Annotated in this window: 46 protein-coding genes and 1 tRNA gene (1 of these 47 cut by a window edge); 30 read left to right on the top strand and 17 right to left on the bottom strand. The window is 62.7% G+C overall.

The features are described 5' to 3' along the window. The first annotated feature begins 189 nt into the window (after window positions 1-189). From EPK82_RS21295 to EPK82_RS21255, 9 genes are all read left to right on the top strand, one after another. Window positions 190-1,032, top strand: coding sequence for a DUF4123 domain-containing protein (locus EPK82_RS21295; RefSeq protein ID WP_134677931.1), 843 nt, complete (start codon window positions 190-192; stop codon window positions 1,030-1,032). Then, on the top strand, window positions 1,029-1,481 hold the full coding sequence (locus EPK82_RS21290; RefSeq protein WP_134677930.1) for a DUF3304 domain-containing protein: 453 nt from the start codon (window positions 1,029-1,031) through the stop codon (window positions 1,479-1,481). The genes EPK82_RS21295 and EPK82_RS21290 overlap by 4 nt, the downstream gene beginning before the upstream one ends. Beyond that, a complete protein-coding gene (locus EPK82_RS21285) occupies window positions 1,468-1,965 on the top strand; it encodes a DUF3304 domain-containing protein (protein WP_134677929.1) in 498 nt (165 codons plus the stop codon). Before EPK82_RS21290 ends, EPK82_RS21285 begins: the two co-directional genes overlap by 14 nt. Further along, window positions 1,952-2,440, top strand: coding sequence for a DUF3304 domain-containing protein (locus tag EPK82_RS21280; RefSeq protein ID WP_134677928.1), 489 nt, complete (start codon window positions 1,952-1,954; stop codon window positions 2,438-2,440). The genes EPK82_RS21285 and EPK82_RS21280 overlap by 14 nt, the downstream gene beginning before the upstream one ends. Beyond that, the gene (locus tag EPK82_RS21275) at window positions 2,437-4,242 is read left to right on the top strand and encodes a DUF2235 domain-containing protein (protein ID WP_244230073.1); all 1,806 of its coding nucleotides are present in this window, start codon (window positions 2,437-2,439) and stop codon (window positions 4,240-4,242) included. Before EPK82_RS21280 ends, EPK82_RS21275 begins: the two co-directional genes overlap by 4 nt. A 173-nt stretch (window positions 4,243-4,415) precedes the next feature. Continuing rightward, window positions 4,416-5,195, top strand: a complete 780-nt coding sequence (locus EPK82_RS21270; protein ID WP_134677927.1) for a hypothetical protein — start codon at window positions 4,416-4,418, stop codon at window positions 5,193-5,195. Continuing rightward, window positions 5,137-6,009: a hypothetical protein gene (locus EPK82_RS21265; RefSeq protein WP_134677926.1), complete on the top strand. Its 873-nt coding sequence runs from the start codon at window positions 5,137-5,139 to the stop codon at window positions 6,007-6,009. Before EPK82_RS21270 ends, EPK82_RS21265 begins: the two co-directional genes overlap by 59 nt. Next, window positions 5,952-6,797, top strand: coding sequence for a hypothetical protein (locus EPK82_RS21260; protein ID WP_134677925.1), 846 nt, complete (start codon window positions 5,952-5,954; stop codon window positions 6,795-6,797). Before EPK82_RS21265 ends, EPK82_RS21260 begins: the two co-directional genes overlap by 58 nt. Further along, window positions 6,790-7,755 (top strand): tetratricopeptide repeat protein, encoded by a 966-nt coding sequence (locus EPK82_RS21255; protein WP_134677924.1) that lies wholly within the window; start codon window positions 6,790-6,792, stop codon window positions 7,753-7,755. The genes EPK82_RS21260 and EPK82_RS21255 overlap by 8 nt, the downstream gene beginning before the upstream one ends. Window positions 7,756-8,224: 469 nt before the next feature. On the opposite strand, the gene EPK82_RS21250 is transcribed toward EPK82_RS21255, so the two are convergent. Further along, window positions 8,225-9,052 carry an AraC family transcriptional regulator gene (locus EPK82_RS21250; RefSeq protein ID WP_134677923.1) on the bottom strand — a complete coding sequence of 276 codons (828 nt, stop codon included), beginning with the start codon at window positions 9,050-9,052 and terminating at the stop codon, window positions 8,225-8,227. 118 nt (window positions 9,053-9,170) lie between these two features. Between EPK82_RS21250 and EPK82_RS21245 the strand changes: the two genes are divergently transcribed. Continuing rightward, entirely contained in the window at window positions 9,171-9,398 is a 228-nt protein-coding gene (locus EPK82_RS21245) for a DUF2970 domain-containing protein (RefSeq protein WP_134677922.1), read from the top strand. Here the strand turns inward: EPK82_RS21245 and EPK82_RS21240 are convergent, their stop codons facing one another. After that, the gene (locus EPK82_RS21240; RefSeq protein WP_244230075.1) at window positions 9,399-10,445 is read right to left on the bottom strand and encodes an ABC transporter substrate-binding protein; all 1,047 of its coding nucleotides are present in this window, start codon (window positions 10,443-10,445) and stop codon (window positions 9,399-9,401) included. 448 nt (window positions 10,446-10,893) lie between these two features. On the opposite strand from EPK82_RS21240, the gene EPK82_RS21235 reads away from it, so the two are divergent. From EPK82_RS21235 to EPK82_RS21225, 3 genes are all read left to right on the top strand, one after another. Continuing rightward, a complete protein-coding gene (locus tag EPK82_RS21235) occupies window positions 10,894-12,552 on the top strand; it encodes a nitrite/sulfite reductase (RefSeq protein ID WP_134677921.1) in 1,659 nt (552 codons plus the stop codon). Beyond that, on the top strand, window positions 12,536-13,033 hold the full coding sequence (locus tag EPK82_RS21230; RefSeq protein ID WP_047585640.1) for a DUF934 domain-containing protein: 498 nt from the start codon (window positions 12,536-12,538) through the stop codon (window positions 13,031-13,033). The genes EPK82_RS21235 and EPK82_RS21230 overlap by 17 nt, the downstream gene beginning before the upstream one ends. Window positions 13,034-13,166: 133 nt before the next feature. Continuing rightward, window positions 13,167-13,568 (top strand): transcriptional regulator, encoded by a 402-nt coding sequence (locus tag EPK82_RS21225; protein WP_134677920.1) that lies wholly within the window; start codon window positions 13,167-13,169, stop codon window positions 13,566-13,568. Window positions 13,569-13,661: 93 nt separating this feature from the next. Here EPK82_RS21225 and EPK82_RS21220 read toward each other — a convergent pair whose 3' ends face one another. Together EPK82_RS21220 and EPK82_RS21215 are read right to left on the bottom strand one after the other, a co-directional pair. Next, the gene (locus tag EPK82_RS21220; protein WP_037047565.1) at window positions 13,662-15,341 is read right to left on the bottom strand and encodes a DEAD/DEAH box helicase; all 1,680 of its coding nucleotides are present in this window, start codon (window positions 15,339-15,341) and stop codon (window positions 13,662-13,664) included. Between the two features lie 289 nt (window positions 15,342-15,630). Next, complete coding sequence (locus EPK82_RS21215) at window positions 15,631-16,410, bottom strand: spermidine synthase (protein WP_134677919.1); 780 nt, start codon at window positions 16,408-16,410, stop codon at window positions 15,631-15,633. Between the two features lie 136 nt (window positions 16,411-16,546). Between EPK82_RS21215 and EPK82_RS21210 the strand changes: the two genes are divergently transcribed. The 8 genes from EPK82_RS21210 (at window position 16,547) to EPK82_RS21175 (ending at window position 24,915) form a co-directional block, all read left to right on the top strand. Continuing rightward, on the top strand, window positions 16,547-17,875 hold the full coding sequence (locus EPK82_RS21210) for a flavin-containing monooxygenase (protein WP_134677918.1): 1,329 nt from the start codon (window positions 16,547-16,549) through the stop codon (window positions 17,873-17,875). Next, on the top strand, window positions 17,872-18,810 hold the full coding sequence (locus EPK82_RS21205; RefSeq protein WP_134677917.1) for a bile acid:sodium symporter family protein: 939 nt from the start codon (window positions 17,872-17,874) through the stop codon (window positions 18,808-18,810). Before EPK82_RS21210 ends, EPK82_RS21205 begins: the two co-directional genes overlap by 4 nt. Continuing rightward, a complete protein-coding gene (locus EPK82_RS21200; protein ID WP_134677916.1) occupies window positions 18,810-19,592 on the top strand; it encodes an SDR family NAD(P)-dependent oxidoreductase in 783 nt (260 codons plus the stop codon). Before EPK82_RS21205 ends, EPK82_RS21200 begins: the two co-directional genes overlap by 1 nt. Then, a complete protein-coding gene (locus EPK82_RS21195; RefSeq protein WP_134677932.1) occupies window positions 19,592-20,332 on the top strand; it encodes a sulfite exporter TauE/SafE family protein in 741 nt (246 codons plus the stop codon). The genes EPK82_RS21200 and EPK82_RS21195 overlap by 1 nt, the downstream gene beginning before the upstream one ends. Beyond that, entirely contained in the window at window positions 20,329-22,122 is a 1,794-nt protein-coding gene (locus EPK82_RS21190) for an N-acyl-D-amino-acid deacylase family protein (RefSeq protein WP_134677915.1), read from the top strand. Before EPK82_RS21195 ends, EPK82_RS21190 begins: the two co-directional genes overlap by 4 nt. Window positions 22,123-22,206: 84 nt before the next feature. After that, window positions 22,207-23,553 (top strand): class II 3-deoxy-7-phosphoheptulonate synthase, encoded by a 1,347-nt coding sequence (locus tag EPK82_RS21185; protein ID WP_134677914.1) that lies wholly within the window; start codon window positions 22,207-22,209, stop codon window positions 23,551-23,553. Window positions 23,554-23,724: 171 nt separating this feature from the next. Continuing rightward, window positions 23,725-24,480, top strand: a complete 756-nt coding sequence (loiP, locus tag EPK82_RS21180; protein ID WP_037047580.1) for a metalloprotease LoiP — start codon at window positions 23,725-23,727, stop codon at window positions 24,478-24,480. Window positions 24,481-24,534: 54 nt separating this feature from the next. Next, window positions 24,535-24,915, top strand: a complete 381-nt coding sequence (locus EPK82_RS21175; protein WP_134677913.1) for a lysozyme inhibitor LprI family protein — start codon at window positions 24,535-24,537, stop codon at window positions 24,913-24,915. On the opposite strand, the gene EPK82_RS21170 is transcribed toward EPK82_RS21175, so the two are convergent. Genes EPK82_RS21170 through EPK82_RS21155 form a run of 4 tightly spaced genes read right to left on the bottom strand, consistent with a single transcriptional unit; the run spans window position 24,912 to window position 27,764 of the window. After that, window positions 24,912-26,105 carry a winged helix-turn-helix domain-containing protein gene (locus EPK82_RS21170; protein WP_134677912.1) on the bottom strand — a complete coding sequence of 398 codons (1,194 nt, stop codon included), beginning with the start codon at window positions 26,103-26,105 and terminating at the stop codon, window positions 24,912-24,914. The two genes, EPK82_RS21175 and EPK82_RS21170, sit on opposite strands and share 4 nt — an antisense overlap. Before the next feature lie 14 nt (window positions 26,106-26,119). Next, window positions 26,120-26,566, bottom strand: a complete 447-nt coding sequence (locus EPK82_RS21165) for a DUF3291 domain-containing protein (RefSeq protein ID WP_134677911.1) — start codon at window positions 26,564-26,566, stop codon at window positions 26,120-26,122. 17 nt (window positions 26,567-26,583) lie between these two features. After that, a complete protein-coding gene (locus EPK82_RS21160) occupies window positions 26,584-27,516 on the bottom strand; it encodes a DMT family transporter (RefSeq protein ID WP_037047588.1) in 933 nt (310 codons plus the stop codon). Window positions 27,517-27,539: 23 nt separating this feature from the next. Then, a complete protein-coding gene (locus EPK82_RS21155; protein WP_047585670.1) occupies window positions 27,540-27,764 on the bottom strand; it encodes a DUF1127 domain-containing protein in 225 nt (74 codons plus the stop codon). 97 nt (window positions 27,765-27,861) lie between these two features. Here EPK82_RS21155 and EPK82_RS21150 point away from each other — a divergent pair, with 97 nt between their 5' ends. Beyond that, entirely contained in the window at window positions 27,862-28,716 is an 855-nt protein-coding gene (locus EPK82_RS21150) for a LysR family transcriptional regulator (protein ID WP_037047591.1), read from the top strand. Here the strand turns inward: EPK82_RS21150 and EPK82_RS21145 are convergent. Then, a complete protein-coding gene (locus tag EPK82_RS21145) occupies window positions 28,711-29,475 on the bottom strand; it encodes a sulfite exporter TauE/SafE family protein (protein ID WP_037047593.1) in 765 nt (254 codons plus the stop codon). The two genes, EPK82_RS21150 and EPK82_RS21145, sit on opposite strands and share 6 nt — an antisense overlap. Window positions 29,476-29,576: 101 nt before the next feature. On the opposite strand from EPK82_RS21145, the gene EPK82_RS21140 reads away from it, so the two are divergent. Then, window positions 29,577-30,539, top strand: a complete 963-nt coding sequence (locus EPK82_RS21140) for a LysR family transcriptional regulator (protein ID WP_134677910.1) — start codon at window positions 29,577-29,579, stop codon at window positions 30,537-30,539. Window positions 30,540-30,611: 72 nt separating this feature from the next. Here EPK82_RS21140 and efp read toward each other — a convergent pair whose 3' ends face one another. The 3 genes from efp to EPK82_RS21125 form a co-directional block, all read right to left on the bottom strand. Further along, the gene (gene efp, locus EPK82_RS21135) at window positions 30,612-31,187 is read right to left on the bottom strand and encodes an elongation factor P (RefSeq protein ID WP_037047597.1); all 576 of its coding nucleotides are present in this window, start codon (window positions 31,185-31,187) and stop codon (window positions 30,612-30,614) included. Between the two features lie 34 nt (window positions 31,188-31,221). Further along, the gene (earP, locus tag EPK82_RS21130) at window positions 31,222-32,364 is read right to left on the bottom strand and encodes an elongation factor P maturation arginine rhamnosyltransferase EarP (protein ID WP_134677909.1); all 1,143 of its coding nucleotides are present in this window, start codon (window positions 32,362-32,364) and stop codon (window positions 31,222-31,224) included. A gap of 104 nt (window positions 32,365-32,468) precedes the next feature. Beyond that, window positions 32,469-32,675: a hypothetical protein gene (locus tag EPK82_RS21125; protein ID WP_134677908.1), complete on the bottom strand. Its 207-nt coding sequence runs from the start codon at window positions 32,673-32,675 to the stop codon at window positions 32,469-32,471. Window positions 32,676-33,135: 460 nt separating this feature from the next. On the opposite strand from EPK82_RS21125, the gene EPK82_RS21120 reads away from it, so the two are divergent. The 4 genes from EPK82_RS21120 to EPK82_RS21105 all read left to right on the top strand — a co-directional run bounded on the left by EPK82_RS21120 (window position 33,136) and on the right by EPK82_RS21105 (window position 36,266). Continuing rightward, window positions 33,136-33,921 carry a competence protein CoiA gene (locus tag EPK82_RS21120; RefSeq protein WP_167494391.1) on the top strand — a complete coding sequence of 262 codons (786 nt, stop codon included), beginning with the start codon at window positions 33,136-33,138 and terminating at the stop codon, window positions 33,919-33,921. A 281-nt stretch (window positions 33,922-34,202) separates the two neighbouring features. Further along, window positions 34,203-34,781 (top strand): recombinase family protein, encoded by a 579-nt coding sequence (locus EPK82_RS21115; RefSeq protein ID WP_134677906.1) that lies wholly within the window; start codon window positions 34,203-34,205, stop codon window positions 34,779-34,781. A gap of 236 nt (window positions 34,782-35,017) precedes the next feature. Further along, a complete protein-coding gene (locus EPK82_RS21110) occupies window positions 35,018-35,263 on the top strand; it encodes a hypothetical protein (protein ID WP_134677905.1) in 246 nt (81 codons plus the stop codon). A gap of 7 nt (window positions 35,264-35,270) precedes the next feature. Continuing rightward, window positions 35,271-36,266, top strand: coding sequence for a ParB/RepB/Spo0J family partition protein (locus EPK82_RS21105; protein WP_134677904.1), 996 nt, complete (start codon window positions 35,271-35,273; stop codon window positions 36,264-36,266). A 145-nt stretch (window positions 36,267-36,411) separates the two neighbouring features. On the opposite strand, the gene EPK82_RS21100 is transcribed toward EPK82_RS21105, so the two are convergent. From EPK82_RS21100 to EPK82_RS21085, 4 genes are all read right to left on the bottom strand, one after another. Continuing rightward, window positions 36,412-36,930 carry an RIP homotypic interaction motif-containing protein gene (locus tag EPK82_RS21100; protein ID WP_167494390.1) on the bottom strand — a complete coding sequence of 173 codons (519 nt, stop codon included), beginning with the start codon at window positions 36,928-36,930 and terminating at the stop codon, window positions 36,412-36,414. Between the two features lie 45 nt (window positions 36,931-36,975). Next, window positions 36,976-38,685, bottom strand: coding sequence for a site-specific integrase (locus tag EPK82_RS21095; RefSeq protein WP_167494389.1), 1,710 nt, complete (start codon window positions 38,683-38,685; stop codon window positions 36,976-36,978). 99 nt (window positions 38,686-38,784) lie between these two features. After that, window positions 38,785-38,874, bottom strand: a tRNA-Ser gene (locus EPK82_RS21090). A gap of 92 nt (window positions 38,875-38,966) precedes the next feature. Beyond that, window positions 38,967-39,185 carry a hypothetical protein gene (locus EPK82_RS21085; protein ID WP_037047623.1) on the bottom strand — a complete coding sequence of 73 codons (219 nt, stop codon included), beginning with the start codon at window positions 39,183-39,185 and terminating at the stop codon, window positions 38,967-38,969. A gap of 185 nt (window positions 39,186-39,370) precedes the next feature. On the opposite strand from EPK82_RS21085, the gene EPK82_RS21080 reads away from it, so the two are divergent. Continuing rightward, window positions 39,371-40,060, top strand: coding sequence for a crotonase/enoyl-CoA hydratase family protein (locus EPK82_RS21080; protein ID WP_134677901.1), 690 nt, complete (start codon window positions 39,371-39,373; stop codon window positions 40,058-40,060). A gap of 87 nt (window positions 40,061-40,147) precedes the next feature. Here EPK82_RS21080 and EPK82_RS21075 read toward each other — a convergent pair whose 3' ends face one another. Further along, complete coding sequence (locus tag EPK82_RS21075; RefSeq protein WP_037047628.1) at window positions 40,148-40,540, bottom strand: hypothetical protein; 393 nt, start codon at window positions 40,538-40,540, stop codon at window positions 40,148-40,150. Window positions 40,541-40,692: 152 nt separating this feature from the next. On the opposite strand from EPK82_RS21075, the gene EPK82_RS21070 reads away from it, so the two are divergent. Next, on the top strand, window positions 40,693-41,007 hold the full coding sequence (locus EPK82_RS21070) for a hypothetical protein (RefSeq protein WP_037047631.1): 315 nt from the start codon (window positions 40,693-40,695) through the stop codon (window positions 41,005-41,007). Between the two features lie 314 nt (window positions 41,008-41,321). Next, window positions 41,322-42,407: the 5' portion of a CmpA/NrtA family ABC transporter substrate-binding protein gene (locus EPK82_RS21065; protein WP_134677900.1), read on the top strand. Its footprint extends 276 nt past the window's final position; only the first 1,086 of its 1,362 coding nucleotides appear in the window; the start codon lies at window positions 41,322-41,324; its stop codon lies off the right edge, out of view.

The raw sequence follows: 42,407 nt of genomic DNA, 5'->3' as shown, positions 1-42,407 counted from the left end.
GGTGATTCCGTGGGCGGCGGATAGTGATCGAGCGGGCAACTTGCTTGATCGTGCTATAGCTGGGGAGAAAGTCATGCCTCCCGAACACACGCTAGCCAGGGGGAAATTGACGCCCCCTAAGGGTATCTGCCTCGAATGCCTGCGCAAAGCCATGCGCGAAGGTAACGCGACGCTGGCAGGAGCCTCGGCATGAATGCACTGGACGTCTCGCGAAACGACTGGGAGCAGGCGCTGGCCGCTGGCCATAGCCTGGCCCTGGTGGTGGAGCTTGGCCTGCTATCCTCCGATGCCCGCCAGGCTATTCTGGCCGAGCACAGGCTCTGGCCATTGCTGCATCAGGCCGATATGGAGCATCTACGTTATGAAGGCCCGGCAATGGTCGAGCTAAGCGGCCAACCGTTCAGTGCCTTGCAAGAGCAATACGAACGGCTCGCACCCACTGCACGGCATGGCTGGCTGAGCAGCCGCCTGGACATGCTGCAGTTGCAGCAACATCTGGGCGACGCCCTCGCCTGCCGCGACATCGATGGCGACACGCTGCTGATACGCAGCTATGCGCACAATGTACTGCCCGTCCTTCATGCGCGCCAGGAACAACCCTGGCACGCCTGGCTGTTCGGGCCTATCGAACACTGGTGGCTACCGAGCGCCCAGGGCTGGCAGCGTTTCGAGGGTCTGGCGCAAGGTCGCGTGCCTGCCTATCAGCCCATCGAACTCGACCAGGCGCTGGTCGAGGCGCTGGGCGTCGATCTGCATGCTCAGGCGCTGGTGACCGAGTTGCAACAGCATGCCCCGCAGGTATTTCTCAGCGATTGTCATGGCGAGCGCCTTAACCAGGTCAGCCAGGCACTGTCGCATGCGCGCGAGGCGGGCTTGAGCCAGCAGTCGGATCAATCCTTCCACGCGCTCTACAGCCTGATGAGTGGCCAATCGTTAAGCCAGCGCCCCGATTGGCCATTGATGCTGCAGCGCGTGGAGCATGAGGGGCTGGCCCTCGCCAACGCGCTCGCCGAGCGGAACGAACAGGGATGAAGTGGGCGCCATCATCGCCACACAAAAGCTTGATCGGTTTTTTGCTAGTGGGGGCGTTACTGCTGGTTTATATGGCCTGGGCTTACCAGCAAATGCCTGGAGCCATTCTGTATGGACACAACCATACGGATCGCCCTGTCTTCAGCTATTTCGTTAACGAGGCCTGGGGTGGCAATGGTGGGGCAGTATGCTGCACGCGTATCGAAGGCGATGTGCTGACAGTGCAATGGATCAAGGGACGCACCGGGGAACAGGTTCGCCAGGGCGTTGAAAAGGAGACCATCACCCGGCAAGTGCCCAACCCACCGCGCACCCGGCAAGACAAGTACCTGCATGTGCATTTCTTTCCGGGGGATCAGGTTCGTCTGTTCTGGAGCCCCAATCTGGACAGTCCTTACGAAAACCTCAAGGAAGCCCCCGAACAGGAGGTTGCAAATGGATCCCATTGATAAAGGGCTCCGCCGTTGGCGGGCCTTGCCGACCTCGGCCAGATCACTGATCAAACTGCTGTTGCCGGTAGCGCTAGTGCTCGCCTACGTAGCCTGGGCTTACACCCGTATGCCCGGCGCAATCTTGTATGGACACAATCATACGGATCGACCTGTCTTCAGCTACGCCGTCAATGAGGCCTGGGGCGGCAATGCATTTGCTTATGGTGGAGGGAAGGCGACATGCTGCACCCGTATCGAAGGCGATGTGCTGACCGTGCAGTGGATCAAGGGACGCACCGGGGAACAGGTTCGCCAAGGCGTTGAAAAAGAGACCATCACCCAACAAGTGCCCAACCCGCCCCGCACCAGGCAAGACAAGTACCTGCATGTGCATTTCTTTCCGGGGGATCAGGTTCGTCTGTTCTGGAGCCCCAATCTGGACAGTCCTTTCGAAAACCTCAAGGAAGCACCCGAACAGGAGGTTGCAAATGGATCCCATTGATAAAGGGCTCCGCCATTGGCGTGCCTTGCCGGCCTCGGCCAGATCGCTGATCAAACTGCTGCTGCCGGTAGTGCTAGTGCTCGCCTACGTGGCCTGGGCTTACACCCGTATGCCCGGTGCCATTCTGTACGTACACAACCACACCGACCGCCCCATCTTCAGCTACGCCGTCAACGAAGCCTGGGGTGGAAATGCATTTGCTTATGGTGGAGGGAAGGCAACGTGCTGCACACGCATCGAAGGCGATGTGCTGACCGTGCAATGGATCAAGAGCACCACCCAAGCTCAGTACGATGCTGGGCTGCGTGAGGAAACCATCACCCGACAAGTGTCCAGCCCGCCTCGTACCCGGCAAGACAAGTACCTGCATGTGCACTTCTTTCCCGGTGATCAGATTCGTCTGTTCTGGAGCCCCAATCTGGACAGCCCTTATGAAAATCTCAAGGAAGCCCCCAAGGAAGGTAGTACGCCATGAGCAACACCATTGCCGAACAAGCTGCGGCCATGTCAGCACGCTGCAACCCTGCGCAACGCAGCTCGCATATCGCACCCTGTGAACACACCTTGAGAGTCGGTTTTTTCTTCGACGGTTTCGGGCGGCACCGCATCAAGGATATGCAAACGGGGCGGGTCAGCAATATTGGCAAGCTGTTTCTTGCTCACCCGGATAGGCAAGAAGATGGGGCCCAATTTAGCTATAGGGCCTTCTACGCATCGGGCCTGGGCGAGGACTTTTCCGCCGACCTGAACCTGTCAGCGACGAGTGCCCTGACCAGCTTCGAGTCGACGGCCAGCGATATACCGGCCGGTGTGGTCGAGGATCAAGCCATCGAAGCGGCCAAGGACGTCCTCGATGCCAGACGCAACTGGTGGGAACGCATCAGCCGAGACCTCAAGGCCTTGCTGCAAAAGCCCGTCAAGGCGGGGAAATTGCTCAAGGGGGCTTTAATCGATGCCAGCGTCGAGCTATTGGCTCCTGTGCGTGATAACCCCTTCGTCGCCGAGTTATTGAAGACCGGTGCTGATACGCGTATCGAGGGCGCTATTGATTTCCTCAGTGACGAAATACGCAAGATCGAGGCACAAACCGGTCGCCCCCTTCTCAAACGGATCGAATTGACCGTCTATGGCTTCGATTACGGCGCCACGTTGGCACGCGCCTTCCTGCATGAGCTGCTAAGCCGTGAGCCGCAGCCTGGCGACGGCACTTACAGCTATCAGGGCAAGACGCTGACTATCCTCTTTGCTGGGTTGTTCGATGGCGTCGACCGCAGCCATGTCGACCTTCCTTACCTGCCCTTGCCCGTACGCACCGTGCTGGACGATGGCGGCCCCTTGCCCGAGCACGTCAAGCAGGCGTTGCATCTGGTGGCGGCCCATGAACGTCGCTTCTACCGCCGTGCTCGCCTGCTTGGCAGCAGCAAGGCCAACTGGCGAGAGAAATGGATGCCCGGCGTAAGTGAGGATATCGGCGGCAGCCTGCTTGCCGGGGAGCAGAAGCCCAGTGCCGAACTGGCGCTGGTGAGCCTGCATGAGATGTATCGCGCCGCGCGCAGGGCGGGGGCGCCATTTCCTGCACTCGATGAGCTGCCAACGATAGATCGAAAGCTGGCCTCTCTCTTTATCTTCAACGATCACTTCGAGCAGGCCAGCGCCAAAGGACTGAGCCGCCATTACGAGCGCGAGGCGCAAGCCAGCATCGCCGAGTTGAAGGGCGTCCAGCCCTTCTATGCCGTCGCCCCCATGCGCCCGCAGGAGTTGCTCTTCGCCGCTCATATGCGCCTGTACATCCGCTGGCTGGCCGCGCTGTGGAGGCCCTACCAGGAACGCCTGCGACAACTGGCAGAAGAGGAGGACCACCTGCATGCCAGCGAGCTCGGCAGCATGAGCGGCATGCTCGGCATCTCCCGCGAGAGTGCAGCGCAACGTGATGACCGTACACAGCGCCTGCAAGCCATCACCGACGAGCGCGCCAAGCTACGGGATGACTTCGGCTGGCTGGAAGAGGTCGACGAAGAGGCCAATGACATGCGCCTGGCACTAAGAAATCCCACGCAGGAGTGGCGGGCAGCGGGCACGCGGGAGCAAGCCGATATCTGGCTGGTATTACTGTCGGAATGGTTCAACAAGAACCCCAGGGAAGTCAGTGAGCACATGCACCGCCTCTTTGGGCACTTCGTCCATGACCGCCTCGTTTTCAGCACTGTGCAGCGCTCGGCACAGCAATTTCAGGGGCAGCGCTTCTTTGCGTTGCGTGGGTTCGATGTGGCTTCGTGATCGCGACGGCTCGCCGCCCTAGGTTGCTGGCCTAGGCGGCGAGGATATGGGGTAGAACCACTGCGGCCTTCGCTGACCTCGCCAAACTTACGGTCGAAATGAATAAAGAAGATGCCTACTGGAGCGGCAACCACTGGGCGCGCCTGGGTCACGACGGTGCCGTACTTGGCCTGATGGCCTCCCAGACCGGTTTGGGTGGCTACGCCACCTATATGGCCCTGACCAATCGCTGGACAATTGGCGAGGCAATCAAATGGTTCAGCCTGCGTATCGTGCCGGTGAACTGGTTGATCCTGATCGTCGAAGCCTTGTACCTGGCCTGGAACTACTTCAAGGACAGCGAGCTGCAGCAGTTCCTCGAACAATGCTGCTGGGGCAATGCGCGGCGCTGGGATGACAGCACCGAACAGGCCAGCGCCGAGCTGCAAACCCTGATCGATCTGCTGTTCAAGCCCCGGCTGCAAGCCACAGGGCTCATGACCAGCCGCCACTCGGGCGGCAGCGACCACAGTATCGTCATCGGCAGCAAAACCGACAGTCTGCAACTCTACCTGCCCGGCGCCGACCCAAGCCGCACCCAGCTACACCTGCGTCTGGCGGCTATCAACGCCGCTGGCACGCCTACTGACTGCACTCGCCAATGGCTGGCCGCTGTGCAAAGTCAGTGGCTGCCCATCCACCAGGGCATGGGCCTGTGCCTGAGCGGCAAGCTGCCGGCACAGCCGGAGGGGGGCCACTGGCAGTTGCAGGTGATCTACCACAGCCCCCTGGCCATGCTGACCGGCACCCTCAGCCCCCACCAACTGGTGGTCGGTGGCAATCAGGGCATGCGCTATCAGCCTCCAGGATCTGGCCAAACAGAAAGCCAGCGGAATCCCCGAGATACTCAAAGAAATGAAGGCGTTACCGAAATCCCTGGCCAAGCAAGCCGACGAGGATCGCGCCTTCAGTGATTGGTTGAAGCTAGAGGGAGCACATCCAATCAAGGAGAAGGGACCCTGGTTCGATGAGGACGGTCTGTTTCTGCCAGATGAGTTTTTCGCGGTTCTGAAGAGCAAAGGGCTCGAGGTCGAGAGCCTGAAAACAGAGGACAAAAGGCAGCGCTGGGGGGCGACCCTTAAGGCGATGATCTTCGAAGATCGGCAGCTGCGGAATCTCATGCTGTTCGACAACAGCCCGCAAGCTCAACTTGTACGCTGCCTGTTGCCCGCCGGAAGCAATATGCAAACGGAGCTCAAGGTTGAAGGACCGCAATGGCACAAGGGGCCCCAGGCCTTTCAAGCCAAGGCCCATCTAGATGTTGCCGCGTGGCGTGGCGAGGTCAGCTTGTTTCAGTTCGAGCTGCCGGATCGGAGCAAGGCCAAACCCATAGCGCCTAGCTATAAGGCCTACGACGGTAGCACCCGTACGTTCGACTTCGGCAAGCTGTCGCTTTGCCTGAGCGCCAAGGCCTGGGGCTTTGCCGGAGCCAGTCTGCTGCTTGCCCGCGACCTGACCTTAGATCAGAAAACGGGTTTCACCAGTATCGCCGGGTATGACAGTGCCACGAAGACGGGCGATTTGGCCAAGTTCGATCGTTCATCGGTGCCCAAGCAGGGTGCAAACTCACTGGCCAGCTCGATTGGTGCCCGCCGCCCAGTACGCTGCCTCCAGCCCCGGTGCCCAACCGCATCCCCATCAATGGCTGGAGAACCCTGGCCAAGTTGGATATGGAACTGGTGGCCGCCGTGGGTGGGGGCGTGTCGGGTAAGGTGCGGTTGCAACTGAACAAGGGGCGTTTCCTTCTGTCCATCCAGGGCTCCTTGGTCTGGGGAGCCGGCTTCAAGGGCTACATGACCTTCGAAGTGGGCTACGAGAGTGTGGTCGCCTTGTTGGAGCTGATACGCAAGGAGCTTCTGGCCAACAATAACGAAGATCCTGCATGGATCGACGGAGAAGCCATGGCCTACGTGAGGATGCTCTCTTTATTCGGTGCCCTTGCCATGGATGTGCCCTTCATCTATGCGCGTCGCTACGCCTTTGCCAAGGAGCTGTATGACAAGCTGACTGATGGTGGGCGAGGTGCAGGGATTGCAAATACGCTTGTGATGGATAAGAACCAGGAAGTGATGCGCAACTGGGTTATCAATCTTCAGCCCAATGCATTTGGGCCTCTACTGATGGCGTTGAGTAGCGCCCCTGGTTTCTTATCTGACAAAGAGCACCTGTTACAGCAGCAAGCCATCGAGCGTTGCTTGGGCTGGATAGAGCCGCAACCGGATGCTGCTCAACGTTTCGAGGATGCAGTGATCCGCATGAACCGTGATGGGGCAAGGCCACCTAATGCCGGGCAAGCATACTGCGAAAATCGACTACGACTGGATTCGTTTATGAGTGAAAAAGTATCGGGGCTGGTAGGTGCCAACAACCAGATGCGCGCGAGGTATCTTCAGCGTGTTGAGAGGCTTGGAGGTCGGTTGTTTGGCTATTGCGAATATCGTACCGAGCCTTTCGGTCCAGCTTTGGGTGGGGCTGAAACGATAAAAATTTCTTACAAGGGGCCAACCATTGATTAAGTGTTTTGCGGTCGGAGTGATTCTTTGGCTAGCGTCTAGTACGGTATTTGCACAACTTACTCCTGAGCAAACTGCTGCGAGAACTAAGGGGCTTGCTCTTTATCAGCAAAGCGATTGGTATGATTCACAACCTTTGTTGAAAATTGCTGCCGAGGCTGGAGATAGTACTGCACAGTACTATTTAGGAGAGGCGATTCGTCTCAGCAAACGCTATACAACCCCAGAGGCACGCAGATGGTACGAGGCGTCAGCTAAGCAGGGGGATCTTTTTGCCATGCTCCGCCTAGGGGATAGCGGTGATCTCTGCCATACCTTCGGTACTTGTGTGGAGGGTGGTCTTGCGTGGCGTGATAAAGCACTGAGTCTTGCCTATGAACGAGCCGAAAAGGGCGATACCGAAGCCATGCGTGTTTTGTACCACGCAGAAGAAGGCTTGGCATGGCTGGAGAAAGCTGCAGATGCAGGGGATACCGATGCACAGCAACTTTTGGGCAGCTTCTATAAAGCAGGAGGAGGTTGGTTCCTAACGACCGGTAATCGTAATAAGGCCGTCGAAAGGTACTTCAGGGCTTCCGCTGAGGGCGGTAACCCTGTGGGAATGATGCTCTATGCTAACTACCTATTCGAGAATGACGGGAGCAAGAAGGAAATACGTCATTGGGTAAAGACGGCTGCTGAAGCGGGCTATATCGATGCAGTCAGTACATACGCATCTAACATCGCACACTTCCCAAATGACTTGGACTTTCCAGAAAATTTAGTTGCAGGTTATGGCTTGACCTATTTGTTATCTCAGCTTCAAGGTGGAGGAGTTGCACCTGAGGATGGACGAAGAAATCTTCCGGAGCTGGCTAAAAGGATGACGCTAGCGCAAATTAAAGAGGCAGAGGTGTTCGCAGAAGAATGGACGAAGGCCCATCCGCCTCTTTCCTACTTTGTTCCTGTGTATGGGCATTAGCGTTGGCAACGACACGGGGGGCTCTGTCTAATTTTCTTTGCCACGCATGTCGTCTGCGGTGGCGCTCTTGTACAGCCATGCTTGAGCAAGAATTCGCCAGGGCTCAAGGGTTAGAACTCTATAATCAGCAGATGGGAGTTTCTGCGGTTGATCCCTTGCATATTGCGGCGGAGGCAGGTGATAAAACAGCGCAGTACTGCTTGGGGAAAACACTCCGTTTGAACAATATATTCATGCCCCCCGAAGCGTAAAAATCGTGCGCGGCGACAGTTAAGCAAGGGGGCTTTTCGTCATGCTCTACCTATAGGATAAGGTGACACGGAAACATCCGTGTTTTGCACCTCACCGAAAAAAGCTTGGCATGGCTGGAGAAGGCTGCGAAACATTGGATACCGATGCACACTACCTATTCGAGAACGACGGAAGCCAAAAGGAAATCAGCAACCGCCTCTCGCCCTACTCACCGCGCCTAGCTTGAACCGGCGGATTGCACTGCAGCATCATCCAGACGGCTTCGCAGATAGGCTTTCGGCGACAGCCCGGTATGCCGCTTGAAGCAGGTGTAGAACGCCGACAGCGAGTTGAAGCCCGCCGCAAAGGCCAGTTCGTCGATGCGTTTGAGGTCGCTGCCGGTCTGCAACCCGTCGAGCAGGTATTGCAGGCGGGCGCGGTTGACGTAGCGGTAGAAGCTTTCGCCGAGCACCTGGTTGAGCAAATGGGAAATCTGGTTGCGGCTATAGCCGGTGGCGGCCGCCACCTGTTGCAGGTCCAGCTCGGGGTCGAGAAACGGCTGGCTGCTCTGGAAGTACTCCTGCAGGTCCTGCGCCAGTTGCCCGAGCTGACGAGTCGACAGGCCCAGGCGACTGATCGCGGGCCGTGAAGCACCACCCTCACCCGCCCCGCGCGCCTCACGCACCAGGGTCGCGTATTCGTTGATGCGCCAGATCAGGCCGTCGCGCACGGTAATGGCCTCGCCCGTGCGGAATGACACCAGCCCTTCCCCACCCTGCAAGCTGGTGCAGTACTGAATGAACGCGGTATGGCCGTCGATACGGATGCGATCGACATGCTCCAGCAGCTCGCCCGGACGGCGCGGCAGGTTGTTTTCCACGTATTCACGCAGGTCCGCCAGGCGCATGCAGCGCTGCTGATAGAAGTCGTTGTATTCGATGTCCGGGTGGTACAGGGCCATCACCGCCTCGAGGTCACGGTGCTTCCAGCTCAGGTGGTAGCGCAGGATGGTCTCGCGGGTGCGCTCGGTCTGCGCGGCATCGTCGGGGAAGAGGTTCTCGGGCATGGTCGGTATCGGTTATCGGCGCCCTGTCAGATTGCCTGATTCGCTCGAGTCAGCCTAGGCCGGTGTGCCGATTCGCCAGCAGCGGACTATGCTTGCTGCAGCGACGGAGAGGCTGACCATGAACGATCAGGAGAAAGACCCCGAACAGGCACCGCTGACGTTTCGGGAAATGTTGCAGAGCGTGCTGGCTGCCGCGCTCGGCGTGCAGAGCGGCAAGAACCGCAGCCGCGACTTCAGCCGTGGCAAGCCCGGCCACTTCATCATGCTGGGCGTGCTGTTCACCGTACTGTTCGTCGTCATCCTGCTGGCGACAGTGAAGCTGATCCTGCACCTGGCAGTCGGCTGATCAGTCCAGCAGGCGGGCAACCGAACAGTCGTAGCGCTGCTGTTTCGGCTGCAGCTCGCTGCTGAAGCGCCGGAAATCCATGCCGATCTCGGCGCGAGACAGGCGCTCGAGCAGCGTCCGCGCCTGCGCCCGGTCGATCAGCCGCAGCAGATGCGCCACCTGGTCCTTGCCACCACGCTCGATGAAGTCGAAGCCCCTGGCGTGATCGTTGAGCATCACCAGCGCGCAGGCGCCAAGAAGAAAGTGCCCTGCCGCCAGCACCTCGATCCGACCATCGATGCGCGCCTGCAGCGCCCGCTCGGAGTTGTTCAGGGCGGCATAGCGCAGTGCCCTGCCCAGCTCTCCGGCTGCGCGCATGACGCCGAAGGCCATTTCATCGTTGGCGGCCCAGATCAGGCTCACGTCAGGATAACGAGGCAGCAGGCTGGCCGCCTGCTCGTAGGCGCGCTGCTGTTGCCATTCACCATGCACGGCCTGCACCAGGCGCACGTGCGGCGCCTCGGCCAGTGCGCGATGCAGCCCGGCCAGGCGCAACTCGGAAGACGGCGTCTGCTTGACCCCGGAAAAGGCCAGCAACTCGGCCGGCCGCCCCTCGCTCAGGGCGATCAGCTCCCGCCCCATCAGGTAACCCGCTTCCTCGTCATTGGGCACCAGGCTCCCCAGCCAGTTGCCGTGGCGCTCGCGGCTGCCGCCGACCAGCGCCTGCTGCTCCGGAGTCAGGGTGCTGTGCAGGGCGAACAGCTGGATATCGCTGCCTTCGAGCAGGCGCAACAGCGCGGGGGCCTGGAACTGTTCGTTGGTGAAGATCAGGTAATCGGGGTGATCCCCCCGCAGGACTTCATGAGCGTTGCCCAGCATGCGCGCCGGGTCGCGCTCACCGTAGAGCACTCTCAGCTCGAGGCCGAGGTCGTGCGCAGCATCCTGCATGTAGCGGGAATACTCGCGCCAGAACGGCTCATCGGAATGCCCCGGATTGAGGAACACGACGGAGGGCGCTCGCACCTGCGCCAGCGCCTGCACGCCGCACAGCACCAGCCATAGCCCCATCATCCACTTGATCACAGCGCGTCTCCGGAAAAACATCGGGGCGCAGTATAGGGCTCCAGTGGCAAAAGGCCGACCGCTGATGCGTGTCGGCCCCGATCCTTACTGTCCGCTGACCCAGAAGATCGCTGTACCGACCGCGATCAGGATCAGGCTGAAGATTGCCCAGGCATCGATGACGCTGTCGGCATTCTCGACTTCGCTGTGCTCGCTCATGGCTCCCCCTCTTCTTGTGCTTGTGGGTACCGCACAGTGCATTTAAGACCAGCCTTGCGGTTCGCTCAAACCTTCTGGTTATGCTCTGGGCTCGTCTTATTCCTTAAAGTCAGGTTTATATATTCAAACATCACTTTTACGCATAAACCTGAGCTGGTATCGTGCCCCGGCTCCTCGGGGAGTGCGCGGCCGTGCGCGCTGATTGGCAGTAAGTAGCCTGAAAACAGGACCCTTCATGTACGTATATGACCAGTACGATCAACAGATCGTCGAGGATCGCGTCAAGCAGTTCCGCGATCAAACCCGCCGCTACCTCGCCGGAGAGCTGAGCGGCGAGGAATTCCGCCCGCTGCGCCTGCAGAATGGCCTGTATATCCAGCGTTTCGCGCCCATGCTGCGTGTCGCGGTGCCTTACGGCCTGCTGTCGTCTGCCCAGGTTCGCGTACTGGCGCGCATCGCCCGCGACTACGACAAGGGTTACGCGCACATCAGTACCCGGCAGAACGTGCAGTACAACTGGCCGGAGCTGGAAGACGTACCGGAGATCCTTGCCGAGCTGGCCACCGTGCAGATGCACGCGATCCAGACCAGCGGCAACTGCATCCGCAACACCACCACCGACCAGTTCGCCGGCGTGGCCAAGGATGAAGTGGTCGATCCGCGCCCCTGGTGCGAGATCATCCGTCAGTGGTCGACCTTCCACCCCGAGTTCAGCCACCTGCCGCGCAAGTTCAAGATCGCCGTCAACGGTGCCGTCAGCGACCGCGCGGCCATCGAAGTGCACGACATCGGCCTGGAAGCGGTGAGGAACGACGACGGCGAGCTGGGCTTCCGTGTATCCGTCGGCGGCGGCCTGGGCCGTACCCCGATCGTCGGCAGCTTCATCAACGAGTTCCTGCCGTGGCAACACCTGATTTCCTATCTCGATGCCATCCTGCGCGTGTACAACCGCTATGGCCGTCGTGACAACAAGTACAAGGCGCGCATCAAGATCCTGGTCAAGGCGCTGACCCCCGAAGTCTTCGCCGAGCGCGTCGACGCCGAGTGGGCGCACCTGAAGGATGGCCCGATGACGCTGACCGACGCCGAAGTCGCACGCGTTGCCGCGCACTTCGTCGACCCGGCCTATCAGGCCCTGCAGGACGAAGACGCCCTGCTCGCCCAGCAAGATGCCGAACACCCCGGTTTCGCCCGCTGGCGCCAGCGCAACACCTTCGCCCACAAGAAGCCGGGCTACGTGGCCGTGACCCTGTCGCTCAAGCCCACCGGCGTGGCGCCGGGCGACGTCACCGACAAGCAGCTCGACGCCATCGCCGACCTGGCCGATCGCTACTGCTTCGGTGAAGTGCGCAACAGCCACAACCAGAACATCATCCTTGCCGACGTCGAACAGCGTCAGCTGTTCACCCTGTGGGGCGAGCTGCGTGAACAGGGTTTCGCCACGCCGAACGTGGGTCTGCTGACCGACATCATCTGCTGCCCCGGCGGCGATTTCTGCTCGCTGGCCAACGCCAAGTCGATCCCGGTGGCCGAAGCCATCCAGCGCCGCTTCGACGATCTCGACTACCTGTTCGACATCGGCGACATCGACCTGAACATCTCCGGTTGCATGAACGCCTGTGGTCACCACCATGTCGGCCATATCGGCATTCTCGGCGTGGACAAGAAAGGCCAGGAGTTCTACCAGGTGTCGCTCGGCGGCAACGCCGGCCGTGATGCCAGCCTGGCGCAGATTCTCGGCCCGTCCTTCGCCCAGGACGACATGCCGGACGTGGTCGACAAGATCATCAAGGTCTACGTCGAGCAACGCACCGAAGAAGAAAGCTTCCTCGATACCTACCGCCGCATCGGTATCGACCCGTTCAAGGAGCGCGTCTATGCAGCGAATCATTAAGAACGACCAGGTCATCGACGAGACCTGGCACCTGCTGGCCAAGGACGTGACCCTGGATGCCATCCCCAATTGCGACGACGTCATCGTGCCGCTGGCGCTGTGGGTCGAGCATGGTCATGCGCTGAAAGCCCGCGATGGCGGCCTGGGCGTGTGGCTGGAGGCCGGCGAGGAAATCGAAGAGATCGCCGACGACCTGGCGCACTTCCAGGTCATCGCCCTGAACTTCCCCGCCTTCACCGACGGCCGCCACTCCTCCACCGCTTACCTGCTGCGCACCCGCTATGGCTACAAGGGTGAAGTGCGTGCCATCGGCGACATCCTCCGCGACCAGCTGTTCGCCCTGCGCCGCGTCGGCTTCGATGCCTTCGCCCTGCGTGCCGACAAGGACCCGGTCGATGCGCTGAAAGCCTTCGAGGACTACAGCGAGGTCTATCAGGCCTCGGCCGACCAGCCGCAGCCGCTGTTCCGCCGCCGCGCCTGAGCGCACCGACGAAAAACGCCCCGACTGGTTCGGGGCGTTTTCGTTTCCGGGCTACCGCCTGTGCAATCCATTCGAACCGTCACCTCCCCGCGCAGTCGGACTCATTGAGCCCATCGCTTGAGGAGACACTGCCATGACGCACAATTGGGATCTGGTCGAACGCCTGCTGCATGAGGCGCAGAACTGCGCCGGCAAACCCTTCGCCCCGCGCCAGTACGCACAAGACCTGGCCGATGAGCAGGGCCTGGCTGCAACAGTCGGCCTTGACCACCTGCGCGCCCAGGCGACCCGCTACGAAGCGCGTCTGCTGGAAAACGGCTTCATCGAGCCGCGTCCGGAGAGCGAAGGCGGCAATGGCGAGAACTTCGTCCTGACCGGGCGCGGCACACAGCTGCTGAGCATGCTCGACAGCAGCATTCCCGGCAGCGAGCATCCGCGAGAAGTACTCGACGAAGCCGGTGAAGCCGCGTTCACCCCCGAGGTCTTCGAACGCCTCGCCACCAAGGCCACACGCGGCGAAACCGCCCGCCGCTAGGACGACCCGAGGTACACAAACGAAAACGCCGCATCCCGGAATGGGATGCGGCGTTTCATGGCGCTCGAAACCGGGCGGCAAGCCCGTCCCGAATCAGTCCTCGCGGTAGCGACGCAGCTTCAGCGCCTTGCCGGCCACGCGGGTGTCCTTGAGCTTGCCGAGCAGGCGATCCAGGCCCTCTTCCGGCAGTTCGACCAGGCTGAAGGTTTCGCGGATCTGGATACGGCCGATGGCTTCACGGGCCAGACCGCCCTCGTTGAGGATCGCGCCCAGCAGGTTCTTGGCGGCGATGCCGTCACGGTTGCCCAGTGCGGTACGGCAACGCACGCGACCCTCGGCCAGCGGCATCGGCGCACGACGCTCGCGGTATTCGCCACGCTCGCCACCGCGATCGGTATCGCGCTCACGGCGCTCGCGCGGTGCGCCCACACCCGGCACCAGCGGCTGTTCACGCTCGACACTGGCCAGATCCAAGGCCTGGCCATTGGTAGCCTTCTTCAGCAGCGCGGCCGCCAGGGCACGCGGGCTGCAGCCGATATCGGCGGTCAGGCGGTCGAGCAGATCGCCATGGCTGGCCTCGGCATCGGCAACCAGCGGAGCCAGGCTGGCGGTCAGCTTCTTGATGCGGGCATCCAGCACCTGCTGCGGGTTGGGCAGCTTGACCTCGCCGACCTTCTGCCCGGTGACACGCTCGATCACCTGCAGCATGCGGCGCTCGCGCGGCGTGACCAGCAGCAGCGCACGGCCATCGCGGCCAGCACGGCCGGTACGGCCGATGCGGTGCACGTAGGATTCCGGGTCGTACGGCATATCGACGTTGAACACGTGGGTGATGCGCGGTACGTCGATACCACGCGCCGCCACGTCGGTGGCGACGACGATGTCCAGGCGACCGTCCTTGAGCGAGTCGATCACGCGCTCACGCTGTGCCTGGGCGATATCGCCGTTCAGTGCAGCGGCCTTGAAACCCTTGGCTTCCAGCGCTGCGGCCAGGTCCAGGGTGGCCTGCTTGGTACGCACGAAGGCGATCAGCGCGTCGAATTCTTCGACCTCCAGCAGGCGCAGCACGGCGTTGGTCTTCTGATCGGCGTGGATCATCAGGTGCGCCTGCTCGATACGCGAGACGGTCTGGGTCTTGGCCGCGATCTTGATGTGCTGCGGCTCGCGCAGGTGCTTCTCGGCGATGGCGCGGATCGAGTGCGGCAGCGTGGCGGAGAACAGTACGCTCTGGCGGCTTTCCGGCATGGCTTCGAAGATGATCTCCAGATCGTCCATGAAGCCCAGCTTGAGCATCTCGTCGGCTTCGTCGAGGACCAGGTGCTGAATGGTGGACAGCACTTTCTCGTCACGACGCAGGTGGTCGACCAGACGGCCCGGGGTGGCGACGATGACCTGCGCGCCCTGGCGAATGGCCTTGAGCTGCGGGCCCATCGGCGCGCCACCGTAGACGGCGACGACGTTCACGCCCGGCATCTGCTTGGAGTAGGTTTCGAAGGCGGTGGCCACCTGCAGGGCCAGCTCGCGGGTCGGCGCCAGGATCAGCACCTGCGGCTCACGCTTGGCCGGGTCGATCTTGGACAGCAGCGGCAGTGCGAATGCGGCCGTCTTGCCGGTACCGGTCTGCGCCTGGCCGATCATGTCGTGGCCCGCAAGGATCACCGGAATGGCCTGCGCCTGGATCGGCGAAGGCTCTTCGTAACCGACGGCGGTCAGAGCGGCGAGAATATGGGGATGAAGTCCGAGCGCGGCGAAGCCGCCGGTTTCCTGGGTCATGGGTCTGCCTCAAGTGCATCCGCAAAGACCCATGTTCCAAAGCTGCGCATGCCGTGCAAGACCTTGTGGGTCACCCTGGCAGCCTGGTTCGGCGGGGATTTGCGAAAACGTGATGAAAGTGAATCGTCAAGGATAGTCCGCAGCGGGACTGGCTGCCGGAGTCGAGCCCCGGGCGAATTGCACTACCTGAACGTGGCCGGAAATTTGGCCGGCGCGCACTATACCGGAAAATCCTGACCCGGGTGCTGGTTTTTGCGCTTTCTCGGGCAACGAGCCGCTCAACGGTGCATCAGGTAGCCGGGCGCATCGCCTCGATCAGCGGTTGCAGCGAATAGCCCAGGCGCGGTGCCAGTTCACCCGCTCGCGCCTGCAGGCGCCCCATGTTCAGGCGTTGGTCGAGGTCGGCCGGGATCAGCAGCACCACGTTGCCCTCCTTCACCGGGCATTCCCAGTAGTGCCGATGGTAGAGGCCGCGCAACAGCGCCGCCCCCAGGGGCTTGCCGTCGTTGCTGGCCCACTGGTTGATGATCAGCCAGCCGCCGGGATTGAGCTTGGCCTGGCACTGTTCGAGAAAACGCCAGGCCAGGTGCCCGACGCCAGGCCCCTGGTCGGTGTAGAGGTCGAGGAAGATCAGGTCAGCGCTTTCCGCACTGGCGAGCAGGTCGGTGGCGTCGCCGATGCGAATGGTCAGGCGCGGGTCGTCGTCCAGGCCGAGGAACTCCATGGCCAGACGCGGCACGTCGGGGCGCAGTTCGATGGCCTCGACATCCTCCAGCGGCAGGAACTTCAGGCACGCCTGGGTCAGGTTGCCGGCGCCCAGGCCGAGAAACAGCGCGGTCTCCGGCGCGTCGTGGCAAAGCGCGCCAAGCAGCATGGCGCGGGTGTAGTCGTACTCCAGCCAGCTGGGATCACCGACGAATACGCAGCTCTGCTCGATCGCGTCGCCAAACTCGAGAAAACGGTAGGCGCCAATCTGCACCACACGAATCACCCCGAAGGCGTCACGCACCTCGGTCAGCAGCACCTCGTCCTGCAACTGCAATTCTTCGCTCGGCGGCAATCCTGGCATGGCTCCCTCTCCAACAGTGACATCCCGTACCACAAGAGGCGGGCTAACGGCGCCAATTGTCATTGAAGCAGCCGCCCCAGGTCACGCGATAATTCCACCACTTGCGCTGCTACTCATAACAATAACGAGGTTCGCCATGTACGCCATCATAGGCGCCGGCCCCATGGGCCTGTGCACGGCCCGGCATCTGAAGAAACAGGGTATCGACTTCGTCGGCTTCGAGCTGCACAGCGACGTCGGCGGTCTGTGGGACATCGACAATCCGCACAGCACCATGTACCACTCGGCCCACCTGATCTCTTCCAAGGGCACCACCGAGTTCAGCGAATTCCCCATGCGCGCCAATGTTGCGCCCTATCCGCATCACAGTGAGATGCGCCGCTATTTCCGCGACTACGCCGGACACTTCCGCCTCTACGAGCACTACCAGTTCGATACCCGCGTGGTGAAGCTGGAGCGCCTCGCACAGGGCTGGCGACTGACCAGCGAGCGTGACGGCGAACAGCGCGAATGGCACTTCGAGGGCGTGCTGATCGCCAACGGCACCCTGCACACCCCCAACCTGGCGCAACTGCCCGGTGACTTCCAGGGTGAGCTGCTGCACTCGAGCGCCTACAAGCGTGCCGATATCTTCGCCGACAAGCGCGTGCTGGTGGTCGGCTGCGGCAACTCGGCCTGCGACATCGCCGTGGACGCCGTGCACCGTGCCGCCTCGGTGGACCTGTCGGTACGCCGCGGCTATTACTTCCTGCCCAAGTTCATCCTCGGCAAGCCCACCGACACCTTCGGCGGCGCGATCAGGCTGCCGCGCCGCCTCAAGCAGACGATCGACGGCCTGCTGGTGCGCGCCCTGGTGGGCAAACCCTCGCAGTACGGCCTGCCAGATCCCGACTACCGCCTGTACGAATCGCACCCGGTGATGAACTCGCTGGTGCTGCACCATATCGGCCATGGCGATATCCGCCCCCGTGGCGACATCCGCGCAGTGAGCGGCCACTGCGTGACCTTCGTCAACGGCGAGCAGGCGGAGTACGACCTGATCCTGATGGCCACCGGCTATCGGCTGGACTACCCCTTCATCGCCCGCAGCGAATTGAACTGGCCGGAGGATGCCGGCGCGCCACAGCTGTACCTCAACGTCTTTCACCCCGAACACGACGACCTGTTCATGCTCGGTATGGTCGAAGCCTCCGGCCTGGGCTGGCAGGGGCGCGACGAGCAGGCCGAGCTGGTCGCCCTGTACATCCGCCAGCTGCAGGCCGGCAGCCCTGCCGCGCAGGCCCTGCGCCAGACCATCCGCGCCCAGGCCGGCCAACGCCTGGACGGCGGCTACCAGTACCTGCAACTGGAGCGCATGGCCTACTACGTGCACAAGGACAGCTATCGTAGACGCATCGCCGAACACAGCACGGCGCTGCGCCGCGAACTGGCCGGCGACGTCACACCCGCGACACAGGGGGCATGAACGTGGAGCAGGTCAATATCGCTTTCGACCCCAGCAGCCTGGTGCTGATCAACCTTATCGTCGCGCTGATGATGTTCGGCGTCTCGCTCGACCTGCGCGCCGAGGACTTCCGGCGCATTGCCCGAGCCCCCAGGGCGCCGGTGATCGGCCTGCTGGCGCAGTTCCTGTTGCTGCCGGCGCTGACCTGCCTGGCCTGCTGGGCATTGGCCATCCAGCCGGAGCTGGCCCTGGGCATGACGCTGATCGCGGCCTGCCCGGGCGGCAGCTTCTCCAACATCATGACCTGGATGGCCCGTGGCAACGTCGCGCTGTCGGTAAGCATGACCGCAGTGTCCAGCGTCGCAGCCAGTGTCCTGACGCCACTCAACTTTGCCTTCTACGCCTGGCTCAACCCGCACACGCGCCCGCTGCTGACGCAGATCGCCCTCGATCCGCTGAGCCTGCTCCTGCTCGTGCTGCTGGTACTGGGCGTGCCGCTGCTGGCGGGCATGTGGGTCGGCCGGCGTTTCCCGCAACTGACACTGAAGGTGGAGAAGCCGCTGCGACTGATCGCCCTGCTGGTGATGCTGGCGTTCGTGGCACTGGCCTTCAGCCGCAACCTGCAGCAGTTCACGCAACACTTCCACCTGTTCTTCTGGCTGGTGGTGGCACACAACGCGCTGGCGCTGGGCATCGGCTACCTGAGCGCGCGACTGAGCGGCCTGCCGCCCGCCGACCGACGCGCGTTGACCCTCGAAGTCGGCATCCAGAACTCGGCATTGGGCCTGGTGATCATCTTCACCTTCTTCCCGCAGGCCGGCGGCATGCTGCTGATCGCCGCCTTCTGGGGTTGCTGGCACCTGATATCCGGCCTCGGCCTGGCCTGGCTCTGGTCACGCCACCCCCTCCAGCCCGACGCGCTGCTGACGCCGCTGGCCAACCTCGGAGAAAAATGATGCGAGTGGTTCTGATCACCGGCGCCGCCAGCGGCCTCGGCTGGCAGCTTGCGCGCGCCTGCCATGCCCGGGGCGACGCCTTGCTGCTGACCGATATCGACAGCCAGGGCCTCGCCGCGCGTGTCGACACGCTGGGCACCGAGCGCGTCCTCGGCGTACCCGGCGACATCACCGACCCGGCGCTGCATCAGCACCTGCTGGAGGCCTGCCGCCAACGTTTCGGGCGCCTGGATGTACTGTTCAACAATGCCGGCATCACCCACCGCTCACCCACGGTGCGTACCGCGCCGGCGGTGTTTCGCAAGGTCATGGCCGTGGATTATCACGCACCGCTGGAACTGACCCTGGCCGCCCTGCCCCTGCTGCGTGAAAGCCGTGGCCAGGTCGCGGCCATCGGTTCCATGGCCGGCTGGATGCCGGTGCTGGGGCGCGCAGGCTACTGTGCAGCGAAAAGCGCGCTGAGCCAGGCCTTCGAGGTATTGCGCGCCGAGATCGGCCTCGACGGCATCGGCCTGCTGCTGGTCTACCCGAGCTTTCTCGATACCCCCATCGACCGCAATGCGCTGGGTGCAGATGGCCAGCCGGCTCGCCACGCACGCTCGACCATCGGCAACGTGCGCAGCGCCGAGTGGATGGCCGAGGCGATCCTCGTTGCGCTCCACCAGCGCCGCGAACGCCTTTTCCCCGATCGCGGCAGCTGGCTGGCGAGCCTGCTCTGGCGGCTGGCGCCAGCGCTGTATTACCGGCAGATGAGCCGGCGCTTCGCCGGAGAACTGAGGTGATCACGGCGGCCCCCTATGCCCTCGGTGCCTTCATTCTGCTGGCCTACACCCTGGAGGCGATCACCGGCTTCGGCAGCGTGGTCATTGCCCTCTCGCTGGGTGCCCTGCTGCTGCCCATCGAACAGTTGCTGCCGATCCTGGTACCGCTGAACGTCTGCATGACCGGCTACCTGGTGCAGCGCCATCGGCGCCTGATCGACCGGCGCCTGCTGCTTGGCAACATCCTGCCGGGCATGCTCGCCGGCACGTTGCTCGGCTACTGCCTGCTGCCGTACCTGGACGCCCAGCTGCTGAAGACCACGTTTGGCGCGCTGATCCTCTGCTTCGCCGGACGCGAGCTATGGCGCCTGCGCCGGACATACAGGCAGACGCTGCGCCCGACCTGGGCCTCCCGCCTCATCACCCTGTGCGCCGGCGTCAGCCACGGCCTGTTCGCGTCCGGCGGCCCGCTGCTGGTCTACGGCCTGGCCGGCACCGAGCTGGACAAGGCGCGCCTGCGCGCCACGCTGATCAGCGTCTGGTTCACCCTCAACAGCCTGCTCACCCTGGCCTTTCTCTGCGACGGCCGCCTGTTGCCGGCGCTGCCACAGGTGCTGAGCTACGCCCCGCTGCTGCCTCTCGGCGTGTGGCTCGGCGAGCAGCTGCACCGACGCGTCGATGAGCGGCACTTCCGCATCGCCATCCACTTCCTGCTACTGGTCACCGGCCTCTTGCTGCTGGCGCCCTGGAGACTGCCATGAGCTACGACATCATCATCAAGAACGGCCTGTACTTCGACGGCAGCGGCGCCCCCGGCGCACTGCGCCATATCGGCATCAGGGACGGCAAGATCGACGTGCTCGCCCTCAGCCCGCTGAACGAAGACGGTTGCGGCGAAGTGATAGACGCCGAGGGCCACTGGGTCACCCCGGGCTTTCTGGAGATCCACTCGCACTACGATGCCGAAGTCATCGCGGCGCCGGCGCTGAAGGAGTCGGTGCGCCATGGCGTCACCAGCGTGACCATTGGCTCCTGCTCCATCAGCATGGTGCTGGCGGAGGCCGAGGACTGCTCCGACCTGTTCACCCGTGTCGAGGCGGTCCCGCGCGAGTACGTGCTGCCGATCCTGCAGGAGAAGAAGACCTGGCGTGACGCCAGCGGCTATCGCGCCTTTTACGATCAGTTGCCACTGGGGCCGAACGTCAACTCCTTCCTCGGTCACTCCGAGCTGCGCGTGGCGGTGATGGGCCTGCAACGCGCCACCCGCCGGGTGAAGCCGAGCGAAGCCGAACTCGCACGCATGGAACAGCTGCTGGAGGAGGCGCTGGATGCCGGCTGCATCGGCCTGTCGGTGATGACCACCCGCCTGGACAAGATGGACGGCGACCGCGCCTGGTCCAGCCCGCTACCGTCCACCTTCGCCAGCTGGAAGGAATTCTCGCGCCTGTTCGCCGTGCTGCGGCGGCGCGGCGCGGTGCTGCAGGGAGCGCCGAACGCGGTGACCAAGGTTAACGTCTTCGCCTTTCTGTGGCAGGCCCACGGCTGGTTCAGAAAACCGCTGAAATGCACCATGCTCACCGCCCTCGACCTCAAGTCGCAGCCGCTGCTGCATCGTTTCACGCGGCTGTCCGGCTGGCTGGCGAACAGGGTCCTGCGCGGTCACTTCCGCTGGCAGACGCTGCCAGCCCCCTTCACCCTGCGCCTCGAGGGCCTCAACGTGAACGCCTTCGAAGAGTTCGGCGCCGGCGAAGTGCTGCGCGACATCAAGGACCCGGACGAGCTCTATGCCAAGGTCCGGGAGCCGGCGTTCCGCGCGCTGTTCAAGAAGCAGGTCAAGGCGGTGCTGACCAAGGGGCTGTGGCACCGCGACTTCTCCGACTGCTGGGTGAGCGAATGCCCGGACGCCAGCCTGGTGGGCAAGAACTTCAAGCAACTGGGCCAGGCTCGCGGTCTGGACGCGGTAGATGCCTATTTCGAACTGGCCTGCCAGTACCGCGAGGCGCTGAAGTGGACGACCTGCTACGGCAACCAGCGCGAAGCGATCATGCGCCAGCTGCTGGCCAGTCCCTGGACCCACCCCGGCTTCGCCGACTCCGGCGCGCACCTGCGCTCCATCGCCCAGTACAACTTCCCGCTGCGCTTTCTCAAGTACGTGCGTGACGCAGAGCTGGCGGGCGAGCCCTTCATGCCCCTGGGCCAGGCGGTACGCCGCTGTAGCGCCGAGCTGGCCGACTTCATCGGCGTCGATGCCGGCTACCTGCGCGTCGGTGATCGCGCCGACCTGGTGCTGATCAATCCGCAGGGCCTCGACGACAGCCTCGATGCGCTGCACGAGGCGCCCATGGAGGTGCTGGGCCTGCAGCGCGTGGTCAAACGCAACGACGCCGCCGTCGAGCTCACGCTGATCAACGGCCGGATCGCCTATCGCCGTGGCCTGGAGTACCCGCAGGACCTGGGCACGGCGCAGCACTATGGACGCTTCCTGCCGGGGCGCGAGGTGCTGCCGCGAACGTCGCCAGCGCGCGACCTGCAGCCCGCCACGGCGTCATGAGCCGTGGCGCCGTCGATACACGTACGGGCAGCAGGGCTTATCGGTTACCATGCGCCTCCGCCCGATCAACGTTAGAGATGTCGCATGCCGCACGCCTGGAGCCCCGAAAGCTGGAGGGCCAAGCCCATCCAGCAGCAGCCTGAATACCCTGACGCCAGCCACCTCGCCCGTGTCGAACAGACCCTGGCAGGTTACCCGCCGCTGGTCTTCGCGGGCGAAGCGCGCGAGCTGCGCCGCCAGTTCGCCGAGGTGACCCAGGGGCGTGCCTTCCTGCTGCAGGGTGGCGACTGCGCCGAAAGCTTCGCCGAATTCTCTGCGGCGAAGATTCGCGACACCTTCAAGGTGCTGCTGCAGATGGCCATCGTCATGACCTTCGCCGCCGGCTGCCCGGTGGTCAAGGTCGGGCGCATGGCGGGTCAGTTCGCCAAGCCGCGTTCTGCCGGCAGCGAGACCATCGACGGCGTGACCCTGCCGGCCTACCGTGGCGACATCGTCAACGGCATCGGTTTCGATGCGACAAGCCGCGCTCCCGACCCGGAGCGCCTGCTGCAGGCCTACCACCAGGCCACGGCCAGCCTCAACCTGCTGCGCGCCTTCGCCCAGGGCGGCTTTGCCGACCTGCACCAGGTGCACCAGTGGAACCTCGACTTCATCGCCAACTCGGCGCTGTCGGAGAAGTACCACCAGCTCGCCGGGCGTATCGATGAAACCCTGTCGTTCATGCGCGCCGTGGGCATGGACAGCGCACCGCAACTGCGCGAGACCAGCTTCTTCACCGCCCACGAAGCGCTGCTGCTGAACTACGAGCAGGCCTTCGTGCGCAAGGACAGCCTGACCGGCCGCTGGTACGACTGCTCCGCACACATGCTGTGGATCGGCGATCGTACCCGCCAGCTCGATGGCGCCCACGTCGAGTTCATGCGCGGCATCGAGAACCCCATCGGGGTCAAGGTCGGTCCGAGCCTGGACCCGGATGAACTGATCCGCCTGATCGATACCCTCAACCCGGAGAACGATCCGGGCCGCCTCAACCTGATCGTGCGCATGGGCGCGGACAAGGTCGAAGCCCACTTCCCGCGGCTGCTGCGCAAGGTGCAGAGCGAAGGTCGCCAGGTGCTGTGGAGCTCCGACCCGATGCATGGCAACACCATCAAGGCCAGCAGCGGCTACAAGACGCGTGACTTCGCGCAGATTCTGGCCGAGGTGCGGCAGTTCTTCGCCGTGCACCAGGCCGAGGGCACTCACGCCGGCGGCATCCACATCGAAATGACCGGGCAGAACGTCACCGAATGCATCGGCGGCTCGCGGCCGATCACCGAGGACGGCCTGTCCGATCGCTACCACACGCACTGCGACCCACGCATGAATGCCGACCAGTCGCTGGAGCTGGCGTTCATGATCGCGGAAACCCTCAAGCAGGTACGCCGCTGAAGCCACGCGCCCTGGCTAGTAGCCACTGGCCAGGGCGCGAACCGGCTCGCACTTCTTCTGTGCGTTATGCGGCATAATGCCGACCCCAACGCGAGCACCGGACGGTGCCGAGCTGCTATGCCCTGCCGGGAAGGACTCGCGGCCATCACTACCCAACAAGGACGATGCTCCATGCAACTTCGTACCACGCTTTCCGCTTTTGCCCTGTCCAGCGCCGTTCTGCTGAGCGGCTGCCAGAACATGTCCCCCGACGCCATGCTGCAGTCCGGCCTGATGGCCGTACAGGCTGCGACCCTGAGCGATGCCGAGGTCAAAAGCATGTCCGACCAGGCCTGCGCGGAAATGGACGCCAACGCCAACATCGCCGGCCCCGAAACCTCCTACGGCAAGCGCCTGAACAAGATCGCCGCCAACCTCGGCAACCAGGTCAACGGCACGCCGGTCAACTACAAGGTCTACCTCGATGAAGAGGTCAACGCCTGGGCCATGGCCAACGGTTGCGTGCGCGTGTACAGCGGCCTGATGGACGCGATGAACGACAACGAAGTCGAAGGCGTGCTGGGCCACGAGATGGGCCACGTGGCCCTGGGCCACACCAAGAAGGCCATGCAGACCGCCTACGCCACCTCCGCAGCGCGCAACGCCGCCGCCTCCTCGGGCAACACCACGCTCGCCGCGCTGTCGTCCTCCGAGCTGGGCGCGCTGGGTGAGCAACTGGTCAACGCCCAGTTCTCGCAAAGCCAGGAAACCGCAGCCGACAACTTCTCCTTCGACTTCCTGACCGAGCGCAACATCCCGCGCGAAGGCCTGGTCACCGCGTTCGAGAAGCTGGCCAAGCTGAGCGGCGGCGAAAGCAGCATGTTCTCCTCGCACCCGGGTTCCACCGAGCGCGCCAACAACATGCGCAACCGTCTGGCCGCCAAGTAATCACGGCACTCGAGGGCGGCTTCCTGCCGCCCCCGACACCTCAGGAAGGCAATCATGTCGATGCTGAGATACCTGGTGATGGCGCTGTTGCCGCTCACCGCCTGGGCCGACTACGACGCGCAGTATCAGGCCTGCCTGAATGCCAACGGCGCGATCAACAATTCCATCGTCGCCGGTTGCGCCGAGGGCGTATCCGCCGTGGCGAAGCGCGACATGAACCGCATCTACCAGCAGCTGTTCCTCAAGCTGCAGGCCAATGACCCGCAGAGCGCCGAGCAACTGGAAACGGCGCAAAAAGCCTGGCTGATCTACCGCAACGGTCAGTGCGACCTGCAAGGCAAGTACATCGGCTCACCGATGTACTACACCTGCCCCATGGAACTGAACATCCAGCGCGTCAGCGAACTGCAATTCCTCCTGGAACACGCCGGCTAGCGAAGCAGCCCCTGCTGCCTGACCCCGGGCGCCAGCCACACATCGGCAAGCCCCAGCCACTGCGCCAGCCCGTGCAGCGCATCGCTCAGCGCCTGTCGCGCCTCCTCGCTCAGCACCACCTCTTCGAGGTGCACGGCATGCACCGCCAGACGCCCCGCCGCGCGCTCGCTGCGCAGATCCACCCGCGCCAGCAGGCGCTCGTGATGCAGGAACGGCAGCACGTAGTAGCCATACACCCGCCTGGCCTGTGGCGTGTAGATTTCCAGGCGATAGCGAAAACCGAACAATCGCTCGGTCCGCTCGCGCGCCCAGATCAGCGAGTCGAAGGGTGACAGCAGTGCACTGTGGCGTATGCGTCGCGGAATGCGCGGCTCGCCGCGGCAATAGCCCGGCTGCTGCCAGCCCTGCACCGCCACCGGCAGCAACGCGCCCTCTTCCACCAGCTCGGCGACTCGGCGCTTGCTGTCGCCCGCGTCCAGTCGGTAGTAGTCGCGCAGATCCTTTTCGCTGGCCACCCCGAGGGCATCGGCGGAGCGCAGCAGCAGACGACGCTGCGCTTCATCCTCATCCAGCTCGGCCTGATCGAGCAGCTCGCCGGGGATCACCCGCTCCGGCAGATCGTACAGGCGCTCGAAGCCACGACGCCCGGCCACTGTCACCTCACCCGCAGCGAACAGCCACTCCAGTGCGGTCTTCTCCGCGCTCCAGTCCCACCAGGGCCCGGCCTTCTCGCTGCGTGTGCTGAGACTGCCAGCGCCCAGTGCGCCGCGTTCGCGCACCGCCTGCAGCACCGAGTCGATCACGTCGCGCCGCTCGACCCCGAACCTCGCCAGCTGGCCATAGATACCCTGGCCGTCCGCGGCGCGGCGCATGCGCCAGCGCAGCAGTGGATAGAGCTCCAGCGGCAGCAGTGACGCTTCGTGCCCCCAGTACTCGAACAGACGCCGACGCCGTGCGCGCCCCCAGGCCAGCTCGTCGAGGTGCTCGGCCTGGTAGTGGCCAAGGCGGGAAAACGCCGGCAGGTAATGCGAGCGTACAACGGCGTTGACCGAATCGATCTGCAGCACACCCAGGCGCTCGATCTGCGCCTGCAGTTGCCGATGAGCGATGGCGCCACGTGGCACACGACCGAAGCCCTGGGCAGACAGGGCCAGACGACGTGCCTCGGCGAGAGAGAGTGAGAGAGTCATGACGCGCCAGCCTATCAGGCCGGCGCCGCGAACGCATGGCGGAAGGTGAAGGCATGCGCTGTCGCGCCATGCTCGCGCAGGTGCGCAAGGCGCTCGGCCGCTTCCAGCACATCTGGACGATGCCCCGACGGCACCCACCACAGTACCTGGTGGGCCTGCTCGATGCGCCCGAACCATTCACGTCGGCGCTTGAGCATCTCGGTATGCGCGGATTTGTACACGTAGTCGCTGAGCGACTGAACGTCCTGCCAGACCGACATGTTGACCAGCACCTCATCCCCGAACGGCCTGATCGCCGTGGCATCCCCCGCCTCGTCCTGCAGTCGCCAGACGAAGCCCGGGGCCGCCTCGGCCAGTGTGTTGATCCGCTCCAGGTTGGCGACGAAGTCCGCCATCTCCGCCGACTCCAGGGGCGCCTTCATAGCCGCGATGTTGAGCTGAGCCAAATGATGAATGGACACGAACTGCCTCCAGACCGCTACTGGCCGCGCAGGCCGGCAAGGCGTCGCTTCAGCCAGCGCTCGCTGCTGACCAGCATGATCCCCGCCAGCACCAGCGCGGCGCCGATGATGAAGTTGAGGGTGAGCGGTTCATCCAGAACCAGCACACCGAACGTCACGCCAAACAATGGCGTCATGAACGAGAACACCGCCATGTTCGAGGCCAGATAGCGACGCAACAGCCAGAACCAGGCCAGATAGGTGAAGAACGACACCACCACGCCCTGCAGCAGAACGCTGCCGATGGCCAGCGGCGTCCAGCGCACCTGCCCGAGATCGACCATCGCCAGGGCATAGCCGAGCAGCAGGACGAAGGCCACCGTCAACTGATAGAACAGGGTGAGCCCCGCCGGCGCCTCGGACAGGCGCGAACCGCGCACGACCACGGTAGTGGCGCCCCAGGCCATGCCTGCGCAGAGCCCGAGTGCATCGCCAAGCAGAATGTCGGCGTCTATCTCGCTCCACTCGCCGCCCACGCCAAAGGCCATCACCACGCCGCCGAAGCACAGCGCGATGCCCAGCCACTGCAAGCGGCGCAGGCGCTCGCTGGGCAGCATCAGGTGCAGCCCCAGCGCCGAGAAAATCGGCGCGGTATAGAGAAACACCGCCATGTGCGAGGCCGAGGTGTAACGCAGCCCCAGGGCGATGAAGAAGAACTCCAGGGCGAACAGCACGCCAGCCAGCATCCCTGCCAGCCAGGTACTTCCCAGCCAGCCCCGCCAACCGCGCTGCCAGAGCAACAGAATGCCAACCAACACGGCAGCGATGCCCGAGCGCAATGCCACCTGCAACATCGGCGCGATGTCCTCGGCCGCCAGCTTGATGGCGACCTGCTGGCTGCCCCATATGGCGCACAGCAGCAACATCAGTTGAAACAGGAAAAAGTCCGCACCCTTGCGTACAGCGGTCATTCAGTCACTCCAATGATCACGACTCACTTTCTCAGCGGGTCATCCCAGAACGGCCGCTCGGCCTCCTGCAACGCATCGGCCCGGGATAGACCGAGGTCCTTCAGCGCCGCTCCATCCAGACGCGCCAGTTGCTGACGCTCTCGAGCCAGTTGACGCCAGCGCCGCAGTACACGCCACATTTCTGCCAGCGATGGCAGACGTTCGAAGTGGATAGCCTGAGCCAACGCATAACCTTTTTGACCTTTCATCTCGATGCCCTCCCTGTGGGGTTGGCATCAGTGTCGAGCCAGGATTAAGATCAATCCAACGAATGTTTCTTATGGAATCCATCTCGAGGATTGATGAATGGCCTTCCACCCCAGTATCGATACCGAATTGCTGCGCAGTTTCGTCGCCATTGCCGACACCGGCGGCTTCACACGCGCCGCCGAGACGGTCAATCGCACGCAATCGGCAGTGAGCATGCAGATGAAGCGGCTGGAGGAAGACGTGGTGCAGCGCGCGCTGTTCGAGCGCGATGGCCGCCAGGTCCGCCTGACCCCCGAGGGCCAGGTGTTGCTCGGCTATGCGCGCCGTATCCTGAAGCTGCACGGTGAAGTTCTCAATACCTTGCGTGAGCCCCACATGGTCGGCTCCGTGCGTATCGGTACGCCGGATGACTACGTCATGCGTTTTCTACCGGAGATTCTTTCGCGCTTCGCCCAGGCCTATCCGCTGGTGCAGGTCGAGGTTCACTGTGAACCCTCGGGTCAGCTGCTGCTGCGCCAGGACCTCGACCTGACCATCGTCACCCGTCAGCCGGGCAAGGAAATAGGCCAACTGCTGCGCCAGGAGCGCTTTGCCTGGGCCGTCGCTCAGGGCTTCTGCCCGCACGAGCAGAATCCCATGCCTCTGGCGATGTTCAATGCCGACTGCTTCTGCCGGGAGTGGGCCTGCAACGCGCTCGATGCCATGGCGCGTCCCTACCGCATCGCCTACACCAGCCCCAGCCTGTCGGCGCTGTTCGCCGTCGTGCGCGCGGGCCTGGCCGTCACCGCACAGCTGCAGAGCCTGATCACCCCGGACCTGCGCATCCTCGGTGAAGCCGAGGGCCTGCCACTGCTGCCGCTGACCAGCATCGTGCTGCTGCGCAACGAGAGCAGCCAGTCCCCCGTCACCGAGTGCCTGGCCGACCACATCGTCGAGGGGTTTCGCCTATAGCCCGCTGGCTTCGAGGCCCAGCATCAGTGCGCAGATCAGCAGGAACACGCAGAACAGGCTGCGCAGCAGACGCTCCGGCAGCGAGTGGGCCAGACGCACGCCCCAACTGATGCTGAGCAGACCGCCAACCGCCAGGGGGACACCCATCCACCAGTTGACGTGCTCATGCAGCGCGTACGTCAGCAGCGTGACCCCGGTACTGGGCAGCGCCAGGGACAGGGACAGCCCCTGCGCCACCACCTGCGTGGTGCCGAACACACTGGTCAAGACCGGCGTGGCGACTACTGCGCCGCCCACGCCGAACAGACCGCCCATGGCACCGGACACACCGCCGAGCACCCCGAACCAGCCCCAGGGATGACGTAGCTCGCTGCTGCTCGGCGCCTGCGCCATCATCATGCGTACCAGGTTGTAGGCGGCCAGGGCGAGCAGGAAACCGATGAAGGCCCAGCGCATGGTGCGCGAATCCAGCTCCACGGCGTACAACGAAGCGAGCCAGGCGCACACCAGGCTGGTAATGCCGAGCAGCAAGGCGTGACGCAAATCGATGCGGTTGCGCTGGTTGTAGCGCCAGATCGCCAGCATCACGTTGGGCACCACCATGACCAGGGCCGTGCCCTGAGCCAGTTGCTGATCCAGACCGAACAGCACGCCCAGCACCGGAATGGCGATCAGGCCGCCGCCGATACCGAACAGCCCACCCACGGTTCCCAGAGCAGCGCCCAGGACAAGATTCAATAACAGATCGATCAGGCTCATGACACCTCCATGCCAGGGCGCATCTTAGAGAGGCGCAGCTAGTATGGAAACGCACAAGAATGCAAAATGGCTTTGCCATTTACGCACAAGCAGAGCGCCACATGAATCCCGATGCCCTGACCGACCAGCTGGAGCTCTTTCTCGACGTCCTGGAAACCGGCAGTTTCTCCGCTGCGGCCAGACGCCACCCGCTGACCCCCTCGGCGGTAGCCCGGCGAATCGATGCCCTGGAACGCGCCCTGGGCAGCGGCCTGTTCAGCCGCAGTACCCACGCGGTGCGCGTCACCCCGGCCGGCCTGGCGTTCGCCGAACGGGCCAGGCGCATCCTCGCCGAGCTGCACCTGGCCCGCGCCGAGGCGGTATCACTGAGCAGCGCCCCGGAAGGGCTGATTCGCATCGACGCGCCCTCTCCCTTTGGCCGGCGCCACCTGGCGCCTGCGATCGCCGACTTCCTGCGCGCCAATCCCGGACTGGACGTACAGCTGCGCCTGATCGACAGCTTCATCGACCTGCAGGGCGAGCACCTGGGTGAAGTGGATATCGTGGTGCGCATCGGACCACTGCCCGACAGCCGCCTGGTAGCCACGCCACTGGCTTCGATGACACGTATCGTCTGCGCCAGTCCGGACTACCTGCGCCGCCGCGGAATCCCACGCAGCCCGCTGGAACTGGAGCAGCACGACGGCCTCGACTGGGACAGCCTGGCACCGCCCTATGCATGGCGCTTCGAGGTCGACGGCAAGCTGCAGCAATGCAAGCCCAAGCGCCTGCGGCAGACCAGCAACAATGCCGAGACCCTGCTGTTCAGCGCCCTCGCCGGCCTAGGGGTGGCGCACCTGCCGACCTGGATGAGCAGCGAGCACCTGCAGCGTGGCGAACTGATTCCCCTGTTCTGCGAGAACGGCTTGCCTGCGGTGGAGCCGGTCAGCATCTACGCCCTGCGCCTGGAGCGCGAGGCCAGCCCACGCACACGTCTGCTGCTGAGCTTCCTCAAGCAGCGCTTCGGCTTTCCGCCCCCCTGGGATCAGGCCCTGCAGGCCAGCCTGGCAGCGCCGCAGCAATGACCTGTTGCTCAGGCGAACGCAAACCATAAAAAAACCCGGCGCGAAGGCCGGGTTTTCTGGTGACGCTCAAGCTCAGGCTTGCGGCGCCTGGGTGCGGCCCTTGTAGGAACCGTCACGGGTATCGATCTCGATCCAGTCGTCGATATCGACGAACTCGGCAACCTTGATCTCGGTACCGTTACGCAGCTTGGCAGGCTTCATCACCTTGCCGGAGGTGTCGCCACGGGCGGCGTTCTCGGTGTAGACAACCTGACGCACGATGGTGGTCGGCAGGTCGACGGAGATCACCTTGCCTTCGAAGAACACGGCTTCGCAGACATCGTTCATGCCTTCTTCGATGAACGGCAGAACGCTTTCCAGGTCTTCGGCACGCAGTTCGTAGGAGTTGTACTCCGGATCCATGAACACGTAGTCCTCACCGCTGATGTAGGACAGGTTCACTTCCTTGCGCTCGAGAATCACCGGCTCCATCTTGTCGTCGGCTTTGTAGACGGTCTCGGTCTTGGAGCCGTTGAGCAGATTCTTCAGCTTCATCTTGACGATGGCGCTGTTACGGCCGGACTTGGTGAACTCGGCCTTCTGGATCAGCCACGGCTGGCCATCGATCAGGGCCACGCTGTTGACTCTCATTTCTTGTGCAGTTTTCATGCGGATATCCGAAATATGCGGGAGGTACAGAAATCTAGGCCGCGTATGATAGCCAATTTCGGTAAAACTGTTCCAGCGCCGTGGCAAGATCCGCTTGAGCAGCCTGTCGGGCGCACCAGCGCTCGGCATGCTCCGACAGCTCCGGCCAGCACTCGAGCGCCTCCGACCAGGCGTCATTCACCCCCCGCCCAGCATTCCATGCCCGCCAGAGTTCGGCTTGCGCAGCCGCGGCCCGAGGGCTCAGATCGACGCAGTACAGCGCCAGGAAAGCCTCCAGCTTGTCCCAGTGCGCGCCTTCCTCTTGCAGGTAGATATGCCAGAGCAGAGGCCGACCGGCCCACTGCGCACGCACGAACGAGTCCTCGCCGCGCACGGCATTGAAGTCGCAGCACCACAACAGACGATCGTAATCGTCCTGCGCCACGAAAGGCAGTACCTGCACATGCAGGCGACCGCAGCGGCGCTGGTCGCCTGGTATCAACTCCGTTTCACCGAGCCAATGCTGCAGATCCACGAGCACCTTGCCCTGTGGTACCAGCAACTGGGTCGCGCGTGAGTCGCCCGCCATGGCGTCGAGCCAGTTGGCCAGCCCGGCATTTTCATAGGCGAACAGGGAAACCAGCCGAGCGTCTGGATCACACACTACGCCAAGGCCCTCTAGAAATACCTGCTGAGCCATTGGATCGGCCTGAAACGCCCGCCTACGGGCCAACAGATCCGTCTCACGCAGCAGCCCGCCGGTGCCCTGCGTGAATCCCGGGAAGAAGAAGAACTTCTGCAGCCCACCCGCCTGCGGCGACGGCAAGGCATGACAACCGACAACCCAGTCCTCGGCACTGAGGTACTCCAGGTTCAACCAGAGTCGCTTCACGGCGTCGCCACTCATGGCCGCTATATAAGTCGTTGGCAACTGGCAGGCGAATGCCTCGATCACCACATCCGCCGGCTCCACAGAGGGAAAAGGTTGCGACCAGCGCCGCACCTCGACGCCTGCATGGTACTGACAGTCGGCACTGGCGCTAGCGCCTGGACACAAGCGCACGAAGGCAGGCAACTCGTCGACCCACAGGCGCACGGCATGCCCCTGCTCGGCCACCAGTTGCCGGGCCAGCCGCCAGGTCACACCGATGTCACCGTAGTTATCCACCACGCTGCAGAAAATGTCCCACCTGGCCACGCCGCGCCCCTCGAAAAATGTTCGCCATTGTACCTGCCGAACAAGAAAATGCCCGCCAGAGGCGGGCCAAGGGGGCGCTGGAGCGAGCGCGGGGTAAAGCGGTGTCAGGCCAGAAGCGAGTCGCCCTCAGGGCGAGCAATGTTGCTGAGCATCCAGACGGTCTGGCAGGCAAGCGCAGCGTCTCGCGACGCAAAGGGACCGGCCTTGGGCTGACCGTCAACCATCAACAGCCAGCACGCCATGAGACCATCGGAACGAAGCTCGGCAGGTACGGCGCTGCCAACCAGGGAAACCACATCGATACGGGGCATGATGACCTCCAACTCAACGCTATCTGTGTTGGAGCCAACAGTAGGCCGATGCCCTGGCGAGCGGAAATCAGTACTCTCGATAGTGACCATGGCTATTGCCAATGGCACCTGGCACGGGCTGGTAGAGGGAAGCGGATTCGCGAAAAAAGATAGCCGCGCGCGGCCTGGCGACGGGATCACGCAAAAAATCTGAGAGCAGAAAGCAAAAAGCCCCGAAAACTTCTCAGTTTTCAGGGCTTTAGGTATTGCGAAAGTGGCGGTAAAGAAGAGATTCGAACTCTTGAGCCTATATCGCCGCCGCCAACCCCAGTATTTACGGGCACTCTAGAGGAGCATCCCGCCAGAAAGTGTACGCGCCCCGTGCATGCATAGCCAGCCCCCTGCATGTGAACGCCAATGGCACTATCATCCTCGACTAGAGCCGCACTGCCGGCCCCTGACCGATATGGAGGCGGTTTCAATGGAGATAGCACTGGTCAATGGCGTACGCGCCCTGCCAAGCTCGGGGCAACAAGGCGCTTGCCAAGCCTGTGGCGCGCCCATGATTGCAAAGTGCGGAGAACAGCTCACCTGGCACTGGGCGCACAAAGGCCGTCGCCGTTGCGACCCTTGGTGGGAGAACGAAGGAGAATGGCACCGGGCCTGGAAAAAGCAGTTTCCAGAGGACTACCACGAAGTAGTGCAGCACGACAGTACCGGTGAGAAGCACATCGCCGACGTCCGGCTGCCTTCAGGTCTGGTGGTGGAGCTGCAACACTCCCCAATGCCCCCCGACGAGATGCGCAGCAGGGAAGCCTTTTACGACAACATGGTCTGGATTGTGGACGCGGGGCCGTTCCTCCAGAACATCACCATATTCGACTGCTTACCCGACCCGTCAGCGCCCTTCGTGCAGGACCTCACGTTCTTGGGGCCACACCCCCTGTGGCGAACCAACCCGGTCATCAGGAACGGCTTCGATAGCCTAATGTTCAAGCGACGTAGCGAGCAGACGGACGAGATCTACTCCGGACGCCAGGAACTATCGGCCTACTATCCAGCTTTCTACAAGGGGCACCACCTTTTCCTATGGATGAAGGCACGTGAAGTCTGGTACTTGACGACCAAGCCCACATTCCTGGACTTCGGAGCCGGAAGACTGGGGCAGCTCATGAGATATGGCCCAGACGGCTGGTGCATCCGGCTCCTGGCGAAGGAGCAGCTAGTCGCGGACCTTTTTAGTGGGAAAAATCTGAGCGACCTTTAGTAATGTAGGTCACGGCCAAGTTCCCCCCCCCGCCCCCTCGCCGCTGGTACGCCAGCATCGCCTTCAGTTCCGAATACACCACACGCAGGACCGACCATAGCGTCAGGCCGCGCTGCGCTCATTTGCGCCTGGCTCATGAAGTACACCTTATGAGCCAGGCTGGGCGGCCTCACGAGGGCACGGAAGAATGAGGTTTGCAGGGTGGCTCAAATGTGTTGCTTTTAATTGAGCCATACAGTAGGTTGTGCGCCTACTTTATGAGCCATCCGGAGCGCGACACCATGACCGCCATCCTTGCCTATACCCGAGTCAGTAGCGACGGCCAGTCAGTCGAGGCCCAGCGCCATGCCATCGGCCAGCGCCACAACGTCAGCGAAGATGGATGGTTCACCGACGAAGCCACCAGCGGCACCACCAAGGCCCTGGAGCGCGAGGGCTTCAAGGCGCTGTTCACCTTTGCCAGGAAGGGCGACACCGTCATCGTCGCGGCCATCGACCGCCTGGGCCGGAACACCATCGACGTCCTGGAGACAGTCGAGGCGCTGGCGAAGAAGGGAGTCACCGTCGTGTCCCTGCGTGAGGGGTTTGACCTATCCACGCCCACCGGCAAGCTCATGCTCACCCTCCTGGCGGGCGTCGCCGAGCTGGAGCGGGAGAACATCAAGGCCAGGCAGATGGCCGGCATTGAGAAGGCCAGGCAGGACGGTCGCAAGCTGGGCAAGCCCAAGCAGCACGACGACGTTGCCATCGCCGCCTGGCGGAAGGAGAACGGCGCCAGCATCCAGGACACCGCCGACCACTGGAAGGTATCCACAGCCACCGTGAAGCGGGCCTGCAAGGCGCATCCAGTCGAGGTGTAAGCGCCCCTCCAAGCGTCTCCTTGGGCTATTTGGGCCCCCCATAGGACAAACCGACGAGCCTGGCACTTCTTTGCCAGGGTAAATTGCGGCCACCCCTAGGCGAATACGACGCAACCTGCTCCAGCGGGGTGCGCCTCAAGCCCGACTCAATCCATCCAGCGACGACCACGACACCCTGCCCGGACCACTCCAGGCGGGGCGCTGGCGTTCGCTCTATCACCAAGGACTTCGATCCAATGAACACCACCACCAAGCTGGTGCGGTTGAACCTGCACCTGCGCCCTGACCACATCGATCGCCTGACCACCCTGGCCTGCGCCTTGGGCAAGAAGAAATGCCGCGACACACGCCTGGCTGAAGCCATGGAGCTGGCCCTGACAGCAGGCCTGTCCTGGGAGGACGACGACCTCCTGGACTTGGCCCGTAGCGACCGGGAGGAGCCGCGCTGGCTCGCCCTGGGCCCCATCGTTCGGACGCGGTGAGGTAGCTATGACGGGACGACTTCAATCTATTCCCCTGGACTCAATCCAGACCGACCCGCAGTTGCAGAACCGCAATGTCGGTATGCAGAAGTACAAGGAGCACAGCGACGCCAAGCGCTACAAGGACCACGTCAATCAGCTCCGGCGCAGCATCAAGGCCGACGGCCAGCAAGTCCCCCTGCAGGTCGTGGCGGCTGAGGAAGGCGGTGTCTACGAGCTTGCTCCAGGGGCCGACAGGCCGCACCACGTCCCGGCCCGTTTCTGGCTAGTGGACGGACACCACCGTCTGGAAGCGCTAACGAAGGCGGGAATAGCGGAGGCGTTGGTCGAAGTCCTGCCTGGGCTCGGCTTCGCGGATGCTCTCGATGCCTCCCGGCTGGCCAACCAGCAGATCGTCCAGGCTCTATCACCACTGGAGCGAGTCGAGAACGCCTGGGGCGCCTTCAACCAGGAGCGCGACACCTACCGCAAGATGCCGGTCAAGGAAGCTTCCGTCCTGCTGGGCGTCTCCGAGAACTCCATCAAGCGCTTCCGCGACGCAGTCCGCCAGGAGGGCATCAACGCCGGCAAGATCGACCGTGACACGCCAAGGGACAAGGCGGAACAGCAACTCCAGGCCTACTGGCAGCGGAAGACGACGTGGCGACGCCTTTCCATCATCTCCTGGAGGATGTTCCAGAAGCAGCGCCAGGACGGCGGGAAACGAACCAGCCCGGCAGCCCTGAAGCATGCCGTCAAAATGGCCGTCATACAGGCGTTGTTCGGTGAGGATGGGCGATACGAGCCCAAGGTCATAGTCACGGCCCTGGAGGAGCTTGGGCGTGAAGCAGGACGCCCGGACGGAGCTGCGTATCTGGAGGCGAAGTACAAGCCGAAGGTTCATCAACCAGTGACGACGGACGACGATGAAGCCGTGGGCGGCGACGTTGACCACAGCCAGTTGGGCGTGGAGGTTGCCCGCATGCACGCGGAAGGCACCTCCAGGGCGCCTGGCGACTTCTAACGGGAGCCCCACATGAGGGGCCCTCAGAGCCCTCGAATGGCTGCAGGCCCCGTCTTTCCTGGCGCTGCACCTTGAAAGCTATCACGCGCCCAAGGGGGCTAATGGACACCCGCGTGTCCGTCCCCCTGGCGTTTTCAGAAGAGGCTCAACTTAGAAGGCCCAGCGCTGCGGGCAGGCCCGCCCCAACAGCAGCCACAACCAGGGGGTGTGCTAGGAAAGCTGCAAGGCGGTTCTTTGCGTCTTCCCGTTCGTCCATGGGGGCACCTGAGTTGTCAATAGAGGACAGAACCTCCCGCATAGCGACCTCAAGATTCTGGATATTGTGGTTGCCGATCTGTATGCCGGTCGATCCTGAAATGGTGATGTGATTAGTCACCGGAGCGGCGTGCGAAGGCCGAATCGCTGCGTCTTTAACTAAGCGGAGCTTGTAGTGAGGCGGTATTCCCGATAACCCGTGGCTGAAACCAACCTCAGTAACGGTAAAGACATGCTCACTACCGCCTGGCACCGGTCGAACTAACTTGTCACCCTCAACAATGTCCAGCTCTTTGTAGAAAAGATGCACTTGAGGGGTGGCGAAGTTGCATTTGAAAGGGCCTTGACGGGCACCATCTCTTTCAAAGTAAACCTCGTCACGACCGCCACCGGGAGAGAACAAACTCATGACTGCCATCCTTGATAATAGATAGAGCCTGGAGAGTAGCCCAAGTCAACAAGGGAGCAAACCAGCCATACGGGCGATGCTCGGGTACTTCGCCAGCTCCTCCGCCATGCGCGTCAACGGCGTCGCCCCGTAGGAGGCCCCCACTCCCGGCGTCGCGTGCCCGGTAATACAGTCGTGAACTGCCGTTTCGATGCCGGCTTCCCTACAAAGCGTCTTGAAGGTATGACGGAAGCCATGAAATGGAGCCGCCTCAACTTTCATGCCCAGCTCCTGCCGCAGGTAACGCCCCCAAGCCAGACCGACACCATGACCGAGGCCATTGGACGAGTGCTCTATCAAGCGTGGGAAGACAGGCCCTTCCTTTGGTAGCGACTCCACGTAACGCACGAACCCCAACTCCAGCAAATCGGAATGAAGGGGAGCCCTACGCAGACTGGAGGCCCCCTTTACCGATTTATCGTCATCAGGACGGAGCGAGGCATACCAGATACCAGTGTCAGGGCAGCGCACGACGTCCGAAACCAAGAGCTGCGCCACTTCTTCACGCCTGGCACCTGTATAGGCCAGCAACAAGGGAATCCAGTAAAGCGCCTCCCCGAAATCGGCCCGTGCCGGCTTCCATTCACCCCGAAAAAGCGGACTACCAAACATCCGCTGCAGGTCGGCCTTCGTGTATGCCTTATCCTCCCCTGTCCGCGTCTCCTGGCGTGCCGCAGCCTTCGATAATGACTTGAGGATGCCTGATGCCGAAACCGGCTCCTCGTCCATGGCCTCCAGGCGCTTCACAGCGAAGTTCAATAGGGCAGCCAGGATAACGAGCTGCTTCCGGACAGTCAGCAGGCTAGCCCTAGGAAGCCCTTCAGCTTCAGCCTTGGCGATAGCCTGGGGGGCGCTCAGGCCACGGATGCCCTGCCCCTTGGTAGGCAACTTGCCCAGCGCCGCCCGGAAGTCCCCGACCAGGCTTCGCGTGATTGAGCACGCCTCCATGTCGCCGTACAGCTCCTGGAAGCGGCGAACCACACCACGGAACTCGTCCACAGTCTTGCCGGCCTTGGCATCTGTCAGAAGCTTGTCCTCGGCCCACTTCTCGAACACTTGGGAGAGCGTCAGGGCGCCAGGCTTGGCTTCGAAGGACAATGGGGCGTGAGGCGCTACAGGAGGTGCCGGCACGTAACGCCCGCCCTTGGTCATACGTGCAAGGCACAGGGTGGACAGGTCACAGAAGACCGGCCAGAACGCGTCGACCAGAACGCCATGGAGGTCGGTTCCCTCCACTACCTCGGGGTACTGGTGTGCTTCCAGTGTGCTACGAATGAAGGGGGCAATCCACGGGGTGACGTCCGACTCCTCGTCAACCAGGCTTTGCACAACCCCCCAACTGGGAGCGTCCATCACCTGCCCCGTCGCCTGATCCGGAATCGACTCTACCGACCGCACAAGGTAAATGCCGTAGTCACCACTCGCCTCCAGCTCCGCCAGCGTTTCACGGAACCACCTGGCAGCCAACTGCTGGGCGTCCCTGGCATCAAGCTGGAAGCCATCGAGATGCACTGCCCGAAGTAGGGCAAAGTGCTGCTTGCACTCCTGGTCGACGGCCGGAAAGCGCTTGGCAGCTTCAGCGGGGTCGCGCGTACCCAGGCTCCGCTTCCAGCGAGCGTGAGGCTTGAACAAATGGGCAAGGTCTTTCGGGTAGCGCGTCTTGTATTCATAGACGCCGCGAGAATCTTTGGTCGGACGGGTCATCGCCATGGCCATGTGTGTGTACGCTCCCGGTGTACGCATGTCGGGAGGGTTGACGGTCGCCATAAACGAAAAAACCCCTGCAAGCCAGAGCCTACAGGGGTTTCACGAAAGTGGCGGTGAAGAAGAGATTCGAACTCTTGATACGGTTTCCCGTATACACACTTTCCAGGCGTGCTCCTTCAACCACTCGGACACTTCACCGGATCTCGACGTTTTGGCGTGTAGCCCGTCGAGGTGCGCTAATGTAGTCGAATGTTTTACGAATGGCAAATTTTTTTAAAGGATTCATGCGCTTAAGAGCGCAAGCGGTTTTCCTCGGGCTCGCCGGAGGGGGTTTCGTCGAAACGGATGTGGCCAAACAGCAGAAAACCGAGGGATAGGAACAGCCCGATGCCGAACAGCATCAGGACGCCGGACGGGCTGCGCAGATAGAGGCTGTCGCTGAGCACGACAGCTGCCAGCAGCAAGCCGAGCACGGCAATCAGATAGAGGGTGGAGTAAAGGCTGTTCATGGGCGCTCCTCGGATATGCGGTCTACCTTAAATGTCAGCCTCCATGCACGACCAATTGCCATTCGGCATCGCCGCGATAGGCAGAAACACTGACCAGCCGGTCAGTCACAGCGCTTTACCAGAGCGGTTCGGCTGAGTACCTTCTGCCCACATTCAGCCCCGCGGCGCCAACAAGGAAAACTGCCATGAGCGACCTGATCAGCTATCAACTCGAAGATGGCATCGCCACCCTGACCCTGAGCAATGGCAAGGTGAACGCCATCTCCCCTGACGTGATCGCTGCCTTCAATGCCGCACTCGACCGTGCGGAACAGGATCGCGCCATCGTCATCATCACAGGCCAACCAGGCATCCTCTCCGGCGGCTACGACCTGAAGGTGATGACCTCCGGCCCGCAGAACGCCGTCAACCTGGTGGCGGCAGGTTCCACGCTGGCGCGGCGCATGCTCGCTCACCCCTACCCGATCATCGTCGCCTGCCCAGGCCACGCCGTGGCCAAAGGCGCGTTCATCCTGCTGTCTGCCGATTACCGCATCGGTGTCGAAGGCCCGTTCAACATTGGCCTGAACGAAGTGCAGATCGGCATGACCATGCACCATGTCGGCATCGAACTGGCACGTGATCGCCTGCGCAAGTCGGCATTCCACCGCTCGGTGATCAATGGCGAAATGTTCGACCCGGCAGGTGCAGTCGATGCCGGCTTCCTGGACAAGGTCGTGCCCGGCGAGCAGCTGCTGGCTACCGCTCAGACCGCAGCCCAGCAGATGAAGAAGATCAACATGACCGCGCACAAGAACACCAAGCTGAAGGTGCGCAAGGCCTTGCTGGAAACGCTCGATGCCGCCATCGAGATGGACAAGCAACACCTGATGTAGTCCCCACGAAGGACTCATGCTGCAAAAGAAAACGCCGCGACTTCTATAGTCGCGGCGTTTTTTTGTGCCCTGATCGAGGCGACCTGCTCAGCTGGAGTAATCCAGTGCGGTCCAGGCGCGGCTCAAGCCCTGCGCCAGCACGCAGTCAGGATTGCTCAACTGCTCGTTGAACGCTGCGGGCAGCAAGGTCGTATCGCCTTCCGCCATGCCGTGCCGCTCGGTCAACCACTGCAGCTTGCCGCAGTTGGGCGTTTCGATGACATAACTGGCCGCGATATTGGAGTGGGGGCTCGGCAGACGAACCACATCCAGCACCCTGCCCGCCTCTTCGACCCGGCGGCCATTGGACACCAGCACCGCCCAGGCCTGCTCGCCCTCTATGACCAGGTAAGCGCCATTGGCCTGGGGCCGTTCGACCTGAGGTTGGGCGCATCCGCTCAGCAGGACCAATAGCACAATCGTCATCAGCATCTGTTGCATTGCCAATACCCCTTGCAAGGTGCTCGCTTCGCAGAGTGAGCAGGTTGTCGTCGCCGGAATGAGGCCACTATCACCCAACACTGTTTATTTGTACAGTATTTTTCGATTACCCTATTGGGCAGGTAAACGATCGACTGCACAGGAGCGCCACCATGCTGGACGTACTACAGCTGAAACACCGAGTGAACCGCATGCCGCTGGAACGCGTACGCGACATGGTCGATGAGCTGTTGCTCGAAGGCATCGTCACGGAGAACCGCACGCCCTTCAATCGTCAGCACTTCAATACCTGCTTCGCCGAAATCGAGGCCCTGCTGCAGCGTGCCGGCTACCACCGTCAGCTCGATGTGGTCGGTTACCAGGGCCTTGCCTATGCGCTCTTCGACCCCGCCCGCTGGGAGGCCGTCGAGGTGCTGCACTGGTTGCGTGACTTCGTCGAACTGAAACAACAGCAGTCCTGTCACTGAGGCGCGCGCCACGCTCCGAAATCGGCCAGCGATCATCCTGCTGCACAGTCTTTGGGCAGTCTGCAGCAGGATCGAGCACCCTGACGGAGTCGCCACTGAAGAGCCAGGTCCTTGAAAGATATGGATTTCTCCGTATCCCAGGGCAGTCACGGCGAAAGCTGGCAAAGGCCTTGCTAAGGAAACCCTGACCACGCTCCAGATCGCCAACGGCGGCGATTCGGGCACACCGACAAAGACGTCAAAGACTCCTCGTTGCCATCGGCAGCAGGTTGTCTGCGACGTCTTTTTTCGTTTCTGTCAGTCGAGGAAATGCCATGCTCCATCGCCTATCGCCCCGCCGCCTGTCTTCGCTGGGTCTTGCCCTGGGTCTGCTGAGCGCGCCGTTGCTGCACGCCGCCGAACCGGAGAAAGCCGAACTGAAACTGGGCTTCATCAAGCTCACCGACATGGCGCCACTGGCCATTGCCTACGAGAAGGGCTACTTCGAGGACGAAGGGCTGTATGTCACGCTCGAGGCGCAGGCCAACTGGAAGGTGTTGCTGGACCGGGTGATCGACGGCGAACTGGACGGCGCGCACATGCTCTCCGGCCAGCCACTGGGGGCCACCATCGGCTTCGGCACCAAGGCGGATGTGGTCACGGCCTTCACCATGGACCTCAATGGCAATGCCATCACGGTTTCCAACGAGGTCTGGCAGGCGATGAAGCCACAGGTGCCAATGGCCGATGGCAAGCCCGTGCACCCGATCAAGGCCGACGCGCTCAAGCCGGTGATCGAGCAGTACGCTGCCGCCGGCAAGCCCTTCAACCTGGGCATGGTGTTCCCGGTGTCGACGCACAATTACGAGTTGCGCTACTGGCTCGCGGCTGGCGGTATCAACCCCGGTTACTACGCCCCGAACAAGGGCGACATCAGCGGCCAGATCGATGCCCAGGCACTGCTCTCGGTGACGCCGCCGCCGCAGATGCCGGCGACACTCGAAGCCGGCACCATCAGCGGTTACAGCGTCGGCGAGCCCTGGAACCAGGCAGCCGTGTTCAAGGGTATCGGCGTGCCGGTGGTGGCCGACTACGCGATTCGCAGGAACATGTCGGAGAAGGTCTTCGGCGTCTCGCGCAGCTGGGCGCAAGCCAATCCGGAGACTCACAAGCGCCTGATCAAGGCGCTGATCCGCGCCGGCAAATGGCTGGATGCGGACGACAACGCCAATCGCGCCGAGGCGGTGGAGATTCTCTCGCATCCAGAGTACGTCGGCGCCGATGCCAAGGTCATCGCCAACTCGATGACCGGCACCTTCGAGTTCGAGAAAGGCGACAAGCGCGAGGTTCCCGACTTCAACGTGTTCTTCCGCTACCACGCCACCTACCCCTACTACTCCGACGCCATCTGGTACCTGACG

Origin of the sequence: Ectopseudomonas khazarica, from assembly GCF_004521985.1 — a bacterium.
Lineage (GTDB): Bacteria > Pseudomonadota > Gammaproteobacteria > Pseudomonadales > Pseudomonadaceae > Aquipseudomonas > Aquipseudomonas khazarica.
Note: the sequence above shows the minus strand (reverse complement) of the source record. Positions and strands in the feature narration are given on the sequence as shown.

Coding starts and splice junctions, on each gene's coding strand:
- EPK82_RS21295 (WP_134677931.1), top strand. CDS start 190: ATGAATGCACTGGACGTCTCGCGAAACGACTGGGAGCAGGCGCTGGCC.
- EPK82_RS21290 (WP_134677930.1), top strand. CDS start 1,029: ATGAAGTGGGCGCCATCATCGCCACACAAAAGCTTGATCGGTTTTTTG.
- EPK82_RS21285 (WP_134677929.1), top strand. CDS start 1,468: ATGGATCCCATTGATAAAGGGCTCCGCCGTTGGCGGGCCTTGCCGACC.
- EPK82_RS21280 (WP_134677928.1), top strand. CDS start 1,952: ATGGATCCCATTGATAAAGGGCTCCGCCATTGGCGTGCCTTGCCGGCC.
- EPK82_RS21275 (WP_244230073.1), top strand. CDS start 2,437: ATGAGCAACACCATTGCCGAACAAGCTGCGGCCATGTCAGCACGCTGC.
- EPK82_RS21270 (WP_134677927.1), top strand. CDS start 4,416: ATGGCCTCCCAGACCGGTTTGGGTGGCTACGCCACCTATATGGCCCTG.
- EPK82_RS21265 (WP_134677926.1), top strand. CDS start 5,137: ATGAAGGCGTTACCGAAATCCCTGGCCAAGCAAGCCGACGAGGATCGC.
- EPK82_RS21260 (WP_134677925.1), top strand. CDS start 5,952: ATGGAACTGGTGGCCGCCGTGGGTGGGGGCGTGTCGGGTAAGGTGCGG.
- EPK82_RS21250 (WP_134677923.1), bottom strand. CDS start 9,052: ATGCCCGAGAACCTCTTCCCCGACGATGCCGCGCAGACCGAGCGCACC.
- EPK82_RS21245 (WP_134677922.1), top strand. CDS start 9,171: ATGAACGATCAGGAGAAAGACCCCGAACAGGCACCGCTGACGTTTCGG.
- EPK82_RS21240 (WP_244230075.1), bottom strand. CDS start 10,445: ATGGGGCTATGGCTGGTGCTGTGCGGCGTGCAGGCGCTGGCGCAGGTG.
- EPK82_RS21235 (WP_134677921.1), top strand. CDS start 10,894: ATGTACGTATATGACCAGTACGATCAACAGATCGTCGAGGATCGCGTC.
- EPK82_RS21230 (WP_047585640.1), top strand. CDS start 12,536: ATGCAGCGAATCATTAAGAACGACCAGGTCATCGACGAGACCTGGCAC.
- EPK82_RS21225 (WP_134677920.1), top strand. CDS start 13,167: ATGACGCACAATTGGGATCTGGTCGAACGCCTGCTGCATGAGGCGCAG.
- EPK82_RS21220 (WP_037047565.1), bottom strand. CDS start 15,341: ATGACCCAGGAAACCGGCGGCTTCGCCGCGCTCGGACTTCATCCCCAT.
- EPK82_RS21215 (WP_134677919.1), bottom strand. CDS start 16,410: ATGCCAGGATTGCCGCCGAGCGAAGAATTGCAGTTGCAGGACGAGGTG.
- EPK82_RS21210 (WP_134677918.1), top strand. CDS start 16,547: ATGTACGCCATCATAGGCGCCGGCCCCATGGGCCTGTGCACGGCCCGG.
- EPK82_RS21205 (WP_134677917.1), top strand. CDS start 17,872: ATGAACGTGGAGCAGGTCAATATCGCTTTCGACCCCAGCAGCCTGGTG.
- EPK82_RS21200 (WP_134677916.1), top strand. CDS start 18,810: ATGCGAGTGGTTCTGATCACCGGCGCCGCCAGCGGCCTCGGCTGGCAG.
- EPK82_RS21190 (WP_134677915.1), top strand. CDS start 20,329: ATGAGCTACGACATCATCATCAAGAACGGCCTGTACTTCGACGGCAGC.
- EPK82_RS21185 (WP_134677914.1), top strand. CDS start 22,207: ATGCCGCACGCCTGGAGCCCCGAAAGCTGGAGGGCCAAGCCCATCCAG.
- loiP (WP_037047580.1), top strand. CDS start 23,725: ATGCAACTTCGTACCACGCTTTCCGCTTTTGCCCTGTCCAGCGCCGTT.
- EPK82_RS21175 (WP_134677913.1), top strand. CDS start 24,535: ATGTCGATGCTGAGATACCTGGTGATGGCGCTGTTGCCGCTCACCGCC.
- EPK82_RS21170 (WP_134677912.1), bottom strand. CDS start 26,105: ATGACTCTCTCACTCTCTCTCGCCGAGGCACGTCGTCTGGCCCTGTCT.
- EPK82_RS21160 (WP_037047588.1), bottom strand. CDS start 27,516: ATGACCGCTGTACGCAAGGGTGCGGACTTTTTCCTGTTTCAACTGATG.
- EPK82_RS21155 (WP_047585670.1), bottom strand. CDS start 27,764: ATGAAAGGTCAAAAAGGTTATGCGTTGGCTCAGGCTATCCACTTCGAA.
- EPK82_RS21150 (WP_037047591.1), top strand. CDS start 27,862: ATGGCCTTCCACCCCAGTATCGATACCGAATTGCTGCGCAGTTTCGTC.
- EPK82_RS21145 (WP_037047593.1), bottom strand. CDS start 29,475: ATGAGCCTGATCGATCTGTTATTGAATCTTGTCCTGGGCGCTGCTCTG.
- EPK82_RS21140 (WP_134677910.1), top strand. CDS start 29,577: ATGAATCCCGATGCCCTGACCGACCAGCTGGAGCTCTTTCTCGACGTC.
- efp (WP_037047597.1), bottom strand. CDS start 31,187: ATGAAAACTGCACAAGAAATGAGAGTCAACAGCGTGGCCCTGATCGAT.
- EPK82_RS21125 (WP_134677908.1), bottom strand. CDS start 32,675: ATGCCCCGTATCGATGTGGTTTCCCTGGTTGGCAGCGCCGTACCTGCC.
- EPK82_RS21120 (WP_167494391.1), top strand. CDS start 33,136: ATGGAGATAGCACTGGTCAATGGCGTACGCGCCCTGCCAAGCTCGGGG.
- EPK82_RS21115 (WP_134677906.1), top strand. CDS start 34,203: ATGACCGCCATCCTTGCCTATACCCGAGTCAGTAGCGACGGCCAGTCA.
- EPK82_RS21110 (WP_134677905.1), top strand. CDS start 35,018: ATGAACACCACCACCAAGCTGGTGCGGTTGAACCTGCACCTGCGCCCT.
- EPK82_RS21105 (WP_134677904.1), top strand. CDS start 35,271: ATGACGGGACGACTTCAATCTATTCCCCTGGACTCAATCCAGACCGAC.
- EPK82_RS21100 (WP_167494390.1), bottom strand. CDS start 36,930: ATGAGTTTGTTCTCTCCCGGTGGCGGTCGTGACGAGGTTTACTTTGAA.
- EPK82_RS21095 (WP_167494389.1), bottom strand. CDS start 38,685: ATGGCCATGGCGATGACCCGTCCGACCAAAGATTCTCGCGGCGTCTAT.
- EPK82_RS21085 (WP_037047623.1), bottom strand. CDS start 39,185: ATGAACAGCCTTTACTCCACCCTCTATCTGATTGCCGTGCTCGGCTTG.
- EPK82_RS21080 (WP_134677901.1), top strand. CDS start 39,371: ATGAGCGACCTGATCAGCTATCAACTCGAAGATGGCATCGCCACCCTG.
- EPK82_RS21075 (WP_037047628.1), bottom strand. CDS start 40,540: ATGCAACAGATGCTGATGACGATTGTGCTATTGGTCCTGCTGAGCGGA.
- EPK82_RS21070 (WP_037047631.1), top strand. CDS start 40,693: ATGCTGGACGTACTACAGCTGAAACACCGAGTGAACCGCATGCCGCTG.